This is a genomic window from Pseudomonas sp. SR18 (assembly GCF_023701505.1).
Lineage (GTDB): Bacteria > Pseudomonadota > Gammaproteobacteria > Pseudomonadales > Pseudomonadaceae > Aquipseudomonas > Aquipseudomonas cyclaminis.
On record NZ_JAMQAU010000015.1, the window covers coordinates 1 to 57,671 of the forward strand.

Annotated in this window: 45 protein-coding genes, 1 other RNA gene and 1 pseudogene (1 of these 47 running past the window's edge); 30 read left to right on the plus strand and 17 right to left on the minus strand. The window is 61.0% G+C overall.

All coding sequences use genetic code 11. The features are described from left to right. Positions 1 to 1,008 (minus strand): annotated as a pseudogene (locus tag NDJ82_RS20520) (lipase family protein); the annotation flags it as partial. Positions 1,009 to 1,261: 253 nt separating this feature from the next. Between NDJ82_RS20520 and NDJ82_RS20525 the strand changes: the two are divergent. From NDJ82_RS20525 to NDJ82_RS20550, 6 genes are all read left to right on the plus strand, one after another. Then, positions 1,262 to 2,944, plus strand: a complete 1,683-nt coding sequence (locus NDJ82_RS20525; RefSeq protein WP_250926186.1) for a fatty acid--CoA ligase — start codon at positions 1,262 to 1,264, stop codon at positions 2,942 to 2,944. A 332-nt stretch (positions 2,945 to 3,276) separates the two neighbouring features. After that, entirely contained in the window at positions 3,277 to 5,145 is a 1,869-nt protein-coding gene (locus NDJ82_RS20530; RefSeq protein ID WP_250926187.1) for a DUF1302 domain-containing protein, read from the plus strand. A gap of 30 nt (positions 5,146 to 5,175) precedes the next feature. Next, complete coding sequence (locus tag NDJ82_RS20535; RefSeq protein ID WP_150675047.1) at positions 5,176 to 6,540, plus strand: DUF1329 domain-containing protein; 1,365 nt, start codon at positions 5,176 to 5,178, stop codon at positions 6,538 to 6,540. 242 nt (positions 6,541 to 6,782) lie between these two features. After that, positions 6,783 to 9,512 carry a winged helix-turn-helix domain-containing protein gene (locus NDJ82_RS20540; RefSeq protein WP_250926188.1) on the plus strand — a complete coding sequence of 910 codons (2,730 nt, stop codon included), beginning with the start codon at positions 6,783 to 6,785 and terminating at the stop codon, positions 9,510 to 9,512. 93 nt (positions 9,513 to 9,605) lie between these two features. After that, a complete protein-coding gene (locus NDJ82_RS20545) occupies positions 9,606 to 10,250 on the plus strand; it encodes an MBL fold metallo-hydrolase (protein ID WP_099584906.1) in 645 nt (214 codons plus the stop codon). Positions 10,251 to 10,449: 199 nt separating this feature from the next. Then, the gene (locus NDJ82_RS20550; RefSeq protein ID WP_099584907.1) at positions 10,450 to 11,214 is read left to right on the plus strand and encodes a YiaD family glycine zipper/OmpA-like lipoprotein; all 765 of its coding nucleotides are present in this window, start codon (positions 10,450 to 10,452) and stop codon (positions 11,212 to 11,214) included. Positions 11,215 to 11,280: 66 nt separating this feature from the next. Here NDJ82_RS20550 and NDJ82_RS20555 read toward each other — a convergent pair whose 3' ends face one another. From NDJ82_RS20555 to NDJ82_RS20570, 4 genes are all read right to left on the minus strand, one after another. Further along, positions 11,281 to 11,862, minus strand: a complete 582-nt coding sequence (locus NDJ82_RS20555; RefSeq protein WP_250926189.1) for a BON domain-containing protein — start codon at positions 11,860 to 11,862, stop codon at positions 11,281 to 11,283. After that, on the minus strand, positions 11,859 to 12,452 hold the full coding sequence (locus tag NDJ82_RS20560; RefSeq protein ID WP_007904374.1) for a phosphoheptose isomerase: 594 nt from the start codon (positions 12,450 to 12,452) through the stop codon (positions 11,859 to 11,861). The genes NDJ82_RS20555 and NDJ82_RS20560 overlap by 4 nt, the downstream gene beginning before the upstream one ends. A gap of 92 nt (positions 12,453 to 12,544) precedes the next feature. Next, positions 12,545 to 12,916, minus strand: a complete 372-nt coding sequence (locus tag NDJ82_RS20565) for a YraN family protein (RefSeq protein ID WP_099584908.1) — start codon at positions 12,914 to 12,916, stop codon at positions 12,545 to 12,547. After that, the gene (locus NDJ82_RS20570; RefSeq protein ID WP_112193521.1) at positions 12,916 to 14,727 is read right to left on the minus strand and encodes a penicillin-binding protein activator; all 1,812 of its coding nucleotides are present in this window, start codon (positions 14,725 to 14,727) and stop codon (positions 12,916 to 12,918) included. The genes NDJ82_RS20565 and NDJ82_RS20570 overlap by 1 nt, the downstream gene beginning before the upstream one ends. A gap of 187 nt (positions 14,728 to 14,914) precedes the next feature. On the opposite strand from NDJ82_RS20570, the gene rsmI reads away from it, so the two are divergent. The 18 genes from rsmI (at position 14,915) to lpxC (ending at position 34,432) form a co-directional block, all read left to right on the plus strand. After that, positions 14,915 to 15,820: a 16S rRNA (cytidine(1402)-2'-O)-methyltransferase gene (gene rsmI, locus NDJ82_RS20575; RefSeq protein ID WP_160385005.1), complete on the plus strand. Its 906-nt coding sequence runs from the start codon at positions 14,915 to 14,917 to the stop codon at positions 15,818 to 15,820. A gap of 96 nt (positions 15,821 to 15,916) precedes the next feature. Then, positions 15,917 to 16,270, plus strand: an RNA gene (rnpB, locus tag NDJ82_RS20580) — RNase P RNA component class A. Positions 16,271 to 16,624: 354 nt separating this feature from the next. Further along, a complete protein-coding gene (gene mraZ / locus NDJ82_RS20585; RefSeq protein WP_003171868.1) occupies positions 16,625 to 17,080 on the plus strand; it encodes a division/cell wall cluster transcriptional repressor MraZ in 456 nt (151 codons plus the stop codon). Next, complete coding sequence (rsmH, locus tag NDJ82_RS20590; RefSeq protein WP_026137039.1) at positions 17,077 to 18,024, plus strand: 16S rRNA (cytosine(1402)-N(4))-methyltransferase RsmH; 948 nt, start codon at positions 17,077 to 17,079, stop codon at positions 18,022 to 18,024. Before mraZ ends, rsmH begins: the two co-directional genes overlap by 4 nt. Beyond that, on the plus strand, positions 18,021 to 18,314 hold the full coding sequence (ftsL, locus tag NDJ82_RS20595; RefSeq protein WP_076951227.1) for a cell division protein FtsL: 294 nt from the start codon (positions 18,021 to 18,023) through the stop codon (positions 18,312 to 18,314). Before rsmH ends, ftsL begins: the two co-directional genes overlap by 4 nt. Then, complete coding sequence (locus NDJ82_RS20600) at positions 18,314 to 20,056, plus strand: peptidoglycan D,D-transpeptidase FtsI family protein (protein ID WP_164673122.1); 1,743 nt, start codon at positions 18,314 to 18,316, stop codon at positions 20,054 to 20,056. Before ftsL ends, NDJ82_RS20600 begins: the two co-directional genes overlap by 1 nt. Beyond that, positions 20,056 to 21,519, plus strand: a complete 1,464-nt coding sequence (locus tag NDJ82_RS20605; RefSeq protein WP_099584910.1) for a UDP-N-acetylmuramoyl-L-alanyl-D-glutamate--2,6-diaminopimelate ligase — start codon at positions 20,056 to 20,058, stop codon at positions 21,517 to 21,519. Before NDJ82_RS20600 ends, NDJ82_RS20605 begins: the two co-directional genes overlap by 1 nt. Further along, the gene (locus NDJ82_RS20610; protein WP_250926190.1) at positions 21,512 to 22,882 is read left to right on the plus strand and encodes a UDP-N-acetylmuramoyl-tripeptide--D-alanyl-D-alanine ligase; all 1,371 of its coding nucleotides are present in this window, start codon (positions 21,512 to 21,514) and stop codon (positions 22,880 to 22,882) included. Before NDJ82_RS20605 ends, NDJ82_RS20610 begins: the two co-directional genes overlap by 8 nt. Next, complete coding sequence (mraY, locus tag NDJ82_RS20615; protein WP_078740796.1) at positions 22,882 to 23,964, plus strand: phospho-N-acetylmuramoyl-pentapeptide-transferase; 1,083 nt, start codon at positions 22,882 to 22,884, stop codon at positions 23,962 to 23,964. The genes NDJ82_RS20610 and mraY overlap by 1 nt, the downstream gene beginning before the upstream one ends. Positions 23,965 to 23,970: 6 nt before the next feature. Beyond that, complete coding sequence (murD, locus tag NDJ82_RS20620; RefSeq protein WP_250926191.1) at positions 23,971 to 25,317, plus strand: UDP-N-acetylmuramoyl-L-alanine--D-glutamate ligase; 1,347 nt, start codon at positions 23,971 to 23,973, stop codon at positions 25,315 to 25,317. Next, positions 25,314 to 26,537 carry a putative lipid II flippase FtsW gene (gene ftsW, locus NDJ82_RS20625; protein WP_065924256.1) on the plus strand — a complete coding sequence of 408 codons (1,224 nt, stop codon included), beginning with the start codon at positions 25,314 to 25,316 and terminating at the stop codon, positions 26,535 to 26,537. Before murD ends, ftsW begins: the two co-directional genes overlap by 4 nt. Continuing rightward, positions 26,527 to 27,597, plus strand: a complete 1,071-nt coding sequence (murG, locus tag NDJ82_RS20630) for an undecaprenyldiphospho-muramoylpentapeptide beta-N-acetylglucosaminyltransferase (protein ID WP_112193527.1) — start codon at positions 26,527 to 26,529, stop codon at positions 27,595 to 27,597. The genes ftsW and murG overlap by 11 nt, the downstream gene beginning before the upstream one ends. Beyond that, positions 27,590 to 29,035 carry a UDP-N-acetylmuramate--L-alanine ligase gene (gene murC / locus NDJ82_RS20635; RefSeq protein ID WP_250926192.1) on the plus strand — a complete coding sequence of 482 codons (1,446 nt, stop codon included), beginning with the start codon at positions 27,590 to 27,592 and terminating at the stop codon, positions 29,033 to 29,035. The genes murG and murC overlap by 8 nt, the downstream gene beginning before the upstream one ends. Next, positions 29,032 to 29,985 (plus strand): D-alanine--D-alanine ligase, encoded by a 954-nt coding sequence (locus tag NDJ82_RS20640; RefSeq protein ID WP_250926193.1) that lies wholly within the window; start codon positions 29,032 to 29,034, stop codon positions 29,983 to 29,985. The genes murC and NDJ82_RS20640 overlap by 4 nt, the downstream gene beginning before the upstream one ends. A gap of 4 nt (positions 29,986 to 29,989) precedes the next feature. Next, positions 29,990 to 30,859, plus strand: a complete 870-nt coding sequence (locus tag NDJ82_RS20645) for a cell division protein FtsQ/DivIB (RefSeq protein ID WP_099584916.1) — start codon at positions 29,990 to 29,992, stop codon at positions 30,857 to 30,859. Positions 30,860 to 30,874: 15 nt separating this feature from the next. Beyond that, the gene (gene ftsA / locus NDJ82_RS20650) at positions 30,875 to 32,137 is read left to right on the plus strand and encodes a cell division protein FtsA (protein ID WP_017738691.1); all 1,263 of its coding nucleotides are present in this window, start codon (positions 30,875 to 30,877) and stop codon (positions 32,135 to 32,137) included. Between the two features lie 74 nt (positions 32,138 to 32,211). Next, complete coding sequence (gene ftsZ / locus NDJ82_RS20655; protein WP_099584917.1) at positions 32,212 to 33,408, plus strand: cell division protein FtsZ; 1,197 nt, start codon at positions 32,212 to 32,214, stop codon at positions 33,406 to 33,408. Between the two features lie 112 nt (positions 33,409 to 33,520). Next, the gene (lpxC, locus tag NDJ82_RS20660) at positions 33,521 to 34,432 is read left to right on the plus strand and encodes a UDP-3-O-acyl-N-acetylglucosamine deacetylase (protein WP_003171886.1); all 912 of its coding nucleotides are present in this window, start codon (positions 33,521 to 33,523) and stop codon (positions 34,430 to 34,432) included. 134 nt (positions 34,433 to 34,566) lie between these two features. Here lpxC and NDJ82_RS20665 read toward each other — a convergent pair whose 3' ends face one another. The 6 genes from NDJ82_RS20665 to NDJ82_RS20690 form a co-directional block, all read right to left on the minus strand. Then, complete coding sequence (locus NDJ82_RS20665; RefSeq protein WP_250926194.1) at positions 34,567 to 36,060, minus strand: sensor domain-containing diguanylate cyclase; 1,494 nt, start codon at positions 36,058 to 36,060, stop codon at positions 34,567 to 34,569. Positions 36,061 to 36,146: 86 nt separating this feature from the next. Further along, on the minus strand, positions 36,147 to 37,475 hold the full coding sequence (locus tag NDJ82_RS20670; protein ID WP_250926195.1) for an OprD family porin: 1,329 nt from the start codon (positions 37,473 to 37,475) through the stop codon (positions 36,147 to 36,149). Positions 37,476 to 38,462: 987 nt separating this feature from the next. Further along, a complete protein-coding gene (locus tag NDJ82_RS20675) occupies positions 38,463 to 39,827 on the minus strand; it encodes a heavy metal sensor histidine kinase (protein WP_158877630.1) in 1,365 nt (454 codons plus the stop codon). Continuing rightward, a complete protein-coding gene (locus NDJ82_RS20680) occupies positions 39,817 to 40,494 on the minus strand; it encodes a heavy metal response regulator transcription factor (protein WP_099584921.1) in 678 nt (225 codons plus the stop codon). The genes NDJ82_RS20675 and NDJ82_RS20680 overlap by 11 nt, the downstream gene beginning before the upstream one ends. Positions 40,495 to 40,502: 8 nt before the next feature. Next, on the minus strand, positions 40,503 to 43,598 hold the full coding sequence (locus NDJ82_RS20685; protein WP_158877632.1) for a multidrug efflux RND transporter permease subunit: 3,096 nt from the start codon (positions 43,596 to 43,598) through the stop codon (positions 40,503 to 40,505). Then, positions 43,595 to 44,761, minus strand: a complete 1,167-nt coding sequence (locus tag NDJ82_RS20690; RefSeq protein WP_250926196.1) for an efflux RND transporter periplasmic adaptor subunit — start codon at positions 44,759 to 44,761, stop codon at positions 43,595 to 43,597. Before NDJ82_RS20690 ends, NDJ82_RS20685 begins: the two co-directional genes overlap by 4 nt. Before the next feature lie 214 nt (positions 44,762 to 44,975). Here NDJ82_RS20690 and NDJ82_RS20695 point away from each other — a divergent pair, with 214 nt between their 5' ends. Both NDJ82_RS20695 and NDJ82_RS20700 read left to right on the plus strand, forming a co-directional pair. Beyond that, positions 44,976 to 45,209, plus strand: coding sequence for a hypothetical protein (locus NDJ82_RS20695; RefSeq protein ID WP_099584924.1), 234 nt, complete (start codon positions 44,976 to 44,978; stop codon positions 45,207 to 45,209). A gap of 165 nt (positions 45,210 to 45,374) precedes the next feature. Next, positions 45,375 to 46,157 (plus strand): transporter substrate-binding domain-containing protein, encoded by a 783-nt coding sequence (locus NDJ82_RS20700; RefSeq protein WP_250926197.1) that lies wholly within the window; start codon positions 45,375 to 45,377, stop codon positions 46,155 to 46,157. 13 nt (positions 46,158 to 46,170) lie between these two features. On the opposite strand, the gene NDJ82_RS20705 is transcribed toward NDJ82_RS20700, so the two are convergent. The 6 genes from NDJ82_RS20705 to NDJ82_RS20730 all read right to left on the minus strand — a co-directional run bounded on the left by NDJ82_RS20705 (position 46,171) and on the right by NDJ82_RS20730 (position 52,953). Beyond that, on the minus strand, positions 46,171 to 46,914 hold the full coding sequence (locus NDJ82_RS20705) for a YkgJ family cysteine cluster protein (protein ID WP_250926198.1): 744 nt from the start codon (positions 46,912 to 46,914) through the stop codon (positions 46,171 to 46,173). Between the two features lie 108 nt (positions 46,915 to 47,022). Next, on the minus strand, positions 47,023 to 47,505 hold the full coding sequence (locus tag NDJ82_RS20710; protein ID WP_250926199.1) for a GNAT family N-acetyltransferase: 483 nt from the start codon (positions 47,503 to 47,505) through the stop codon (positions 47,023 to 47,025). Between the two features lie 3 nt (positions 47,506 to 47,508). Continuing rightward, positions 47,509 to 48,411 (minus strand): chemotaxis protein CheV, encoded by a 903-nt coding sequence (locus NDJ82_RS20715; protein WP_099584928.1) that lies wholly within the window; start codon positions 48,409 to 48,411, stop codon positions 47,509 to 47,511. A gap of 182 nt (positions 48,412 to 48,593) precedes the next feature. After that, positions 48,594 to 49,568, minus strand: coding sequence for a 2-hydroxyacid dehydrogenase (locus NDJ82_RS20720; protein WP_112193542.1), 975 nt, complete (start codon positions 49,566 to 49,568; stop codon positions 48,594 to 48,596). A gap of 111 nt (positions 49,569 to 49,679) precedes the next feature. After that, positions 49,680 to 50,648 (minus strand): LysR family transcriptional regulator, encoded by a 969-nt coding sequence (locus tag NDJ82_RS20725; protein ID WP_112193544.1) that lies wholly within the window; start codon positions 50,646 to 50,648, stop codon positions 49,680 to 49,682. Between the two features lie 97 nt (positions 50,649 to 50,745). After that, positions 50,746 to 52,953 (minus strand): hypothetical protein, encoded by a 2,208-nt coding sequence (locus NDJ82_RS20730; protein WP_250926200.1) that lies wholly within the window; start codon positions 52,951 to 52,953, stop codon positions 50,746 to 50,748. A 228-nt stretch (positions 52,954 to 53,181) separates the two neighbouring features. On the opposite strand from NDJ82_RS20730, the gene NDJ82_RS20735 reads away from it, so the two are divergent. The 4 genes in view from NDJ82_RS20735 to NDJ82_RS20750 are tightly spaced (at most 10 nt apart) and all read left to right on the plus strand, a layout consistent with a single transcriptional unit that may run on beyond the window. Beyond that, complete coding sequence (locus NDJ82_RS20735; RefSeq protein WP_250926201.1) at positions 53,182 to 54,693, plus strand: efflux transporter outer membrane subunit; 1,512 nt, start codon at positions 53,182 to 53,184, stop codon at positions 54,691 to 54,693. A 10-nt stretch (positions 54,694 to 54,703) separates the two neighbouring features. Continuing rightward, positions 54,704 to 56,881, plus strand: a complete 2,178-nt coding sequence (locus NDJ82_RS20740) for an FUSC family protein (protein ID WP_191958178.1) — start codon at positions 54,704 to 54,706, stop codon at positions 56,879 to 56,881. Continuing rightward, entirely contained in the window at positions 56,871 to 57,071 is a 201-nt protein-coding gene (locus tag NDJ82_RS20745; RefSeq protein WP_027604741.1) for a DUF1656 domain-containing protein, read from the plus strand. Before NDJ82_RS20740 ends, NDJ82_RS20745 begins: the two co-directional genes overlap by 11 nt. A 10-nt stretch (positions 57,072 to 57,081) precedes the next feature. Then, positions 57,082 to 57,671: the 5' portion of an efflux RND transporter periplasmic adaptor subunit gene (locus tag NDJ82_RS20750; RefSeq protein WP_099584934.1), read on the plus strand. Its footprint extends 271 nt past the window's final position; the window shows 590 of its 861 coding nt (coding positions 1-590); the start codon lies at positions 57,082 to 57,084; its stop codon lies beyond the right edge, outside the window.

Here is a 57,671-nt window from a genome sequence, read left to right on the forward strand (position 1 = left end):
AACCTTGGGCTCGCAAACCGCCGCGACCTCAGATTTCACGGGACGAAAGGTCGCATCGGTAATTAAATCAGCGAGCCCTTCCATCTCAGTGCCGCGCCACGCCACCAAAACCTGGGATGCACTGATAGCGTAAAAGAGCTGGGTATGACCTTCCGGTGGCTTTTCTTTGGCAGTGTCCAACGCCTTGACTGTTGTATAGCGATCACCGAAGGGCACATCTACCACCACACAGGGCCAAACCTGGCCGTTATCCCAGACCCTAGGTGTACGCGACAGATCCAGGCATTGCTGCTCGAAGAACTGATTCACGGAACCCAGTTCGTGCTCATCCCGATTGCTATACGACAAAATACTCATCAAGCCCAAGTTGTAGGCATTGACCAGGCTGTACTCAGGTTGGTGATGCAACAGCAGCGACCAGGCGCGAAAGGGGCAGATTTCCAGCACATGGCGACGATCCAGTTCCGCATCGCTGACGGTGAAGCCGCTGAACTTCCGCTCCGGGAAATGAAACGCCGGTAGCTGAGTCGAATCGTCCAAGGGCGGTTTGATTATTGGTAGTTGGTCACATAGTTGACCGATTCGCAGATAGTGGTAGCGGTACCCCGCATTCAGTGCCTGCGTCTCAATCGGTGAAAAGCCTGAGCGTTGCGGACCATGTATCGGTGTGCGGTCCCCAATATCTGGCCGGGGCGGCTCGGCGCGTTCAGCACGCAAGCGACGGGTTTGCAGTTGGACGGCTAAAGGATCTGCCTCCATCAACAGCGTGATAGGCAGCGGATGCAGGCCCTCGATGCGAATCACCCCCTCAGCATCGGTGCGGCCAACAAACTCCAGCACAAAGCGTTCACGAGTGGCCTCATTCACCGCCCGATAGGGCAAGTTCGCCAGCGGCTCGCCCTGCTCGTCCAGCAACTGGAACTCGATCCAATGCTTTATCTGTTCACCGCCCATAAAATCCTTGTACGGATTGAGGGTGTCCGTGCGGTGCATGGGATCGTTGTACATGGCAGTCCTTAGCAATGGATATGGCGAAAACCCAAAGCGTAAAGAGTTGCTATCGGTGACGAATGTCGGAAGGTTCGCTTTTCAAAGCAGGTGACTTCCTGATCTGAAGATGTGTGGGAAAGGATTGATAATGGCTCAAAGCTAGCATTCCCCGGCCTCTGCAAATCATTCCTTTGGCTGATTTGGCTGAAACATAAGCGCTCTACAGTGCAGATCGTTCACCCAAGACCGTGCAGTCATAAAAGGGATTCGTATGTTGCAGACCCGTGTTATTCCCCCCGCCGAAGGTGCGTACCAATATCCACTGTTGATCAAGCGCCTGCTGATGTCCGGTGCTCGCTACGAAAAGACCCGGGAAATCGTCTATCGCGACAAGCTGCGCTACACCTACCCGACCTTGATCGAACGGGTCGCACGCCTGGCCAATGTGCTGACCGAAGCCGGGGTCAAGGCCGGTGACACCGTGGCAGTGATGGACTGGGACAGCCATCGCTACCTGGAATGCATGTTCGCCATCCCGATGATCGGCGCGGTGATCCACACCATCAACGTGCGCCTGTCGCCGGAGCAAATTCTCTACACCATGAATCACGCCGAAGACCGCTTTGTGCTAGTCAACAGTGAGTTCGTGGGCATGTACCAGGCCATCGCCGGGCAGCTCACTACCGTCGACAAGACCCTGCTGCTCACTGATGGCGAATCAAAGACTGCCGAGCTGCCGAATCTGGTGGGCGAGTACGAAACCCTGCTCGCCGCCGCCAGCCCCAAGTATGACTTCGAGGATTTCGACGAGCATTCCGTCGCGACCACCTTCTACACCACCGGCACCACCGGCAATCCCAAGGGCGTGTACTTCACCCATCGCCAACTGGTACTGCACACCATCGGCGTGGCGACCATCATGGGCAGCATCGACAGCGTGCGCCTGCTGGGCACCAACGACGTGTACATGCCGATCACGCCGATGTTTCACGTGCACGCCTGGGGCCTGCCGTATGTGGCGACCATGCTTGGCCTGAAGCAGGTCTACCCTGGCCGCTACGACCCGGAATACCTGGTGGAGCTGTGGCGCAAGGAAAAGGTCACCTTCTCCCACTGCGTGCCGACCATCCTGCAAATGGTGCTCAACGCCAAGGCCGCCCAAGGCGTGGATTTTGCCGGCTGGAAAATCGTCATCGGCGGCAGCGCGCTCAATCGCTCGCTGTATGAGGCGGCGAAGGCGCGCGGGATTCAACTGACCGCCGCGTACGGAATGTCCGAGACTGGCCCGTTGGTGTCCTGCGCCCATCTCAACGAAGAGCTGCTGGCCGGCAGCGAAGACGAGCGCATCACCTATCGCATCAAAGCCGGCGTGCCCGGACCGTTGGTGGAAGCGGCGATCATGGACACTGAGGGTAACTTCCTGCCGGCCGACGGCGAGTCCCAGGGCGAGTTGGTGTTGCGTGCGCCTTGGCTCAGCGAAGGTTATTTCAACGAGCCGCAGAAGGGCGCCGAGCTGTGGGCTGGCGGCTGGATGCACACCGGCGACGTGGCCACGCTGGATGCATTTGGTGTGATCGATATCCGCGACCGCATCAAGGACGTGATCAAGACCGGCGGCGAGTGGATCTCCTCACTGGCCCTCGAAGACCTGGTCAGCCGTCACCCGGCGGTACGCGAAGTAGCGGTGGTGGGCATCGCCGATCCGCAGTGGGGCGAGCGCCCGTTTGCGCTCTTGGTAGTGCATGATGGCCATATGATAGGGGCCCGCGAGCTCAAGGAACACCTCAAGCCTTTTGTCGAATTGGGCCATTTGAGCAAGTGGGCGATTCCAAGCCAGATCGCCGTTGTTACTGAAATTCCCAAGACCAGTGTCGGCAAACTCGATAAAAAACGTATCCGTATCGACATCATCGAATGGCAGGCCAACAACAGTACCTTCCTGTCCACTCTCTGATGCCCCTCGCCGTGCCCGTTCGGGCACGGCAATGCTCTATCTTGCGCCTCTACTTGTGATTTGCCGATTTTCAGCCATCCTCTCCGCGTCGGCCTTTGCCGACATGGCGAAAGGGCTGTGGCAGACGGGTCGGTGATGCGAATCACACTTTAGAGGGATCAAGCGGTACCCCCCTGCTGGCTATAGTCCTACTCAGAGTTTTTCAAGGATGCGTCGCTTCGGGCCATGGAGGTTCAGTTGCCAGGGCGGCATTGGAATCGTTGTATTCCGGCCGTTACAAGCATCACAAAAGAACTCACTGCCATAACAATAATGCACATGGAGTAGCGTCGATGACCTCAGTAAACCAGTTCTGGCGCCGGGCAAGATTGCCATTGGCCGTCAGCCTCGCCTCTACGCTCGCCGGGCCCGCATTCGGCGTCAGTTTCAATATCGGTGAAATCGAAGGGAGTTTTGACTCGTCTCTTTCCGTGGGTGCGAGCTGGTCGACGGCCAAGCCCAACAGCGATCTGATCGGTGTCAACAACGGTGGCAAGGGCCTGTCCCAGACCTCCGATGACGGTCACTTGAACTTCAAACGTGGCGAAACGTTCTCGAAGATCTTCAAGGGGATTCATGACCTGGAGCTGAAGTACGGCGATACCGGCGTATTTGTGCGTGGCAAGTACTGGTACGACTTCGAACTCAAGGACGAGAGCCGCGAGTTCAAGGACATCAGCGATAACAATCGCAAAGAGGGCGCCAAGTCTTCCGGTGGGCAGATACTCGATGCGTTTATCTACCACAACTATTCCATCGCCGATCAGCCCGGCAACGTGCGGTTCGGTAAGCAGGTAGTGAGCTGGGGTGAAAGTACCTTCATCGGCGGCGGCATCAACTCTATCAACCCGATCGATGTGTCTGCGTTCCGTCGTCCGGGTGCCGAAATCAAGGAAGGCTTGATTCCGGTCAACATGTTCTATGTGTCGCAAACCCTGACCGATAACTTGTCGGCGGAAGCGTTTTATCAGTTGGAATGGGACCAGACCGTCACGGATAACTGCGGGACGTTCTTCTCGCAGCCTGATGTTATTTCCGATGGCTGTAGTAACAATTTGCGAGTGCTGAACAGCCGTCGCTTCCTGCCTGGCGCAGTACTGCCAGGGCTTGCCGCGAACGGCGTCGACGTCAATAACGAGGGCGTATTGGTGCGCCGCGGCCCTGATCGTGATGCGCGCGACAGTGGTCAGTTCGGTGCAGCGTTCCATTACAACTACGAGCCTCTGGATACAGAGTTCGGCGCATACTTCATGAACTACCACAGTCGCGCTCCGATCTTCAGTGCCCAGGGCGCCCCGCAATCGAAATACACCGGCGCAACGCCAGGTCTGCCTGGTCAATTGCGTCCGTTGGTGGTCGCGGGTAACTCCAATTATTTCGTTGAGTACCCTGAGGACATTCGTCTTTATGGTTTGAGCTTCTCCACAACCTTGCCTACGGGAACCGCGTGGAGTGGCGAGTTTAGTTATCGTCCTAACGCCCCCGTTCAACTGAGCACCACCGACATTCTGTTTGCGGGTGTGAAGCCGCTTGGTGGTCCGGTGCTGGGCAATGCATCGTTGCTGAACGGGGCTCCCGGTCAGGACTTGCATGGTTATCGGCGTAAAGAAATCAGCCAGTTCCAAACGACCTTTACCCACTTCTTCGACCAAGTCATGGGCGCCAGCCGCTTGACCCTGGTGGGTGAAGTCGGCGTAACCCATGTGGGCGGACTGGAGAGCAAGTCTGACGTTCGCTACGGTCGAGACCCTGTCTTCGGCCCTGGATCGCTGCCCAACAACGCCTGTGCGAACTTGAACACGTCTACTGCACAAGGTGGGGGGCTGGCCAATGCCAATAGCTTGAACACTAACTGCAACAATGATGGCTTCACCACCGCCACTTCCTGGGGTTATCGCGGTCGGGCCATCTGGGAATACCCGGATGTGTTCGCTGGCGTCAACCTCAAGCCAAACGTGGCCTGGTCCCATGACGTCAAGGGGTACTCCCCGGGTCCTGGCGCCAACTTCGAAGAAGGCCGCAAGGCCGTCAGCCTTGGCCTGGATGCCGAATATCAGAACACCTACACCGCCAGCCTGGCCTACACCAACTTCTTCGGTGGTGATTTCAGCACGGTGAATGACCGCGACTTCGTCGCCCTGAGCTTCGGCGCGAACTTCTAAGCACACTGTATTTTCAGGAAGAACCAGAACATGAAAATAACCAAAAGTCTGTTGCACGTGGGTGTGCTTGGACTGTCGATCCTGGCGAGCAACGTCATGGCGGCAGTGTCGGCGGATGAAGCCGCCAAGCTGGGCACCAGCCTGACCCCGATGGGCGCGGAAATGGCCGGTAATGCGGCCGGCACCATCCCGAAATGGTCGCCGCTGCCGACCAATGCGGGGGCTGTGGATTCTAAAGGTTTCCTGGCCAACCCTTACGCCAGTGAACAACCGCAATTCACCATCACCGCGCAAAACGTCGAGCAGTACAAAGACAAGCTGGCACCGGGGCAGTACGCGATGTTCAAGCGTTACCCGGAAACCTTCAAGATGCCGGTCTACCCGACCCATCGTGGCGCCACCGTGCCGGCGGAGGTGTTCGCCTCCATCAAGAAGAACGCCACCACCACCAACCTGGTGTCCGGCGGCAATGGCCTTGAGAACTTCGAAACGGCCGTGCCGTTCCCGATTCCGAAAACGGGCGTCGAGGTTATCTGGAACCACATCACCCGTTATCGCGGTGGCAGCGTGACTCGCCTGGTAACCCAGGCCACGCCGCAAACCAACGGTTCCTACAGCCTGGTGTACTTCCGCGACCAGTTCGTGTTCCGCGACAAGATGAAGGACTTCGACCCGAAAAACCCAGGCAACGTGCTGTTCTACTTCAAGCAGCAAGTGACCGCGCCAGCACGCCTGGCCGGTGGTGTGCTGCTGGTGCACGAAACCCTGGACCAGGTGAAGGAACCGCGTTCGGCGTGGGTCTACAACGCCGGCCAGCGCCGTGTGCGCCGGGCGCCGCAAGTGTCCTATGACGGGCCGGGTACTGCCGCCGATGGCCTGCGGACTTCCGACAACCTCGACATGTACAACGGTGCGCCGGATCGCTACGACTGGAAACTGGAAGGCAAGAAGGAAATCTACATCGCCTCCAACAGCTACAAGATCGACGATCCGAAGCTCAAGTACGCCGACATCATCAAGGCCGGCCACATCAACCAGGACCTGACACGCTACGAGCTGCGCCGCGTCTGGCACGTGGTCGCCACCTTGAAGGAAGGCCAGCGCCATATCTATGCCAAGCGTGACTTCTTCATCGACGAAGACACCTGGCAAGCTGCGGTGATCGATCACTACGACGGTCGTGGCCAGCTGTGGCGCGTCGCCGAAGCCCATGCCGAGAACTACTACGACAAACAAGTACCGTGGTACGCCCTGGAAACCCTCTACGACCTGCAGTCCGGCCGCTACCTGGCCCTGGGCATGAAGAACGAAGAGAAGCAGGCCTATGACTTCGGCTTCACCGCCACCACCAGCGACTTCACCCCAGCGGCTTTGCGCCAGGACGGTGTTCGCTAAGCTGCAGCTGTAACCCAATGTGGGAGGGGGCTTGCCCCCGATAGCAGTGTGACAGTCAGCCTAGGCATTGACTGACCCACCGCCATCGGGAGCAAGCCCCCTCCCACTTTTTGTTTGTGGCGATATTTTTTGTCGCAGTTCTTTTTCAGGCAAATGTTGCAAAGATCTACAAACCTGCTGCTTTTACCGCTAGTCTGCGGACATCTGCAATGCCGACAACAGCCTTCTACAAGAGCCCGGCGATGACTGATCTGTCCCGAATCCATGGGCCTGCCAGTGTGGTAATCCCGACCCTGGAAGGTCGCTTCTACAGGCCTCCGCTGCCTGACGGCTACGTGCTGCGCCCACGCCTGTGTGAACGGCTGAGCGCCGGCCTCGACGGGCGGTTGCTGTTGGTCAGCGCCCCGGCGGGTTTCGGCAAGAGTTCGTTGGCGGTGGAATTCTGCCAGAGTCTGCCATCCCACTGGCAAAGCCTGTGGCTGGGCCTGAGCCCTCGGGACAACGACCCAGGACGCTTCCTTGAGCGTCTGCTCGAAGGGTTGCAGCAGTACTTCCCCGCACTCGGCGCCCAATCCCTGGGTCTGCTGAAAATGCGCCAGCGTCACCAACCTTTTGCCTTTGAAGAATGGCTGGATGGCTTGCTTGATGAGCTGGCGGTCCATCTGTCCACGCGGGCGCCGTTGCTGCTGGTGCTGGACGACTATCACCTGGCCCAGGGCCCGGTGCTGGACCGCTGTCTGCAATTTTTCCTCAATCATCTGCCTGACGGCCTGGTGGTACTGGTCACCAGTCGCCAGCGCCCGGACTGGCATCTGGCACGCTTGCGCCTATCGCGGCACCTGTTGGAGTTGCACGAGCAAGACCTGCGCCTGACCCATGCCGAATCCCAGGCGCTGTTGGATCGCCACAGCAGTTCCCTGAGCGGTGAGGCCCTCGACAATCTGATCCGTCGCAGCGAAGGCTGGGTGGCGGGACTGCGCTTCTGGCTGCTGGCGGCTTCCGAAGCTGGCAACGAAGGCGCCTTGCCGCAAAACCTGCACGGTGGGGAAGGGCTGATCCGCGACTATTTGCTGGAAGAGGTGATCGACTGCCTGCCGCCCGACGTGCAGGCGTTCCTGTTCGATACGGCCCCCCAGGATCGTTTCTGCAGCGAATTGTGCGACGCCGTGCGCGAAGCCCATGACAGCGCCGAGATCCTGCGTTACCTACAAGCCCACCAGGTTTTCCTGGTGCCCTTGGACGAGCAGGGCCATTGGTACCGCTATCATCATTTATTCTCCGACCTGCTGCGCACCCGCCGTGCGAGCAGCAATGTACTGCCGGCCGCCAGCCTGCACCTGCGCGCTTGCCGCTGGTTCAACGGCCAAGGCTTGATCGACGAGGCGGTAGAGCAGGCGTTACGCGCCGGGCACCTGGACGTTGCGGCCAGCCTGGTGCAGAACCTGTCCGAAGAGCAGCTGCTGGCCGAGCAGAATGTCGGCATGTTGCTGCGTTGGAAAATGGACTTGCCCGACAGTCTGTTGATCAGCACACCGCGTTTGATCGTGCTGTACAGCTGGGCACTGGGATTGGCCTGTCAGTTGGATGCCGCGGAAGAACTGTCCGGCTACCTCAGTCGCTTCCTGCCCGCTCCGTCGGCCACGGCGCAAAAGTCGATGCTGGCCCAGTGGCTGGCGCTGAGCGGGATTATCGCCCGTGGCCGGGGTGACCGTGAGTTGACTGAGCGTTATTGCAGCGAGGCCTTGGAAAGTCTGCCGCAACGGCGTTACGGGCAACGTCTGGTGTGCCTGTCGACGCTGTCCAATCTGGCGATTGCCAATGGTGACTTGTGGCGCGCCCGTGGGCTGAACCGCGAATCACTGGAGTTGGCGCAGCGCGTCGGCAACCCGTTGTTTGAAGCCTTGGCCCATTACGATCGTGCGCGGGTATTGCAAGCACGCGGCGAAATCCTGCGGGCTCTTGATGAAGTACGCCAGGGCCTGCAACGTTTGCATGGGCTGGCGCCGCAGCGGCTTTACGCGGTACGTGCGCGTTTGTCGTTGTACGAAGGTTATCTGCTGTTGGTGCGCAATCAGCCGGAAGCCGGGATCGCCCATCTGCGCGCAGGCCTGGCGGAGGCGCGCGCCTGTCGCGACATCAGCGTCCTGATCGGCCATTGCGTAATCGCCAGCTTCGAAGGGCGGCGCAATGACTTCTCCAAAGCCTTCGCCGAGCTCGCCGAGGCCGAACGCTTGATGCATATCTGGGACGTGCCTCCCATCTACTACCTGGCGATGATCACCCTGATCAAATGCGAGCTGTGGCTGGCCCAGGGCCGCACCGACCTGGCCGACGCCTGGTTGACGCGGCTGGGGCAGACCTACAACGGCGAGCAGGCTGCCGCTGCGCCGGAATTCCACCCGCATTTGCCGCAACATATCGGGCTGCAACAAGCCGCCCTCGATGCCATCCGCCATCAGCCCGAGGCCGCATTGCAACGGCTCGACGCACTGGCGCAACAGGCCCATGACAGTGGGCGCCAGATGATTGCCTTGATGGCGCTTACCCAGCAGGCACAGTTGCTGCTGGACGGCGGTCAGGAAGCCAAGGCGCGGCCGGTATTGGCGCGAGCGCTTGAGGCCGGTGCCGGAGGAGCGTTGCAACCTTTCCAGAGGCTGCTGGAAAACCACCCGGACTGGATGCGCGAGCAACTTGGCAAGGATCCCCAGGGCGTGCTGAATCAGAGCCTTGTGGTGCTGCTGCCCGTCGTTGTGGCGGCTGACGTGTCACCTAACCATGAGGCCCTGAGCGTCCGGGAACTGGCCGTGTTGCAACTCATTGCCCAAGGCTGCTCCAACCAGGAAATCAGCAACCGACTGTTTATCTCACTGCACACCGTCAAGACCCACGCCAGCCACATCAACAGCAAGCTTGGCGTGGAGCGACGCACCCAGGCGGTGGCGCGGGCGCAGGAGCTTAGGTTGATTGGCTAGCGTGTTTACTCGCGCTGGAGCGGCAAGCGCTCCCCTTCTGTTTTAATAGTGCGTTTACTTCAGCGCTATTTGATTTGCACCCGAGGACTGCCCATGGAACCCACAACGCCCGCGCTCATCCGCGAAACCTTCCCCGTCGGGCCCCTGCAATGCAACTGCACCATCATCGGCGATCCCATCACCAAAAAAGCCATCGTGGTCGACCCCGGCGGCAACCATGAGCTGATCCTGGCACGCCTCGACGCGCTGGGCCTCAAGGTTGTGAGCATCATCCACACCCATGCCCACCTCGATCACTTCCTGGCATCCGGCCAGTTGAAAGAGAAAACCGGCGCCACGTTGCACCTGCACAAGGAAGATCAGTTCCTGTGGGACAACCTGGAAATGCAGTGCCAGATGTTTCGCGTGCCCTATACCCCGGTGCCGTCGCCGGACCGGTGGCTGGAAGATGACGAAGAATTGGCCTGCGGCTGCGGCGTAGCCTTGCATACGCCGGGTCACACGCCGGGGTCGATGAGTTTCTGGTTTGCCGATGCCAAGCTGCTGATCGCCGGCGACACGCTTTTCCGGCGTGGCGTGGGGCGCACGGATTTGTGGGGTGGGGACCAGGCCACTATCGTGCGCTCGATCAAACAGCGGCTTTACACGCTGGACGAGGGCGCCACGGTGGTCACCGGTCACGGGCCGGATACGCGCTTGGGCGAGGAGATGCGCGAGAATCCATTTGTGCGGGCTTGAGGGCAATCTGTTGTAGCAAAAACGCAGGTCGCGTTCAGCTGAGATCTGCTACGTTTTCTATAGCGGTAATGTGGCTAACCTTTTGTTACAGCTGCGCGATTGGTCACGGAATTTTTGCCATTTGTCGTGTTCAAAACTCGGCACTGGTCCATTGCCAATGTCCTCTGCACCACAGAATGCAAAAGTAGGAGCTCTCTTCATGTTCACTCCGCGTCGTCTGCTTGTTGTCGCCACCGCCGTAGCCCTGTTATCCGGCTGCGCTTCACCTAATCCTTATGACGGCAGCAGCCAGGGACAGGCGAATAATGAATCCAGCGGTATGAGCAAAACCGCCAAGTACGGCGGCCTTGGTGCTCTGGCCGGTGCATTGGCCGGTGCTGCCATCGACCATAACAACCGTGGCAAGGGCGCACTGATCGGTGCGGTGGTTGCAGGTGCTGGCGCAGCGGGTTACGGCTACTACGCCGACCAACAGGAAAAGAAACTGCGCGAGAGCATGGCCAACACCGGGGTTGAAGTGCAGCGTCAAGGCGATCAGATCAAGCTGATCATGCCGGGCAACATCACCTTTGCCACCAACTCCGACGCGATCTCCAGCAGCTTCTATCAGCCGCTGAACAACCTGGCCAACTCCCTCAAGCAGTTCAACCAGAACACCATCCAGATCGTGGGCTACACCGACAGTACCGGTAGCCGCCAGCTGAACATGGACCTGTCCCAGCGTCGTGCGCAGAGCGTGGCCAACTACCTGACCTCTCAAGGCGTCAACGGTGCCAACCTGAGCGCACGAGGTGCCGGCCCGGATAACCCGATTGCCAGCAATGCCGACGTTAACGGTCGCGCCCAGAACCGTCGCGTAGAGGTCAACCTTGGGCCAATTCCAGGTCAGCAATACGGCGGTCAGCAGCAGGCGCCTCAACAAAACAACCAGTTCCAGGGCAACCCGTACCAGCAGTACCAGTAAACAGCGAAATAAAAAGGGCGCCGTGCAATCAATGCACGGCGCCCTTTTTTGTGCCTGTCGGTTACATCAGTCGATGTATTCGAACACCTTCACGATTTTCTGCACGCCGGATACACCCTGTACCAGGGTGGAGGCTCGGGTGGCTTCTGCCTGTGTCAGCAAGCCCATCAGGTACACGATGCCGTTGTCTGTCACGACCTTGATCCGCGAGCCAGGGATCGCGTTGTCGGTCAGCATCTGTGCCTTGATCTTGGTGGTCAGCAGCGCGTCGTTGCTGATGGCCAGCAGGGTGATAGGGTCCATGACCTGCAATTCGTTGTGGACCTTCTTGACGCGCTGAACCGAGGCGGCTGCTTGTTCTGCTTGAGCCTTGAGATCGGCCCGCGGGGTTTGACCGGCGAGCAGTACGACACCGTTGAAGCTGGTGACGACGATGCGCGACGCACCGTTGCCCAGATCCGTGGCGGCTTTGGCGACGTTGACTTCCACCTTGGTTTCGATCAACGAGTCGTCGATCTTGCTGCCGAAGGTGCGGGTGCCCTTGTCATCCTGAATAGGGGTGTCACGTGTTGCAGTGATCGCCGTGCTGCAGCCGCTGATGCCGAGGCACAGCGTAATGGCCAAGAGGCCGAGGCGGTTAACGGTCATTCTTCACTCCCAAACAGTTGGCTGTCGATCAGATCGCACAGGCAGTGGATCGCCAGCAGGTGGACTTCCTGAATACGTGCGGTGACATTGGCCGGGACGCGAATTTCAACATCTTCGGGCAGCAGCAGCGAGGCCATGCCGCCGCCATCGCGTCCGGTCAATGCTACGACAATCATTTCGCGATCATGTGCGGCCTGGATCGCTTGAATAATATTCGCCGAGTTGCCGCTGGTGGAAATCGCCAGCAGGACATCGCCCGGTTGGCCCAGGGCGCGGATCTGCTTGGAGAAGATTTCGTTGTAGCTGTAGTCGTTAGCAATCGAGGTGATCGTCGACGAATCGGTCGTCAAGGCGATAGCCGGCAGGCTCGGACGCTCACGCTCGAAGCGGTTGAGCAGCTCGGACGAGAAATGCTGGGCATCGCCAGCCGAACCGCCGTTGCCGCACGAAAGCATTTTGCCCTCGTTTAGCAAGGCATTGACCATGACCTGACTGGCTTGCTCGATGTGCGGTGCAAGTACGTCCATCGCCTGTTGCTTGGTGTCGATGCTGGCCTGGAAAAGCTGGCGAATTCGGGATTGCATGTCCATCTGTGTGACCTTAAGTAGCGCGGCTGTTTGGCACAGGAATGTGCAGCCCGCAAAGCAAAGAGCAAAAGTGTGTGGTGAAGATGTCCGGTGAGTCAGCTGTCGAAGGCATCTTTGAGCCAGTTCAGATCAGCCTTGCCAGACGGTGTGCTTTCTATGGCAACCACGTCGAAGCGGCAGGGGGCGTCGGCCCACCGATGCTCTTTCTGCAGGAAAAACTGCGCGGCGAGTATCAGCTTCTGACGCTTGCGCCCGTCGATACTGGCGAGCGCGCCACCCCATTGTGCGTGTTTTCTGTAGCGGACTTCGACGAATACTACTGTATCGCCGTCAAGCATGACCAGATCAAGCTCGCCGCGTTTACACAACCAGTTCTGCGCCAGCAGGCGCAGACCCTGTTGCTGCAAGTGTTGCAGAGCTTGAAGTTCGGCATCCTTGCCGCATTGCGCGCTGGTCCGCTCGGGCATCAGCGCGGTGTGTCCGGCAGGCGTTGGACCTCGCCACCGACGAACTTGGCCCAAGGCATCTGGCGATCGACGCGCTGGTTGGCGCTGATACCCAGGTTGCCCGAAAGACCGTCAACCCGTGTATCCGGCAGCGCCTTGAGCTGGCCCAGGCGTGGTGCGAGGCGGTAGGCGTCGACGCCCATTGCATACAGGCGACCAAGGCTGCCATTGGCTTGCGGCCATTGTGCAGCAACCTGGTTACGCAGCGGATCGGTGGTGTTGAGCAGCCAAGGCGTTTCGCAGAACATCACGTTGGTCATGTCCAGATACTGGTTGCGGTCACCGCTGGCGCTGAACACGTGGGACGTTGCGTAGACCGGCACATCGCCTGCGTACTGGAAGTTCAGGGTCGGCTTGATCTGCTGGGCCAGTTGCGGGGTGACGGCCAGGAAGATGAATTCGATGTCCTGGCGACGCGACGGTTGTGCCGCTACGTCGGTGCCCACGGTACTTTGCAGGCTCTTGGCGCGGCCTTCGCTTTTACGCAGTTGGAACAGATCGGCAATCTGCTGGGCCAGGGCGACCGGCTGGTCGACATACTCGACACCCATAACGGTGCCGCCATTGGCTTCCCAGTCCTGGCGGAACGCCTTGTAGACGCGCTCACCCCATTCGCCACGCGGCACCATCGCGGCTGCGCGATGCAGGCCGTCGGCACGGGCACGGCGCGACACTTCGCGGGCTTCGTCCTCAGCGGCCAGCCCGAACTGGAACAATTGCGCGGGGCCTTGATCGGTTTCGCTGTAGTTCAGCGCCAGGGTGGTGATCGGCAGTTGCGGGCGCGCACTGAGCTGTTTGACCAGCGGCTTCTCCAGTGGGCCGACAACCAATTGCACGCCGGCGGCCTGGGCCTTGGCGTAGAAGTCGTCGATGGAGGTCAGGCGCGAGCTGTCATAGAACTCGATCACCGGCGGCTTCTGGCCGGCTTGTTCAGCCTGGTAGTGAGCCGCCATGAAGCCTTCGCGCAACGCCTTGCCGACGGAGGCCAGCGGGCCTTCTTGTGGCAGCAGCAGGGCGATCTTGTTCAGGGGTTGGCTCGCCAGTTCCTTGAGTTTGGTCAGCGGCGTAGGCAGCTGCACGGCGGCCGGGTGGCCCGGATTCTGCGCACGCCAGGTGTCGATAGCCGCCTGTTGTTGCTCCAGCGTACCGGCGCCCTTGACCGCCTGGGCCAGGGTGATCCAGCCGTCCAGGATCGGGGTGCCGCTGGCTTGCAGCTGTTCGGCCGGCAGTGCGGCAATCAGCGTCCAGATGGCTTCGTGATTACTGTTGGCGGCCTCGCCAGTCAGCAGTGGCGCCATCGCGACCCTCTCGCGGGCAGCGGCGAGGGTCTGGCCATCGGCTTCGTAAGCGCGGGCATGCACGGTACCGGTGCGGATCTGCTGTTCGGTCGGCAGATCCTTCAGGCTTTGCAGGCTTGGGTGGTTCAAGGCCGTCAGCGCGGCTTTGGGCTGGTTGCGCGCCATGGCCAGTTCGGCGGCCAGTGTGCTGGCAAATACTTGTGCGGCTGGCTTGAGGGTATCCAGGGGCACTTGTGCAAGAATCTGCGATGAGCGGCCGGGATTGTTCTGTTTGTAGGCCATGTCTGCCGCACTCAGGCGCAGCAATGCGGCCTTTTCTGGCGTCTTGGCGGTGGTGGCCTGTTCGAGCAATTGCTCGATACTGGCATCCGGGGTCCGTGGAAGTTCGCCAAGGCTGGACGAGGGCGAGCTGGCGCAAGCCGCCAGTAAGGCAGCGAGGCAGAGGGCGGAGAGCAGCCGCAGGCAAGCGATCATGTAAGTGTTCCTGATACCGATCAAATTAGCGTGGAATTGTACCCAAGCACTGGCCCAGGCGCGATGTTACTGGCGTGAAACCGTCGATTTAGGTCGTGCAAATGTTGCTATTGGGCTGCCGTTGGCAATCGGCGGCTGAAAAGGCGTCGGCCGTGATGGCATATTTTCAAGGCGTCTACGCGCTACAATGTGGCTTTTGCCAACCATCGAGGTGTGCGTTTTGACTGCTCCAGGTCCTTTGAATTCCACTGCAGGCTCGCTTTTTGTCGTGGCGACGCCCATTGGCAACCTGGACGACATCAGTGCCCGGGCGCTGAAAGTGTTGCGCGAGGTTAAATTGATCGCGGCGGAAGACACGCGGCACTCCCAACGGTTGATGCAGCATTTTGGTATCAGCACGCCATTAGCCGCGTGCCACGAGCATAACGAACGCGAAGAAGGCAGCCGCTTTATCGTACGCCTGCTGGCCGGTGACGATGTGGCGCTGATCTCCGACGCGGGCACGCCGCTGATTTCCGATCCGGGTTACCACTTGGTTCGCCAGGCGCGGGCCGCTGGTATCAATGTAGTGCCTGTTCCGGGGGCGTGCGCGCTGATTGCTGCATTGTCGGCGGCAGGCCTGCCTTCGGACCGCTTTATCTTCGAGGGTTTCCTGCCGGCCAAGGCGGTGGGGCGGCGTGCGCGTCTTGAGGCGGTAAAGGAAGAGCCACGGACGCTGATCTTCTACGAAGCGCCGCACCGCATCCTTGAATGTCTGCAGGATATGGAATTGGTGTTCGGCGGCGCGCGCCTGGCATTGCTGGCCCGTGAACTGACCAAAACCTTCGAAACCCTCAAGGGGCTGCCGCTGGAGGAACTGCGCGCGTTTGTCGAAGGTGACAGCAATCAGCAGCGCGGCGAGTGTGTGGTGCTGGTGGCGGGCTGGACGGCGCCGGAAGCCGAAGATGCAGTCGGCAGCGAGGCCATGCGTATCCTGGACCTGCTGCTCAAGGAAATGCCCCTCAAGCGTGCCGCAGCCTTGGCGGCGGAAATCACCGGCTTACGCAAGAACGTGTTGTATCAAGTCGCGCTAGATAAACAAAAAGCTGAATAGTTCCGGGGTTATAGCTGTATCTCGTCTGAACGTGATGGCGATGCTGCACTTTTAGTACTTGTCCTGAGGCCGCCGTGCCGTTAACCTGCGCGGCGGAGAGTCGATTGGACAGTCGCTGCCCTCTATGAAAATTAGGGGGGGGAGGAAAGTCCGGGCTCCATAGGGCGAAGTGCCAGGTAATGCCTGGGAGGCGTGAGCCTACGGAAAGTGCCACAGAAAATAACCGCCTAAGCACTTCGGTGCCGGTAAGGGTGAAAAGGTGCGGTAAGAGCGCACCGCACGACTGGCAACAGTTCGTGGCTAGGTAAACCCCACTTGGAGCAAGACCAAATAGGGTCCCAAGGCGTGGCCCGCGCTGGGACCGGGTAGGTTGCTAAAGGTGTCCAGTGATGGCCATCGTAGACGAATGACTGTTCAAGACAGAACCCGGCTTACAGATCGACTCTCCACCTTTTTCCCTCTGCCTGAATCTCAGGCAGAAACTCGGTAGTAGCGCAAGAATCCCTCCCTGCCAAATCATTGGCAGATGCATCTTCGTAATACCAAAAAAATCTTACTCTTAATAAATTACTTTAACTTTAAGTCGTAGCTCTTTGAGCTATTTGATCTTGCTGGGTCAAAAACACCGTCGAACTCTGGTTTCTCCTGCTTTTACGCTCCTAAATCTCCGTTCTGTAAGGCTTTTCCTTGAATCCGCGCCTTGACGGTGTGGTGGGCGCATTCCTATAGTGTGCGCAAGTGGCGGAAAGTGGCACAAAGTGGGTTTTTTGAACGTAAAACGCTAAAATTTGGAGAAACGCATCTGTGTTTCGCGGAGCTAACGCTATCAGTCTCGATGCAAAAGGCCGTCTCGCTATGCCGAGCCGGTATCGTGACGAGCTGATTTCGCGAAGTTCCGGGCAGTTAATCATCACGATCGATGCCGTTGACCCTTGTTTATGCGTTTACCCCCTCGATGAGTGGGAGTTGATCGAAACCAAATTGCGCGCCCTGCCTTCATTGCGTGAAGAAAACCGCCGCCTGCAGCGTTTGCTGATCGGTAATGCCGTCGACCTTGAGCTCGATGGCAGCGGTCGTTTCCTGGTGCCCCCGCGTCTGCGCGAGTACGCCAAGCTGGACAAGCGCGCAATGCTGGTCGGCCAACTGAACAAGTTCCAATTGTGGGACGAAGATGCCTGGGATGCTGTTTCTGCAGCTGACCTGGCTGCTATTCAACAACCGGGCGCTATGCCTGATGAACTGCGTGATTTGATCCTGTGACTATTGATAGCGGCTTTAACCACATCACCGTACTGCTTGACGAAGCCGTTGAGGCTCTCGCCGTACGCGCGGATGGCTGCTATTTGGATGGCACCTTCGGCAGGGGCGGGCACAGTCGGTTGATACTCAGCCAGCTCGGGTCCGACGGTAAGCTCCTCGGGTTCGACAAAGACCCCCAAGCGATTGCCACCGGGCAAGCGCTAGCGGCCGAAGACGGCCGCTTTGTCGTTGTGCAGCGCAGCTTTGCCGAGCTGGGCGCCGAAGTGGCTGAGCGCGGCATGGCGGGCAAGGTGGCCGGGGTTTTGCTCGACCTGGGCGTGTCTTCGCCACAGCTCGACGACCCGGAGCGCGGCTTCAGTTTCATGAACGACGGCCCCCTCGACATGCGCATGGACCCTACCCGTGGCATCAGCGCGGCACAGTTCATCGCCACCGCTCCCCATGAAGAAATCACCCGCGTATTCAAGGAATACGGTGAAGAGCGCTTCGCCGGTCGCATGGCCCGTGCCGTGGTCGAGCGCCGCGAGATCCAGCCGTTCGAGCGCACTGCCGACCTGGCCGAAGTGCTGAAAGTCGCCAACCCTGCCTGGGAAAAGGGCAAGAACCCGGCGACCCGTGCGTTCCAGGGTCTGCGTATTCACGTCAATAACGAATTGGGCGATCTGGAAGCAGGCCTCGAAGCCGCTCTGGACGCGTTGGAAGTCGGCGGTCGCCTGGTGGTGATCAGCTTCCACTCCTTGGAAGACCGCATCGTCAAATTGTTCATGCGTCGCCTGGTCAAGGGTGAGTCCGACAACCTGCCGCGCAACCTGCCGGTGCGTTTCGAGGCCTTTGTGCCGAAAATCAAAATCCATGGCAAAGCGCAGTTCGCTTCCGAAGCGGAACTCAAGGCCAACCCACGCTCCCGTAGCGCCGTCATGCGCGTCGCGGAGAAGCTGCGGTGAGCAAGCTTTTCGCCAAGCCCCTGCCGGGCGGCAGCTTCTTCATGATGCTGCTGTACGTCGGCGTGCTGGTGTCCGCGATTGCGGTGTCCTACAGCGCGCACTACAACCGCCAATTGCTCAATACCCTCTATGGGGAATTGAGCGTGCGCGACAAAGCGCAGGCGGAGTGGGGCCGGTTGATCCTTGAGCAAAGCACCTGGACGGCCCATAGCCGTATCGAAGTGCTGGCGACCGAACAACTGAAAATGCACATCCCGGGCGCGGCCGACGTTCGCATGGTGGCGCCATGATGAAGCTCGAAGGCGCACTCTACCCATGGCGCTTCCGCCTGATGCTCGGCTTGCTGGCATTGATGGTGGGTGCGATTGCCTGGCGCATCATTGACCTGCAGGTGGTCGACCGCGACTTCCTGATCGGCCAGGGCGATGCCCGTAGCCTGCGTCATATCCCGATTCCTGCGCACCGCGGTCTGATCACTGACCGTAACGGCGAGCCTCTGGCCGTCAGTACGCCGGTGACCACCCTGTGGGCCAACGCCAAGGAATTGCAGGTGGCCAAGGACAAGTGGCCACAACTGGCTGCCGCCTTGGGCCAGGACCCAAAGGCCCTGGCTGAGCGTCTTGAAGCCCAGGCCAACAAAGAATTCATCTACCTCGTTCGCGGCCTCACCCCCGAACAAGGCCAGCAAGTGCTCGACCTTAAAGTCCCCGGTGTCTACGGCATCGAGGAGTTCCGTCGTTTCTATCCGGCCGGTGAAACCACTGCCCATATGGTCGGCTTTACCGACATCGATGACCACGGTCGCGAAGGCGTCGAGCTGGCCTACGATGAGTGGCTGGCCGGGGTTCCCGGCAAACGACAAGTCATCAAGGATCGGCGCGGCAGACTGATCAAGGATGTCCAAGTCACCAAAAACGCCAAGGCCGGCAAGCCCTTGGCGTTGTCGATTGACCTGCGTCTGCAATACCTGGCCAACCGCGAGCTGCGTAACGCGATCATCGAGAACGGCGCCAAGGCCGGCAGCCTGGTGATCATGGACGTGAAGACCGGCGAGATCCTGGCCATGGTCAACCAGCCGACCTACAACCCGAACAACCGTCGCAACCTGCAACCGGCGATGATGCGCAACCGCGCCATGATCGACGTGTTCGAGCCGGGTTCGACCATGAAAGCCATCTCCATGAGTGCCGCCCTGGAAACCGGACGCTGGAAGCCCAGCGACAAGGTCGAGGTGTACCCCGGCACGTTGCAGTTGGGCAAATACACCATTCGTGACGTATCGCGCACCGAAGGTCCAGTGCTGGATTTGACAGGCATCCTGATCAACTCCAGTAACGTCGGCATGAGTAAGGTCGCGTTCGATATCGGCGGCGAAACCATCTACCACCTGGCGCAAAAAATCGGCCTGGGCCAACCCACCGGCCTGGACTTCCCTGGTGAGCGCGTCGGCAACCTGCCGAACTACCGCGACTGGAAAAAGGCCGAGACCGCCACGCTTTCCTATGGTTACGGTCTGTCGGTAACCGCTATCCAACTGGCTCACGCCTTCTCCGTACTGGCCAACAATGGCCGCATGGTGCCGCTGAGCCTGATCCACGTTGACGAAGCGCCAAAAGCCACGCAGGTCATCCCGGAAAATGTCGCCAAGACCATGCAAGGCATGCTGCAACAAGTGATCGAAGCGCCACGTGGCGTATTCCGTGCCCAGGTGCCGGCTTATCACGTAGCAGGCAAGTCCGGTACCGCACGTAAGACGTCGGTGGGGACCAAGGGCTATGCCGAAAACTCCTACCGTTCGCTGTTCGCCGGCTTCGGCCCGATGAGCGACCCACGCTACGCGATTGTTGTGGTGATCGACGAGCCGAGCAAAGCCGGTTACTTCGGTGGCCTGGTTTCGGCGCCTGTGTTCAGCAAAGTGATGTCCGGCACCCTGCGCCTGATGAACATCACGCCGGACAACCTGCCGCCGACCCAACAAGCGAACGCCGGACCACCGGCCGCTGCAGTCAAAGCCAATGGAGGGCGCGGCTGATGTCTCTTAGCCTGAACAAGATTTTCGCCCACGCCGGCCGCGATCTGCTGATTCGCGAGTTGACTCTGGACAGCCGTAATGTGCGCGCTGGTGACCTGTTCCTGGCGGTGCCGGGCGGCAAGGTCGATGGCCGTGCGCATATAGCCGACGCCTTGCAGCGCGGTGCAGCCGCCGTGGCTTATGAAGTGGAAGGCGCCACCGTGCTGCCGATCACCGATGTGCCGCTGATCCCGGTCAAAGGTTTGGCCAAGCAATTGTCGGACATCGCCGGGCGCTTCTATGGTGACCCGAGTCGTCACCTCAATCTGGTGGGCGTGACTGGCACCAACGGCAAGACCAGCGTGACCCAGTTGGTTGCCCAGGCGCTTGACCTGCTGGGCCAGCACTGCGGCATCGTGGGCACCTTGGGCACCGGGTTTTATGGCGCGCTGCAAAGCGGCCTGCATACCACGCCGAATCCTATCGCCGTGCAAGCGACCCTGGCCGACCTGAAAAAGGCCGGTGCCAAGGCGGTTGCCATGGAAGTCTCGTCCCACGGCCTCGACCAGGGCCGCGTGACTGCACTGGCGTTTGACGTGGCAGTGATGACCAACCTGTCCCGTGACCATCTGGACTACCACGGCACCATGGAGGCGTACGCGGCCGCCAAGGCCAAGTTGTTCGCCTGGAGTGACTTGAAGTGCCGGGTCGTGAACCTGGACGATGAGTTCGGTCGCCAACTGGCTGCCCAGGACAGCGAATCGCGTTTGATCAGCTACAGCCTGCTGGACGCCAGCGCATACCTGTACTGCCGCGAAGCCCAATTCAATGACGAAGGCGTGCGCGCCACGCTGGTAACGCCCCAGGGCGAACACCACCTGCGCAGCACGTTGCTCGGGCGTTTCAACCTGAGCAACGTCCTCGCCGCCATCGGCGCGTTGCTTGGCCTGGATTACGCCCTGGACGAGATCCTCAAGGTGCTACCGAAGCTGGAAGGTCCGGCCGGTCGCATGCAACGCCTGGGTGGCGGCACGCAGCCGCTGGTGGTGGTTGATTACGCCCATACCCCGGATGCCCTGGAAAAAGTCCTCGAAGCCCTGCGCCCTCACGCCAAAGGCAAGTTGCTGTGCCTGTTCGGTTGCGGCGGTGATCGTGATCGCGGCAAGCGTCCGCTGATGGCCGAGATTGTCGAGCGCTTGGCCGACGGCGTGCTGGTCACTGATGACAACCCGCGCAGCGAAAGCCCGAGCCAGATTTTCGACGATATCCGCGCAGGCTTCAAAGACGTCTCCAAAGCGACGTTCGTTGCTGGTCGCGGTGCGGCCATCGCGCAATTGATCGCCGGCGCCAGCGCTGACGACGTGGTCGTACTGGCCGGCAAAGGTCACGAGGACTACCAGGAAATCAACGGCGAGCGCCATGCCTTCTCCGATCTGGTCGAGGCCGATCATGCCTTGACCGCTTGGGAGGTTGCCCATGCTTAAGGCGATGACATTCGGTGAACTGACCCAGGCCCTGTCGGCCCGCGTGCTGTCGAGCGATTGCCGCTTCGATGGCGTGAGCATCGATAGCCGGGCGATCAAGCCGGGGCAACTGTTCGTCGCCTTGGCCGGCCCACGCTTTGACGGTCACGATTACCTGAACGACGTCGCTGCCAAAGGTGCCGTGGGTGCCTTGGTGCAGCGCGAAGTCGCAGACTCCACCTTGCCGCAACTGCTGGTCGCCGATACCCGGCTGGCCCTTGGCCAATTGGGTGCGCTCAACCGTGCAGCGTTCGATAAGCCTGTCGCCGCCGTCACTGGCTCCAGCGGCAAGACCACGGTCAAGGAACTGCTCGCCGGTGTACTGCGCACACGCGGCCCGGTACTTGCGACCCGTGGCAACCTGAACAATGATTTCGGCGCCCCGCTGACCCTGCTCGAACTGGCCCCGGAACACACGGCGGCGGTGATAGAACTGGGGGCTTCGCGCGTCGGCGAAATCGCCTATACCGTGGCGCTGACCAAGCCCCACGTTGCGATCATCAACAATGCCGGCACCGCCCATGTGGGTGAGTTCGGCGGTCCGGAAAAAATCGTCGAAGCCAAGGGCGAAATCCTTGAAGGCCTCGACGCTTCGGGCACCGCCGTATTGAACCTCGACGACAAGGCTTTCGAGACCTGGCGTGCACGCGCTGCCGGTCGCAAGGTGCTGACGTTTGCCGTATTGAATGCCGCCGCAAACTTCCATGCCTCCAACATCACGGTGGATGCCCGTGGCTGCCCAGCCTTCACCTTGCACACCCCGCAAGGTAACGAGCACGTGCAGTTGAATCTGCTGGGCAACCATAACGTCGCCAACGCCTTGGCCGCCGCCGCTGCCGCCCATGCCCTGGATGTGTCGCTGTTCGGTATCGCCACGGGCCTGGGCGCGGTGCAGCCGGTCAAGGGCCGCACCGTGGCGCAACTTGCCAGCAACGGGATGCGGGTGATTGATGACACTTACAACGCCAACCCGTCCTCCATCAATGCCGCTGTGGATCTGCTCAAAGGCTTTGATGGGCGCAAAGTCCTGGTACTGGGCGATATCGGCGAGTTGGGCGATTGGGCTGAACAAGGCCATCGTGAAGTCGGCGCCTATGCCGCTGGCAAAGTGGACGCGCTCTACGCCGTTGGCACGAACATGGCCCATGCGGTCAACGCTTTCGGCCCCGGTGCGCGGCATTTCGCAACCCAGGCCGAGCTGATCCAGGCCTTGGACGCAGCAGAACAAGACAAACACACAACCATTTTGATCAAGGGATCGCGCAGCGCGGTGATGGAAAACGTCGTCGCGGCCTTGTGCGGTTCAAGTACGGAGAAACATTAATGCTGCTGCTGCTGGCTGAGTATCTGCAACAGTTCCACAAAGGCTTCGCGGTCTTTCAGTACCTGACCCTGCGCGGGATCCTGGGTGTGCTGACCGCGCTGTCTCTGTCGCTGTTTCTGGGACCGTGGATGATCCGCACCCTGCAGAACCTGCAAATTGGTCAATCGGTACGTAATGACGGCCCGCAGTCGCACCTGTCCAAGTCCGGCACCCCGACCATGGGCGGCGCGCTGATCCTGTCGTCGATCGGTATCAGCACCCTGCTCTGGGCAGACCTGCACAACCGTTACGTCTGGACGGTGCTGCTGGTGACTTTGCTGTTCGGCGCCATCGGCTGGGTCGATGACTACCGCAAAGTGATCGAGAAAAACTCCAAAGGGCTGCCGAGCCGCTGGAAGTATTTCTGGCAGTCGGTATTCGGCCTGGGCGCGGCGATCTTCCTGTACACCACCGCACCAAGCGCAGTGGAAACCACCCTGATCATTCCGATGCTCAAGGACGCCAGCATTCCACTGGGCATCGGCTTCGTGGTGCTGACCTACTTCGTGATCGTCGGCTCCAGCAACGCGGTGAACCTGACCGATGGCCTCGACGGCCTGGCGATCATGCCGACGGTGATGGTGGGCGGCGCGCTCGGCATCTTCTGCTACCTGTCGGGTAACGTGAAATTCGCCGAATACCTGCTGATCCCTTATGTACCGGGCGCGGGTGAATTGATTGTGTTCTGCGGCGCCTTGATCGGTGCCGGCCTGGGTTTCCTGTGGTTCAACACCTACCCGGCACAAGTCTTCATGGGCGACGTCGGCGCACTGGCGCTGGGCGCAGCCTTGGGCACCATTGCGGTGATCGTTCGCCAGGAAATCGTGTTGTTCATCATGGGCGGCGTGTTCGTGATGGAAACCCTGTCGGTGGTCATCCAGGTGGCCTCCTTCAAGTTGACCGGGCGCCGGGTGTTTCGCATGGCGCCGATTCACCACCACTTTGAACTCAAGGGCTGGCCGGAGCCACGCGTGATTGTCCGTTTCTGGATCATCACCGTGATTCTGGTACTGGTCGGCCTTGCCACCCTGAAACTGAGGTAGAAACGAGTGTCCCTGATCGCTTCAGACCACTTCCGCATCGTTGTCGGCCTCGGCAAGAGCGGCATGTCCCTGGTTCGCTTCCTGGCGAACCGGGGCACGTCGTTTGCCGTGGCCGATACGCGGGAAAATCCACCGGAGCTGGTCACGCTGCGCCGTGACTACCCGCACGTGGAAGTGCGTTGTGGCGAGCTGGATGTCGAGTTTCTGTGCCGCGCCGATGAGCTCTACGTGAGCCCCGGCCTGGCCCTGGCGACCCCGGCCCTGCAAGCGGCAGCGGCGCGTGGCGTGAAGCTGTCCGGCGATATCGACCTGTTCGCGCGTAACGCGAAGGCGCCGATCGTGGCCATCAGCGGTTCCAACGCGAAGAGCACCGTGACCACCCTGGTCGGCGAGATGGCCATTGCGGCCGGCAAGCGCGTGGCCGTGGGCGGCAACCTCGGCACGCCAGCCCTGGATTTGCTCAGCGACGACGTCGAGCTGTACGTGATGGAGCTGTCGAGCTTCCAGCTGGAAACCACTCACGACCTCGGCGCCGAAGTGGCCACTGTGCTCAACGTCAGCGAAGACCACATGGATCGCTACAGTGGCCTGCCGGCGTACCACTTGGCCAAGCACCGGATCTTCCGCGGCGCCAGGCAATTTGTGGTCAACCGCCAGGATGCCCTGAGCCGTCCGCTGATGGGCGAGGGCATGCCGTGCTGGACCTTCGGCCTGGGCAAACCCGACTTCAAGGCCTTTGGTATTCGCGAAGAGAATGGCGAGAAATACCTGGCCTTCGAATTCCAGAACCTGATGCCGGTGCGCGAGCTGAAAATCCGTGGCGCCCATAACCAATCCAATGCCCTGGCGGCATTGGCCCTCGGCCATGCGGTTGGCCTGCCATTCGACGCCATGCTGTCGAGCCTGCGCACTTTTGGCGGCCTCGAACATCGTTGCCAGTGGGTGCGCGACCTGGACGGCGTCAGTTATTACAACGACTCCAAGGCCACCAACGTGGGTGCCGCATTGGCTGCCATCGAGGGCCTTGGCGCTGATATCGAGGGCAAGCTGGTATTGATCGCCGGTGGGGATGGCAAAGGTGCCGAGTTCAAGGATCTCAAAGCCCCCGTCGCCGCGCATTGCCGTGCCGTGGTGCTGATCGGCCGCGACGCCGACAAAATCGCCGCCGCCCTCGATGACGCCGTCCGGCAAGTGCGCGCCGCTTCCCTGGACGACGCCATTGCCCAGTGCAAAACCCTCGCCCGGGCAGGCGATGCCGTGCTGTTGTCGCCGGCGTGCGCCAGTTTCGACATGTTCAAGAACTACGAAGAGCGCGGCCAGTTGTTCGCCCGCGCCGTGGAGGGCTTGGCATGAGCATTGATTTCAGAAACATCATCAAGCCATACCCGTCGCCGATCATCACCGGGCGCGGCATCGACCTCGATTTTCCGATGCTCGCCGGTTGCCTTGCGCTGCTGGGCCTGGGCCTGGTCATGATCACCTCGGCGTCGTCCGAAGTGGCTGCCGTGCAGTCGGGCAACACCCTGTACATGATGATCCGTCACCTTGTGTACCTGATCATCGGTCTGGGTGCGTGCATCGTGACCATGATGATCCCCATCGCCACCTGGCAACGCCTGGGCTGGTTGATGCTGATCGGCGCATTCGGCTTGCTGATCATGGTGATCCTGCCCGGCATCGGCCGCGAGGTGAACGGCTCGATGCGCTGGATCGGCTTCGGTGCGTTCAACGTGCAGCCGTCGGAAATCGCCAAGGTGTTCGTGGTGATCTACCTCGCCGGTTACCTGGTGCGTCGCCAGAAGGAAGTGCGCGAAAGCTGGATGGGCTTCTTCAAGCCATTCATCGTGCTGCTGCCCATGGCCGGCCTGTTGCTGATGGAGCCCGACTTTGGCGCCACCGTCGTAATGATGGGGGCCGCAGCGGCGATGCTATTCCTCGGTGGCGTGGGCCTGTTCCGCTTCAGTTTGATGGTGGTACTGGCCGTGGCCGCCGTGACCATTCTGGTGCAGGCGCAACCCTACCGTATGGCACGTCTGATCACCTTTACCGACCCGTGGTCCGACCAGTTCGGTTCCGGCTATCAGTTGACCCAGGCGTTGATCGCCTTCGGTCGCGGCGAGTGGCTGGGCGTAGGCCTGGGCAACAGCGTGCAGAAGCAGTTCTACCTGCCGGAAGCCCACACCGACTTCGTGTTCTCGGTACTCGCCGAAGAGCTGGGCGTGGTCGGCTCGCTGTGCACCGTCGCGCTGTTCGTGTTCGTGTGTGTACGCGGCATGTACATCGGCTTGTGGGCCGAGAAGGCCAAACAGTATTTCGCCGCCTATGTGGCGTACGGCTTGTCGTTCCTGTGGATCGGCCAGTTCCTGATCAACATCGGTGTGAATGTTGGCCTGCTGCCGACCAAGGGCCTGACCTTGCCGTTCCTCAGTTACGGCGGCAGTTCCCTGGTGATTTGCTGCGCCTGCCTGGGCTTGTTGCTGCGTATCGAGTGGGAGAGTCGAACCCACCTGGGCAGTGAAGAGATGGAGTTCAGCGAAAGCGACTTCGCCGAGGAGCCGACCCATGGGCGCTAATGTGCTGATCATGGCGGGTGGCACCGGGGGCCATGTGTTCCCGGCCCTGGCCTGTGCGCGTGAATTCCAGAACCGTGGCTACACCGTGCACTGGTTGGGAACGCCCCGTGGCATCGAAAACGAACTGGTACCGGGTGCCGGCTTGCCGTTGCATCTGATCAACGTCACCGGCCTGCGTGGCAAGGGTAAGTTGTCCCTGCTCAAGGCGCCGTTCGTGTTGCTCAAGGCGGTGTGGCAGGCGCGCAAGGTCATTCGTGAATTGCAGCCGGTGTGTGTGCTTGGGTTTGGCGGTTATGTGACGGGCCCTGGCGGCGTCGCGGCCAGGCTCGCCGGCGTGCCGGTGATCGTGCACGAGCAGAACGCCGTCGCCGGTACCGCCAACCGTCTGCTGGTGCCGTTGGCAGCGCGGGTGTGTGAAGCGTTTCCCAACACCTTCAGCGCGTCGGATAAACGCCGTACCACCGGCAACCCGGTGCGTACCGAGCTGTTTATGGATATCGCCCGCAATGCACTGGCAGGGCGCAAGGCGCATCTGCTGATCCTCGGTGGAAGCCTGGGCGCGGAGCCGTTGAACAAATTGCTGCCGGAAGCGGTGGCGCAACTCCCTGTGGAATTGCGCCCGGAGATCTTCCATCAGGCCGGCAAGAATCACGATGAAGTCACCGCCACACGTTATCGCGAGGCCGGTGTCGAGGCGAATGTACAGCCCTTCATCAAAGACATGGCCCAAGCCTATGGCTGGGCCGACCTGGTGGTCTGCCGCGCTGGTGCGCTGACCGTCAGTGAACTGGCCGCCGCCGGTCTGCCGTCCTTGCTGGTGCCTTTGCCCCATGCCATCGACGATCACCAGACCCGCAACGCCGAATATTTGGCCGGGGAGGGCGCTGCCTTCCTGCTGCCGCAAAGAACGACTGGCGCCGCCGATTTGGCCGCACGCCTGACCGAGGTTTTGATGCAACCGGAACGACTCAACAACATGGCGAGCACCGCAAGCCGCCTGGCCAAACCTGACGCAACCCGCACCGTGGTCGATATCTGCCTGGAGGTGGCCCATGGTTGAGAATCAGAAAGCCATGCCGCAACCCGAGATGCGCCGCATCCGTCGTATCCACTTCGTCGGCATCGGTGGCGTGGGCATGTGCGGCATTGCCGAAGTGCTGCTGAACCTGGGCTACCACGTGTCCGGTTCAGACTTGAAAGAGTCGCCGGTCACCGACCGCCTGAAGTCGTTTGGCGCACAGATTTTCATCGGCCACCGCGCCGAGAACGCCGCCGAGGCCGACGTGCTCGTCGTATCCAGCGCTGTGAACACTTCCAACCCGGAAGTAGCCACCGCCCTGGAGCGCCGTATTCCTGTGGTGCCACGCGCCGAGATGCTCGCTGAGCTGATGCGCTATCGCCACGGCATTGCCGTCGCCGGGACCCATGGCAAAACCACCACCACCAGCCTGATCGCCTCGGTGTTCGCCGCCGGTGGCCTGGACCCGACGTTCGTCATCGGTGGCCGCCTGAATGCAGCCGGCACCAATGCCCAGCTCGGCACCAGCCGCTACCTGATCGCCGAAGCCGATGAAAGCGACGCGAGCTTCCTGCACCTACAACCGCTGGTGGCCGTCGTGACCAACATCGACGAAGACCACATGGCGACCTACGACGGCGACTTCAACAAGTTGAAGAAAACCTTCGTCGAGTTCCTGCACAACCTGCCGTTCTATGGGCTGGCCGTGGTGTGCCTGGACGATCCGGTCGTGCGCGAAATCCTGCCGCTGGTCAAGCGTCCGACCGTGACCTACGGCTTCAGCGAAGACGCCGACGTGCGCGCAATCAATGTGCGCCAGGAAGGCATGCAAACCTTCTTCACCGTGCTGCGTCCCGAGCGTGAGCCGCTGGATGTGTCGGTGAACATGCCGGGCAACCACAACGTCTTGAACTCCCTGGCGACCATCTGCATCGCCTCCGATGAAGGTGTCAGCGATGAAGCCATCGTCGAAGGCCTGTCGCGCTTTGCCGGTGTGGGCCGTCGTTTCCAGGTCTACGGCCAGTTGCCGGTAGAAGGTGGCGACGTGATGCTGGTAGACGACTACGGTCACCACCCGACCGAAGTGGCGGCGGTGATCAAGGCCGTCCGCGGTGGCTGGCCGGAGCGCCGTCTGGTGATGGTCTACCAGCCGCACCGCTACAGCCGCACCCGCGACCTGTACGACGACTTCGTCAATGTATTGGCCGATGCCAACGTGCTGCTGCTGATGGAGGTGTACCCGGCCGGTGAAGAGCCGATTCCGGGCGCCGACAGCCGCAAGCTGTGCAACAGCATTCGTCAGCGTGGCCAGTTGGACCCGATCTACATCGAACGTGGTGTGGACCTGGCACCGATCGTCAAGCCGCTGCTGCGGGCCGGTGACATTTTGCTGTGCCAGGGTGCCGGTGACATTGGTGGCCTTGCCCCTAAATTGCTGGCGAGCCCGCTGTTCGCTGCTGCCAAGGGGAAGTCGAAATGATCACGAGAGACTCCCTATTCTCCACTATCGCGCCTGCCGATTTCGGCCGCGTGGCCGTGTTGTTCGGCGGCAAGAGCGCCGAGCGCGAAGTGTCGCTCAAGTCCGGCAATGCCGTGCTTGAAGCGCTGCAAAGCGCCGGCGTAAACGCCTTCGGTATCGACGTGGGCGATGACTTCCTCGCCCGCTTGCAGGCCGAGAAGATCGACCGTGCCTTCATCATCCTGCACGGCCGTGGTGGTGAAGACGGCAGCATGCAAGGCTTGTTGGAGTGCGCTGGCATCCCTTACACCGGCAGCGGCATTCTCGCGTCGGCGCTGGCGATGGACAAGTTGCGCACCAAGCAGGTGTGGCACAGCCTGGGCATTCCAACCCCGCGTCACAGTGTTCTGTGCAGCGAAGACGATTGTATTTCGGCAGCCAAGGAACTGGGCCTGCCTTTGATCGTCAAACCTGCCCATGAAGGCTCCAGTATCGGCATGGCTAAAGTGAACTCGGCCGCCGAATTGATCGACGCATGGAAAGCGGCAAGTACCTACGATTCGCAAGTGTTGGTGGAACAGTGGGTCCAGGGTCCCGAGTACACCATCGCCACCCTGCGTGGCCAGGTATTGCCGCCTATCGCATTGGGCACGCCCCACACCTTTTACGACTACGACGCCAAGTACCTGGCTTCCGATACCCAGTACCGGATCCCATGTGGCCTTGACGCAAGCAAAGAACAGGAATTGATGGACCTCACGGCGAAAGCCTGTGAGGCGCTGGGTATCGCCGGTTGGGCGCGGGCAGACGTGATGCAGGATGACCAGGGGAATTTCTGGTTCCTGGAAGTCAACACCGCACCGGGCATGACCGACCACAGCCTGGTACCTATGGCAGCCCGTGCGGCCGGTTTGGACTTCCAGCAGTTGGTGCTGGCGATCCTGGCCGACAGCATTGAGCCAAGAGGCTAAGGACATGAAAGGCGCATCGCTTCGTCATCAGCCCCCACAAGCACCGAGCCGCAAGCCGGTGCCACGGGGTGCCAGCCGAATGGTGGCTAAAGAGCCGATGTCGGCGCGCCTGCCGAAAGCCAACTTTGGTTTCCTCAAGGCGTTGTTCTGGCCGGTGTTGCTGGTGGTGTTGGGCTTCGGCACGTATGAGGGCGCGCAGCGGCTGTTGCCGTATGCCGACCGGCCGATCACCAAGATCAGCGTGCAGGGCGATTTGAGCTACATCAGCCAGCAAGCGGTGCAGCAGCGCATCGGCCCGTACCTGGCCGCGAGCTTCTTCACCATCGACCTGGCCGGTATGCGCGCAGAGCTGGAACAGATGCCGTGGATCGCCCACGCCGAAGTCCGCCGTGTCTGGCCGGACCAGGTGACGATCCGCCTGGAAGAACAACTGCCCGTGGCCCGCTGGGGTGAAGAGGCGCTGTTGAACAACCAGGGGCAGGCGTTCACCCCGCGTGAGTTGGCCAACTACGAGCACCTGCCGCAGTTGTTCGGGCCGCAGCGGGCGCAGCAGCAAGTCATGCAGCAGTACCAGGCCTTGAGCCAGATGCTGCGGCCGATGGGCTTCTCCATTGCACGCCTGGAACTGCGTGAACGGGGTAGCTGGTTTTTGACGACCGGGGCAGGCAGTTCCGGCCCGGGCATCCAGTTGTTGCTGGGACGCGACCGCTTGGTGGAGAAGATGCGCCGCTTCATTGCCATCTACGACAAGACCTTGAAAGAACAGATTACGAACATTGCGAGCGTCGACCTGCGTTACGCCAACGGCCTTGCCGTCGGCTGGCGTGAACCGGCTGCGCCCACGGCAGCGCAACCCGCTGTCGCGAAGAATTAAGAAGAGGCAGGACCCATGGCAAACGTGCAAAGCGGCAAAATGATCGTCGGTCTCGATATCGGCACCTCCAAGGTGGTGGCGCTGGTGGGCGAGGTCGGGGAAGACGGCGTGATCGAGATCGTCGGTATTGGCACGCATCCGTCCCGGGGCCTGAAGAAGGGCGTGGTGGTGAACATCGAGTCCACCGTGCAGTCGATCCAGCGTGCTATCGAAGAAGCGCAGCTGATGGCCGGTTGCCGGATTCACTCGGCGTTCGTCGGCGTGGCCGGCAACCATATCCGCAGCCTGAACTCCCACGGCATCGTGGCGATCCGCGACCGCGAAGTCAGCGCCGCCGACCTTGAGCGCGTCCTTGACGCCGCCCAAGCCGTGGCGATCCCGGCTGACCAGCGCGTGCTGCACACCTTGCCGCAGGATTACGTGATCGATAACCAGGAAGGCGTTCGCGAGCCCCTGGGCATGTCGGGCGTGCGTCTGGAGGCCAAGGTCCACGTGGTGACCTGCGCCGTAAACGCTGCACAGAACATTGAAAAATGCGTGCGCCGCTGCGGTCTGGAAATCGACGACATTATTCTGGAGCAGCTTGCTTCCGCGTATTCGGTACTGACCGACGACGAAAAGGAACTGGGCGTGTGCCTGGTGGACATCGGCGGCGGCACCACTGACATCGCGATCTTCACCGAGGGTGCAATCCGTCACACCGCCGTGATCCCGATTGCGGGCGACCAGGTCACCAACGACATCGCCATGGCGTTGCGTACACCGACCCAGTACGCCGAAGAAATCAAGATCCGCTACGCCTGCGCCCTGGCCAAGCTGGCCGGTGCCGGCGAGACCATCAAGGTGCCGAGCGTGGGCGACCGTCCACCGCGCGAACTGTCGCGCCAGGCCTTGGCCGAAGTGGTCGAGCCGCGCTACGACGAGCTGTTCACCCTGATCCAGGCTGAACTGCGCCGCAGTGGCTACGAAGATTTGATCCCGGCCGGCATCGTGCTGACCGGTGGCACCTCGAAGATGGAAGGCGCGGTCGAACTGGCCGAGGAAATCTTCCACATGCCGGTTCGCCTGGGCGTGCCCCATGGCGTCAAAGGCCTGGGCGACGTCGTGCGCAACCCGATTTATTCCACCGGTGTGGGCTTGCTGTTGTACGGACTGCAAAAGCAGACCGACGGCATTTCCCTGTCGGGCCCGAGCATCCGTGACAGCTATCGCAGTGACGACGAGGCCAAGGCGCCGTTGTTCGAGCGGTTGCAGGCTTGGGTAAAAGGCAATTTCTAAAGATTTACCGCTACACCGCAACACAGAAAGAAGCAGTAGGCGAAAAAACTAGAGATAACGAAAGGAGAGGGAACATGTTCGAACTCGTAGACAACATCCCCGCCAGCCCGGTCATCAAAGTGATCGGTGTCGGCGGTGGCGGCGGCAACGCTGTCAACCATATGGTCAAGAGCAACATTGAAGGCGTTGAATTCATCTGCGCCAACACTGATGCCCAGGCGCTGAAAAGCATCGGCGCGCGGACCATCCTGCAATTGGGCACAGCCGTGACCAAAGGCCTCGGCGCTGGTGCCAACCCGGAAGTCGGCCGTCAAGCCGCCCTGGAAGACCGCGAGCGTATTGCCGAAGTGCTGCAAGGCACCAACATGGTGTTCATCACCACCGGCATGGGCGGCGGTACCGGTACCGGTGCAGCGCCGATCATTGCCGAAGTGGCCAAGGAAATGGGCATTCTGACGGTCGCAGTCGTGACCCGTCCGTTCCCGTTCGAAGGTCGCAAGCGTATGCAGATCGCCGACGAAGGCATCCGTCTGCTGTCTGAAAGCGTCGACTCGTTGATCACCATTCCCAACGAGAAGCTGCTGACCATCCTGGGCAAGGACGCAAGCCTGCTGTCCGCGTTCGCCAAGGCTGACGATGTGCTGGCCGGTGCCGTTCGCGGTATCTCCGACATCATCAAGCGCCCAGGCATGATCAACGTCGACTTTGCCGACGTACGTACTGTCATGAGCGAAATGGGCATGGCGATGATGGGCACTGGCTGCGCCAGCGGTCCGAACCGTGCGCGCGAAGCCACTGAAGCGGCCATCCGCAACCCGCTGCTGGAAGACGTGAACCTGCAAGGTGCACGCGGCATCCTGGTGAACATCACCGCCGGTCCTGACCTGTCTCTGGGTGAGTACTCCGACGTGGGTAGCATCATCGAAGCCTTCGCTTCCGAGCACGCGATGGTCAAAGTCGGTACCGTTATCGATCCAGACATGCGCGACGAACTGCACGTGACTGTGGTTGCTACCGGCCTGGGCGCGAAGATCGAGAAACCTGTCAAGGTCATCGACAACACCGTCCATACCAGCCACGCCAGCCAATCGGCTGCAGCTCCAGCGCCTGTGCGCCCGGAAATGCCGTCGGTGAACTACCGTGACCTGGACCGTCCGACCGTGATGCGCAACCAGGCTCAGGCCGGTGCTGCGGCGTCCCGTAGCCCGAATCCGCAAGATGACCTGGACTACCTGGACATCCCGGCATTCCTGCGTCGTCAGGCCGATTGATGGAATGTATCAGGGCTATGAAGGTGATTGGTGTTCAGCAAAGGTCTGGTCTGCTATTATCGCCAGCCTTTGTTGATACCAGTTCGCAATTTGCGCTCAAGCGGTCCAAGCCATGATTAAACAACGCACCCTGAAGAATATTATCCGTGCCACAGGTGTAGGTCTGCACTCCGGGGAGAAGGTATACCTGACCCTCAAACCTGCACCTGTCGACACCGGCATCGTGTTTGTTCGTGCCGACCTGGACCCTGTGGTGCAGATTCCTGCTCGCGCGGAAAACGTTGGCGAAACCACGATGTCGACCACACTGGTCAACGGTGACGTCAAAGTGGACACGGTGGAGCACTTGCTCTCGGCCATGGCTGGCCTGGGCATCGATAACGCCTACGTCGAGCTCTCCGCGTCCGAAGTCCCTATCATGGATGGCAGCGCTGGACCCTTCGTATTCCTGATTCAATCTGCCGGCCTGGAAGAACAGGACGCAGCCAAGAAGTTCATACGCATTCTGCGGGAAGTGACAGTAGAAGACGGCGACAAGCGCGCCACCTTCGTCCCGTTCGAAGGCTTTAAAGTGAGCTTTGAGATCGATTTCGATCACCCGGTATTCCGTGACCGCACCCAAAGTGCAAGCGTGGATTTTTCCAGCACTTCGTTCGTAAAAGAAGTCAGCCGCGCCCGGACCTTTGGTTTCATGAGTGACATCGAGTACCTGCGCAAGCACAACCTCGCACTCGGCGGCAGCGTTGAAAACGCCATTGTGGTCGACGCGGATGGTGTACTGAACGAAGACGGCCTTCGCTACGAAGACGAATTCGTGAAGCACAAGATCCTCGATGCAATCGGTGACCTCTACCTGCTGGGCAATAGCCTGATAGGCGAGTTCAAAGGCTTCAAGTCGGGCCACGCCCTTAACAACCAGCTGCTGCGCAAGTTGATTGAGCAGACAGACGCTTGGGAAGTCGTGACCTTCGAAGATGCCAGCACCGCACCGATCTCTTACATGCGTCCCGTTGCGGCGGTGTAAGTAACAACTCTCTTTCTTTAGTTTTTAAAGGCTGCCTTCGGGTGGCCTTTTTTTATGTGAAAAACCTTCAGAACACTGGAAATCCAAATGTGGGAGTGGACTTGCCCCCCTCCCACATTGGATTTGATTAACAATTAGAAGGTGGTGGCATCCACAATCCGGTTACGCCCACTGTGCTTGGCCTCATACAGCGCCTGGTCCGCACTCAGCAGTAACGCCTCCAGGGACATGCGGCTGCGTTTATCCCAAGTGCTCATGCCGATGCTCACGGTAATCGGCCGCTCGCTCCCCGCCACCCGTGGCAAATGCTCGACACTGCTGCGGATGTGCTCGGCGATCACCCAGGCACCTTTGGCATCGGTATGCGGCAGCACCACCGCAAACTCCTCGCCGCCATATCGCGCCGCCAGGTCGGCAGGGCGACGGATGTTGTTGCCGATCACTTGGGCCACCGTGCGCAGCGCCTCATCACCGCCCTGATGGCCATGGCGATCGTTGAACGCCTTGAAGTGGTCTACGTCGATCATCAGCAGCGTCAGCGACTCTGTTGAACGTTGGGCGCGGTCCCACTCCAGGCGCAGGCGCTCATCGAGGATGCGGCGGTTGGGCAGCCCGGTGAGGGCGTCAGTGGCTGCCAGTTCTGACAGCACCCGCTCTGCGCGGTAGCGGCGCCGCAGTTCATGACGCAGCATCCAGGCCAGCCACAACAGGCCTATACACAGGATGCCGGTGGCGCCGCTGGTCAGTAGCGCCGCGCGTTTCCAAGGGGCGAACACGTCTTGGCTGGACAGGGCCACCACCACGATCAATGGCAGCTCTCCGACGTTGGTAAAGGTGTACAGGCGCTCCTTGCCGCTGATGGCGGAGATCGCCTGGAAGCTGCCACTGCCTTCGAGCAGCATGCGTTTGAAATTCGGCCGCTCGCTCAGGTCCTTATCGATCATGTCGCGTTCGAGCAGCGGCTGCTGGGCCAGCAGAATGCCTTTTTTGTTGATCAGGTTGACGCTGCTGCCGTTGCCGATGGTCAGGGTGCTGAACAACTGGTCGAAATACGCCAGGCGCATGGTCGCCACCGCAACGCCGGCGAACTCTCCGTTGGGCCCTGACACGCGCCGACTGAATGCCATGCGCCAGACCTGGTCGCAATCGCAATGGATCTTGAACGGTCGACTGATGAACAAGCCGGCCTGGGCGTCCTGTGCATGTACCTGGAAATAGTCGCGGTTGGCAAAGTTACGCGGGCTGGGGTGCAAGGTTGAGGAGTCTGCAGTGACTGCGCCCTCCGCGTCCAACAACAGGACCTCGCCCTTGAAAGGCGCCGCCGTGGCTAGGTCAAACTGCACCAGGTGCTGGATATTCACATCCACCAGCGTCAGGTCTTCGCGTTGCTTGGCTGCGATCAAGCCTTTGAGCGCCAGGTCGTACAACTCGACGTTGCGCAGCACATCGGCATTGATCAGTTGGGCAATGTTGGTGGTCGAGCGCTTGGCCGCCTGCAGGGTGCTGGCGTGTTCACGGATCAGCAACGCCGCGACGATAATTACAATCAGGGCGACGGTGAGGCCGCTGCCCAGAATTAAAAACAACTCCGGATGTGCAGGCGAGGTACGAGCAGGACGTTGACTCATCGGGCAGACTTCAGCGGTGCGAATGCTGGCAGTTTAGTTCTACCCGATGAAAAATAAATGCTGAATTGGAAAGAAAGATCAGCAGGTCAGAAGACGTTGATGGGGTAGTCGACAATCACCCGGTACTCATCCACATCCCGGTCCACCGCCGAGTAGCCGTTACTGCCGCGGTTGGTCGCCCATTGAAAGCGCATTGCGAGGTCCTTGGCCTTGCCGCCCTGCACCACGTATTTCACGTCGATGTCCCGCTCCCAATGCTTGGCGTCTTTGCCATCGGCGCTGTACCAGGCGCTGTAGCCACGGCTTTGCGGGTCGACCTGGGTCAAGTCGGTCTTGCCGCTGATGTAGGACACGGCCGAGGTCAGGCCGGGCAGGCCCCAGCCTGCGAAGTCATAGGCGTACTTGAGCTTCCACGAGCGCTCGTTGGGGCCGTTGAAGTCCGAGTATTGCTGGGAGTTGTCCAGGTACACGCTGTCACCCTGGGCGATGTAGTCGAATGGTGTGTTGCCGTTTACACGCTGGTAGGCGGCGGTGACGCTGTGGTTCCCCACGCCCACGGTGAAATGCAGGCTGTAGGTGTTGTTGTCGATATCTCCCAGCAACGACTGGCCGGTGTCCTGGGTGTGGTAGTAGTGCAGGCCCGGGTTGAGGCTGACCAGGTCATTGAGTGCGTAGGTGTAGTCCAGGTCGTAGTAGTACTGGTGCCACACGTCCTTGAGTTCGGAGGCGTACAGGTTGCTGGTCAGGCCGGGAATACCGCTGAACGACACACCGGCCCAGTTCATATGCTGGCTGTCGGTGTTACTCGGCAAAGCGCCGTAGCTGGTGCCGATGCGACGGTGACCGCTCTGGTTGTAGAGCTTGGTGAAACTGGCCTGGCCGCCTTCGAACATCCAGCCGTCGAAGCTGTGGTTGTTCAGGCTCACGCCTCGGAACGTCTGCGGCAGCATGCGGGTCTGACCGCCCGCGATGACCGGGTTGTTGAGGAACAGGTCACCGGCTTTCAGCTCGGTATCAAAGGCGCGCACCTTCAAGGTGCCACCGGCCGTGGAGAACGATCCGGGCGCTTTGCCGCTGCCGTCAGTGCTGCCGTAGGGAAGAATGCTGGAACCGTCAGTGCCGCCACCGCCGTCGAGCTTGAGGCCGAGCATGGCGTGGGCATCCAGGCCGAAGCCGACGGTGCCTTGGGTGTAGCCGGATTCGAACGTACCGAGGAAGCCCTGGCCCCACTCCTTGCTGTCATCGGTATGAGTGTCGCGCCGGTCGCGGTTCATGTAGTAGTTGCGGGTGTTGATATTGAGGTGCGAGCCCTCGATGAAACCTTCAGTGGGGGGAGTGTCTGCCGCGTGGGCAAGGGGGACGATAGTTGCTGCAATCGCGAGGAATAACGGGGTCAGCGTCAGCGAGTTCTTCACCGGTAAAGCTCCTTTGTTCAATCGAAAACGGCCAATGTCGTGGGGGTGTGCCTGGCCTTTTTTACGGCAAAAAAAAGCCGCTGATATCAGCGGCTTTAAGACAGATTCCCAGTGTAGAGCCCTGGAAATAAGTCGAGGGAAATTCGGGTAAGCGGGTAGGTGTCTTTGCCGTAGCGCTCGTCGATGCGTCAAATTAACGCAGGCGGGCGGTGTGATACAGAGTGTAACAAGAGAATGACTGTTGCCCAAATCGCAACAGTTTGATGGTGGTGTACATATCCGTTGCTGCGGTAACGGCGGCTTAGGGTTCCGCTCTTACAGCGGGTCACTTTTGGAGGGACCCAAAAGTAACCAAAAGGTCCTCGCCCCACCACTCGGTGCCTCGCCTAGGCTCGGCATGCCCGTAATCCGACATTGATTTGGGGGGCCGCCGCCACGCGCCATCCATGGCGCAGGGCGGCTAAACCGGCATCCCTGCCGGTTTACCCCCCAAATCAATATCGGATTCCGGCCATCGTGGTTGACGGGGCGATCTCAGATCAAAATCAAAATCAAAATCAAAAGCAGAGCACGGCGGCCTGATAGCCGACCTGAGTGGTTAGATCAAGAGCGAAACTGCTCTGCTTTTGATTTGGCCCTTACATCCTTTTCGCTGACGAAGTCAGCGGTCTTTTGATCTGCGCTTTTGATCTTGATATTGATCTTGATTTTGATCTTAGGCGCCCCGTTAAACACGCTGGCCGAACGCAGGCTTGAATCCGTGGGTAACCCGGCAGGACGCCGGGTTAGCCGCGCTGGGCCAAGGATGGCCCATCGCGGCGGCCCACGGATTCAAGCCGGAGTGAGGGCACACCGAGCCTAGGCGAGGTGCCGAGTGTTGGGGCAAGAGCCCTTTGGTTACTTTGGGGCTTTTCCAAAGTGACCCGCCGTAAGGGCGGAACCAATACCCGCCGTTACCCAAACAACGGATATGTACACAACCTCAGCCTAAACGGGCAGCGTAATCCCAAACGTATTCCCACCCCCCTCACTACGCACAAACACATCCCCCCCGTGCATCAGCGCAATCGCCTTGACAATCGCCAATCCCAACCCATGATTCGCCCCGCTGTTACTGCGCGACGCGTCCACCCGATAAAACCGCTCAAACAACCGCGGCAGATGCTCACTGGCGATCTCATCACCCGGGTTGGTCACCCCAATCGCCACAAACTGCTCCTGCACGCCGATATTCACCTCAATGACCCGCCCCGGCGCCGTGTGCTGCACCGCGTTGCTCAACAGGTTGATCAGCGCCCGGCGCAGGTGGGCTTTTTCGATCTGTACCTGCGCGTCACCATGCACCTGAACCCGCACCTGGGCGTCTTCGAGAATGAAATCCAGATAGTCGAGGGTGGTGGCCACTTCATCGGCCAGGGAGCTTTCGATCAGCTTGGTAGCCTTGCTGCCCTGGTCGGCGCTGGCGAGGAAGAGCATGTCGTTGATGATCGAACGCAAGCGTTCCAGCTCCTCCAGGTTCGACTCCAGCACTTCCAGATAATGCTCGGCCGAGCGCCCTCGGGTCAGCGCCACTTGGGTCTGCCCAATCAGGTTGGTCAGCGGCGAGCGCAGTTCATGGGCCACGTCGGCATTGAAGGACTCCAGGCGCGAGTAGGCCTGCTCAACCCGGTCGAGGGTGGAGTTGAAGGAATTGACGAATTGCTTGAGTTCCGGCGGCAATGGCGCCAGTTGCAGCCGTCCGGAGAGTTTGGGCGGCGCAAGTTTGCGCGCTTCATCCGAGAGTTTGCCCAGGGGCTTGAGACCAATGCGCGACACCCAGAACCCCAGCAGCGCAGCCAGCACCACGCCCACCAGCGCCAGGCTGATCAGTGCCACCAGCAAGTGATGCTGGGTGGCGCGGAAGTTCTCGGTGTCGATGGCAATCATGAAGCGCAACGGCGGGCGTTGGTCCTTGGCGGGAAACTGGCTCACCAGCACTTTGAACGGATGAGAATGGCCAGGCAGGTGTAAATCGCGCTTGCCGCTGGGGCCCTCGGCGAAGGCGCGGATCTGCGCATCCGGCTCACCGTATTCGTAGCTCGGATCACTGCTGACCACCCAGAAGCGGATGCGCTTGTCTTCCTCACTCAAGAGTTTGAGTTTGGCCCTGATCTTCAGCCAATGGTCCGGCGTCCCGAAGCGGTTGATCGAAGACTCCAGCACGCTGTAGCGCGCATCCAGCTCTGCGCCCGGCAATAAACCGAGACTGCGGTCGACCTGCTGGTACAGCGCTCCGCCGATCAACACAAAGATCAGCAGCGCCACCAGGGTGAACATGCCGCTCAGGCGCAGGGCGATGGAATTAGACGACACTGCGGTTCTCCAGCACGTAACCCATGCCGCGAATGGTGTGCAGCAGTTTGTGGTCGAACGGCCCATCCAGCTTGGCGCGCAGGCGCTTGATCGCGACCTCGACCACGTTGGCGTCGCTGTCAAAATTGATGTCCCAGACCATCTCCGCAATCGCCGTCTTGGACAGGATTTCACCCTGGCGCCGCGCCAGCACGCTGAGCAGCGAGAACTCCTTGGCGGTCAGATCCAGACGCACGCCATTGCGGCTGGCCTTGCGGCTGATCAGGTCGATCCACAGGTCGGCGACGGTGACCTGCACCGGCTCATGGCCGCCGCTACGCCGGGTCAGGGCTTGCAGGCGCGCCACCAGTTCGAGGAATGAAAACGGCTTGCCCAGGTAATCATCGGCGCCTTCGCGCAGCCCGCGAATGCGGTCTTCCACGCGCTCGCGGGCGGTGAGCATGATCACCGGCGTCTGCTTGCGTGCACGCAAGGCGCGCAGCACACCAAAGCCGTCGAGACCGGGCAGCATCACGTCGAGCACGATCACTGCGTAATCGTTCTCCAGCGCCAGGTGCAGTCCCTCGACACCTTCGCGGGCCACGTCGACGGTGTAGCCCTGTTCCGTCAGGCCGCGGTGCAGGTAGTCGGCGGTTTTTTCTTCATCTTCAACAATCAGTACGCGCATGACCCGCCTCAATATGTGGTCGCCAGCTCGGCAGCTGGTTTGGGCCGGTGGAAAAATCGCTCAAGGTACAAGTATATGACCGGCGTGGTGAACAGCGTCAGCGCCTGGCTCACCAGCAGGCCGCCGACCACGGCGATCCCCAGCGGCTGGCGCATTTCTGCGCCGGGGCCGCTGCCGAGCATCAGCGGCACTGCGCCGAGCAGGGCGGCGAGGGTGGTCATGATGATCGGGCGGAACCGCGTCACGCAGGCTTCGTAGATTGCTTCTTGCGGCGGCAAGCCACGCACGCGCTGGGCTTCCAGGGCGAAGTCGATCATCAGGATGCCGTTTTTCTTCACAATGCCGATCAGCAGCACCAGGCCGATCAGGGCCATGATCGAAAAGTCCTGGCCCATCAACCACAGCATGATCAACGCGCCCAAACCGGCCGAAGGCAAGGTGGAAATAATCGTCAGCGGGTGCACGAAGCTCTCATACAGCACCCCCAGAATGATGTAGACCGCCACCAGCGCCGCAAGGATCAGCCAAGGCTGGCTGGCCAGCGAGCTCTGGAACGCCTGGGCCGCGCCCTGGAAATTGCCGATGAGGGTCGCCGGCATGCCGATTTCATTCTTGGCCTGGTTGAGCATGATCACCGCATCACCCAAAGCCACGCCGGGCGCCAGGTTGAACGACAGGTTGGCGGCCGGGAACATGCCGTCATGGCTGATGGACAACGGCCCCACGGTGGGTGGGTCAACCTTGGCCAGCGCCGACAGCGGCACCATCTCGTTGGTCAGCGGTGAGCGCAGGTAGAAGTAGTTCAGGCTCTCGGCCTTGCCCCGTTGTTGGCTGTCCAGCTCCAGTACCACCTGGTACTGGTTGATCTCGGTCTGGAACTCGTTGATCTGGCGCTGGCCGAAGGCGTCATACAGCGCCTGGTCGACATCGGTGGCGGTCAGGCCAAAGCGCGCGGCGGCCTGACGGTCGATGCTGATGTGGGTAATGCTGCCGCCCAGTTGCAGGTCGTTGGACAGGTCGCGGAACGCCGGGTTGGCGCGCAGTTTTTCGGTGAGGCGCTGGGTCCAGGTGTTGAGCGTCGGGCCGTCGTTGCTCTTGAGCACGTACTGGTACTGGGCGCGGCTGGGGCCGGAGCTGAGGTTGATGTCCTGGCCGGCGCGCAGGTACAGCACGATGCCCGGCACTTTGGCCAGTTTCGGGCGGATGCGGTCGATGAACTGGCTGGCGGAGACATCACGATCACCCCGATCCTTCAGTGCAATCCAGAAGCGGCCGTTGGCGATGGTCTGGTTGCTGCCCGTCACGCCCACCGAATGGGAAAACGCCAGTACCGCCGGGTCATCCTTGACGATCTCGGCCAGGGCCTTGTGCTTGGCGACCATGTCCGGGTACGACACATCGGCTGCGGCTTCGCTGGTGCCGAGCACAAAGCCGGTGTCCTGCACCGGAAAGAATCCCTTGGGAATAAACACGTAACCGACAACCGCCAGGGCCAGGGTCACCACGAAAATTGCCGCCATGGTGCGTTGATGGGCCAGTGCGCGGCGCAGGTTGCGCGCGTAGCCGGCGAGCAGGCGTTCGCTGAAACCGGGTTTGCCGTGGGCAGGGTGGGTCGGGGCGCGCATGAACAGCGCGGCCAGGGTTGGCGCGAGGGTCAAGGACACCACCACTGAAATCAGGATGGTCGAGGTCGCCGTCAGGGCGAACTCCTTGAACAGCCGCCCGACTACGCCGCCCATGAACAGCAGCGGAATAAACGCCGCCACCAGCGAGAAGCTGATGGACACCACCGTAAAGCCAATCTCGCCCGCGCCCTTGATCGCCGCTGCGCGTTTGTCGAGGCCTGCTTCCAGATGGCGGTGGATGTTCTCCACCACCACGATGGCGTCGTCCACCACAAAGCCCACGCTGATCACAATCGCCACCAGGGTCAGGTTGTTCAGGCTGAACCCCATCAGGTACATCAGCGCAAAACTGGCGACCAGCGACACACCCAGCACGCTGGACACGATCAGCGTCGCCGACAGTTGGCGCAGGAACAGCGCCATCACCGCTACCACCAGCAGGATCGCGATCAGCAGCGTCACTTCCACTTCATGCAGCGAGGCACGGATGGTCTTGGTGCGGTCGGTCAGCACACTGACCTGCACCGACGCCGGCAGCATGCCTTGCAGGCGCGGCAGTTCGGCCTGGATGCGGTCCACGGTCTCGACGATGTTCGCGCCGGGCTGGCGCGAGATCACCAGGTTCACGCCGGGCGTATCCCCGGACCACGCTTGCACGTAGGCGTTTTCCGAACCGTTGATGACTTTGGCGATATCGCGCAGTTGAACCGGTGCACCGTCCTTGTAGGACACGATCAGTTGGGCGTAATCCTCCGGGTGGAACAACTGGTCGTTGGTCGACAGAGTCGACACGCTGTTCTCCCCGTAGATCGCGCCCTTGGCCAGGTTGAGGCTCGATTGCTGGATCGCCAGGCGCACATCGGCCAAGGTCAGGCCGATGGCGGCGAGTTTGTCGGGCGAGGCCTGCACGCGGATCGCCGGGCGTTGCTGGCCGGTGATGTTGATCTGGCCGACGCCGTCGATCTGGCTGATCTGCCGCGCCAGCAGGGTTTCCACGTAGTCGCTCAGCTCGGTACTGGGCATGCTGGCGGAGCTGACACTGAGGATCAGCACCGGGCTGTCCGCCGGGTTGACCTTCTTCCAGGTCGGCAGGCTCGGCATATCGCTGGGCAGCTTGCCCGACGCCGTGTTGATCGCCGCCTGCACTTCCTGGGCGGCAGTGTCGATGCTCTTGTCGAGGGTGAATTGCAGGGTCAGCAGGCTTGAGCCCAAGGCACTGCTGGAGGTCATCTGGGTCATGCCGGGGATGGCGCTGAATTGCACTTCCAGCGGCGTGGCCACCGATGAGGCCATGGTGTCCGGGCTGGCGCCGGGCAATTGCGCGGTGACCTGGATCGTCGGAAATTCCGCCTCCGGCAGTGGGGCGATGGCCAGGCGCGGGAAGGCAATCATCCCGAGCAGCACCAGGGCGAAGGTCAGCAGCAGCGTGGCGACCGGGTGGTCGACGCACCAGGCTGACGGCGAACGGCTACCGGTCATGGCTGCACCTTGGCATCGACGGTCTGGATCACCTGCGGCGGCTCCTTGAGCACGTCTACCTGGACACCGGCCTTGAGCCGCGACTGGCCATCGCTGACCAGCACATCACCGGCCTGCACACCCTTGATGATGTTCACATCGCTGTTTTGGTAGGTGACTTGCACCGGCACCACCTCAACCTTGTCGCCATTGAGCCGGTACACGAAGTGCGAGTCCAGGCCGCGTTGCACTACGGTCGGCGGCACCACCAGCGCGTTTTTGTCGAGGGCGACCTGGATCTTGATGGTCACTAATTGCCCCGGCCACAGGCGCTGGGAGGCGTTGTTGAACTCGGCCTTGGCGCGCAGGGTGCCGGTGGTGGAGCTGATCTGGTTGTCGATCAGGCTCAAATGGCCTTCACCGAGCAAGTCACCGGTCTGGCCGTCGGTGTCGGCGCCCAGGTAGGCGTCGACGCTGGCCGGGGTGGTTGCAGCGATCAAGCCTTGCAGGGTCGGCAGCATCTGTTGCGGCAGCGAGAATTCAACGGCAATCGGGTCGATCTGGGTCACGGAGAACAAGCCCTGCGTATCGCTGGTGCGCAGGAAATTACCTGCGTCCACATTACGAATACCCACGCGGCCACTGACGGGAGAGCGGATCTGGGTGTAGGAAAGCTGTACCTGGGCCGAATCGATGGCGGCCTGGTTGCCTTGGACGGTGGCTTTGAGTTGGTTGACCAAGGCTTGTTGCTGGTCATAGGTCTGCTTGGACACGCCGTCGTCGACGCTCAATTCCTTGTAGCGCTTGAGGTTGACCAAGGCCACCTGCAATTGCGCCTGGCTCTCGCCCAGTTGCGCCTTGGCCTGGTCGAGGCTGGCGCGGATCGAGCGGTCATCGATGGTCGCCAGCAGGTCGCCGGCCTTGACCCGTTGGCCTTCCTTGACCAGCAATTGGGTGAGAATGCCGTCGACTTGCGGGCGAATCACCACGCTGTGCAGCGATAACACCGTGCCAATGCCGCTGACAAATCGCGGGATATCCTGTTGCGCCACGCTCACCACCCGTACCGGGATTGCGCTCGGTACTGCCAGCTTGGCCTTGGCCGGCCGGGTCAGCGCCCAGGCTGCAATCGCCGCGACCACGAGGACACCCACAATCAGGGCGGTTTTTCGTTGAATCTGCATGGGTGAGGCGCCGGGGGCAAAGGATGGGGAGAGTGAGCGGTCTTTATAGCCCTTCAACCCGGTCAGCACGGTGACTGCTAACTGACAGCGCTGTCAGCAAACTCCGACCATTCGTACAGGCGGTGGTTAAAGATCTGAGGCGCGCAGGTATACTGCGCGCCACTGTGGCCCGCAAGCCGGCCCCGCATCATTTTTTGCACGCTCCGGAGCTTCCATGACTTCCCCGACACAACCCTCTGTTGAAGCGACCGACATCGTCGATCCGGCCAGCGCCGAAAGCGTTGAAAAAGCCGAGATCCCGGCGTTCAAGTTTCCGTTCAAGCCGGGTGAGCTGGCCGGGGCCAAGAATGCCGCCCAGCCTTGGTACAAAAACGGCGCCAAGAATGGCCACACCAAGTCACCGGGCATGGCACCACCGGGCACTCGTCGTTCGATGGGTAAACGCTGAGATTAACCCGTTGCACGTCGTGTCGACTGTTGCCTACAGCCTCCGCTGATATTTCTGATTGCAGGTCTACGGCCCTTTCTTGAAAGCTTGCACCGCCTTTGCTCTGTCCCCGTGATTCAAGGGGGAACAGGGCGGCGCTGGTCTTTCCGGAAAAGGACGTTTCCCGTGGCCCTGATACACATCTGTGTCATGTTTGCCCTGTTGCTTTCGGCTGATGCGCTCGCGGCCGCTGATCAACCGCGTCGCGAAATTCGTTTTGGGGTTGCTGCGCAATTCCCACCCTTCCAGAGCCGTAACCCGCAAGGGCAGTTGGTGGGCTTGAACATCGAGCTGGGCAATGCCCTGTGCGTGCAGTTGAATGCACGTTGCGTCTGGGTCGATCAGGTGCTTGTCGAAGACTTTCCCGCCCTCGAAGCCAGAAAATTCGACGCAATCATGGGGATGGCACCTACGCTGGAGCGGCGGCGTTCGGTCAGCTTCACCGATCACCTCTACCCCTTTACCACACGCCTGGTGGGCCGCAGCACATCCGGCCTGCTGCCCCAAGTAAGGTCGCTCAAGGGCAAGCGGATCGGCGTATTGCTGGGGAGCAACCGTGAAGCCTTTGCCCGGACGAAGTGGGCGCGCCGGGGCGTCATCATCAAGAGCTTCTGGCTCAATGACGATCTGGTGCGCAGTCTGGTGGCCGGCGAAATCGAGGCAACCTTGCAAGGCACCGTAGAAATCCGTGAAGCCTTGCTCGACACCGACGAAGGCCGGGATTTTGACTTCCTCGGCCCACCCATTTCGGCGCCGCTGCTCGGCGATGGTGTAGCGATTGCGGTGCGTAAGCCCGACACCGCATTGCGCCAGGAGCTTAACTGCGCCCTCGAACAGTTGAAGCAGAGTGGTGAGTACCAGCGGATCATTCAATCCTACCGACTGGACGCTGCTCCCGCTGCGTCATGATGGCCAATAAGGCCTACGCAGCCCGCAACGAGATAAACGCATAATTGGCCGGCACCTGCGTGGCAATCTGCGCCCCTGCATCGAGTATCTGCTCGGCGATGTCCAGCCCGGACACATGAAACACCCACTCATTGGCCACGGGCGGCTGCTCAACCGCCAACTCGATCGCCTGGGCAAATGCGCCCATGTCCGGCAAGTACGCGGTAAACCCATCACCCTTGAGCGCCGTGGTGCGAATGCCCAGCAAGGCGCACACCGCTTCCTTGGTCTGCACATCGTCGCGGTCGGCCTGGCGCGAACGCTGGATCAGTATCGCGAGTTCCGGGTCCGCCAGTTCGCCGCCGACGATCAGCGCGGGGCCCTGCTCCCATGATTCCGGCGGGCAATCCTTGGCGGCAGGGTTGAGCGGGATATGCGGGTTGATCTCCATCGGGTAGATGCGGCACACCAATGGGCGACGCTCATAGATGCGGCACAGGTTGTCTTCGTCAAGATTCCGGCAGCGCCCGGCGTTATAGGCGGCAAAGGTAATGGCCACAAACGCTTCGGTGCTGCCGCTGGGCACCACCACCGAACGGCGCTCGGCATGCTCGCGTTGCAGTGGGGGCAGGCCCAGTCCGTTACCGAGGAATCCCTCTACCAGAACAATGACGTTACCGCCGTCCGCCGCCCACATACGGGCTTCGGCAAGGGTCAGGGGGACGTGATGGTCGCTGCAGCATTTACCGCAACCAACGCAGGAAAAATGAGTGTTCATGGCGGATCTTTTACCAGGCTAGGTCGGAGGGCACGCAATCACGGTGACGGGTTTTTACCTCTTTGCACCGGTATGGCAGTCTGGAAGCAAGTTATGCGCCAGCGCCTGTCAGTCCTCTGCGACGACATCCCGCAGTACAAACACCATGCCTGCGCTTTCATACAGATGCCGGGCGCGCAGGTTGCTCTCCAGCACCTTGAGGTCCACATAGGGTTCGCCGCGTTGCTTGAACACCTGGAAAGTGTGCAGCAACAACGCGCGGCCCAGCCCCTGGCCTTGGGCGCACGGATGTATGGAGACGTTCTTGATAAAGGCGCTGGTCCAGCACTGGGCCACGCCGAGAATACCGTCGGCGTTGCTGGCGACCAGGCACAGCGAGGGGTCGAATTCGGCATCAGTGACGAACTGTTGTCGCCATTCATCCAGGCTGGCGACACGGCCGCCGCCCTGCTCCTGGGTCATGCTCAGTACGGCGTGAATCGCCGGCGCCAGATCGGCACGGTAGTGGTCCAGCACGGTCCCGGCCGGCCATTGTGGCGCGGGCAGGCCGGCGGTGAGGTCGCGGCGCAGCAGTTGGTAATACGCCGCCATCGATTACAGGCCCTGTTGCGCCACGGTTTGCGCGGCCACCACCAGGCATTTGGTCAGCTCAGGGGAGGAGAACTTGGTCAGTACCGCATTGGCACCGGCCAGGCGCGCCTTTTCGCTGTTCATCGCGCTGTCCAGGGACGTGTGCAGCAATATGTACAGGTGCTGGAAGTCCGGCGTTTCACGCAGCGTGCGGGTGAGGGCGTAACCGTCCATTTCGGACATCTCGATATCCGAAACCACCACATTGATCTGCGCGGCAGTGCCTTGCAGCTCCAGCAGTACATCGATGGCTTCCTTGGCACTGCGCGCCGTGTGGCAGGTCAGGCCGAGGTTGCGCAGGGTATGCACGGACTGCTGCAGGGCGACCTGGCTGTCATCCACCACCAGGATTCGCGCATTGCCGAGCACTTCGGCTTCTTCCATGGTCAGGTCGGTCGGCGCAGCTTCAATCGGTGCCGGCGCGATGCCGTGGATGACTTTTTCGATATCCAGCACCTGCACCAGGCCGCCTTCCACCTGAGTCACCCCAGTGATGAATGCACGGTTGCCGCCGGAGCCGTAGGGCGGTGGGCGGATGTCAGTCGTCAGGCAGTGCACGATCTTGCTCACGGCCTGCACATGCAGGCCCTGTTTGGAGCGGCTCACGTCGGTGACGATCAGGCAGCCGCCGTCTGGATCTTCCAGAGGGCGTTCACCCAAGGCGCGGCTGAGGTCGATCACCGACAGCGAGGCACCGCGCAGGGTGGCGATGCCTTTGACGTTAGGGTGCGACTCCGGCAGCTTGGTCAGCGGCGGGCAAGGAATGATTTCGCTGACTTTCAGCAGGTTGATGGCCATCAGCTTGCCGCTGCGCAACGTAAAGAGCAGAAGCGAGAGGGAGTCTGCGCGGGCTTTGGTGGTGGACATAAAAACCTTCTGTGGATCAGGGATGACGATCTTCTATGGAAGGTTATCGACGTGAACACAGAAAACTGTAGGCGCCTTGCTTGTTGTTGCTCGCGCTGGAGTGCGCAGCGCTCCCAGGCTTTTGGGGCCGCTTCGCCGCCGAGCGGGAGCAAGCTCCCTCGCCACCGTTCGTGCCTGCTGTCTTAGCCCTTCCACACCTGTGGGTTCACCAGATCCTGTGGGCGCTGGCCCAGCAGCGCGCTGCGCAGGTTGTCCAGGGCGCGGTTGGCCATGGCTTCGCGGGTCTCGTGGGTCGCCGAGCCGATGTGCGGCAGGGTCACCGCATTGCTCAGCTGGAACAACGGGGATTGCGCCAGTGGCTCTTGCTCGTACACATCCAGCCCGGCGCCCCGAATGGTCTGGTTCTGCAAGGCCTGGATCAGCGCCGGCTCGTCCACCACCGGGCCACGGGAGATGTTGATCAGGATCGCGCTGGATTTCATCAGCCCCAGCTCGCGGGTGCTGATCAGGTGACGGGTCTTGTCGCTGAGCGGCACCACCAGGCAGACGAAATCCGCCTCGGCCAGCAACTGGTCCAGGCTGCGCCACTGTGCGCCCAGCGCTTGTTCAAGTTCAAGCTTGCGGCTGTTGCCGCTATACAGGATCGGCATGTTGAAGCCCAGGCGCCCGCGACGAGCCACGGCCGCGCCGATATTGCCCATGCCGACGATGCCCAGGGTCTTGCCGTGCACATCGCAGCCAAACAAGGGGGCGCCAACGCTGGCTTTCCACTGGCCGGCCTTGGTCCAGGCGTCCAGTTCGGCTACCCGGCGTGCGCTGCTCATCAGCAGGGCGAAGGCCAGGTCGGCAGTACTTTCGGTGAGCACGTCGGGGGTGTTGGTCAGCATGATCCCGCGCTCGTTGAAGTACGGCACGTCGTAGTTGTCGTAGCCCACCGACACGCTGGACACCACCTCCAGCTTGCTCGCGCCTTCGAGCTGCGCACGGCCCAGCTTGCGACCCACGCCAATCAGGCCGTGGGCGTGGGGCAGGGCTTCGTTGAATTGCGCATTGATGTCACCCAGCTTGGGGTTGGGCGCGATCACCTCGAAATCCTGTTGCAGGCGTTCGATCATTGGCGGGGTGACGCGGCTGAAGGCGAGGACAGTCTTTTTCATGGCAGGCGGGCTCATCGACTACGGAAGAATGCCAAGCAAGCTAACATTCTTGCCCGCAATTGTCAGGACACCGCAGATCTAAAGCGGGCAGTGATATTCGCCTCGTTGAAATCAGTTCGCCAACCGCGCGCCGCTGAGGCTGCCACTCAACTCATACGCCACCAACTCCGCCTGATGCGCCGCCAGAATCTCCGGCAACGAGCCACGCAGGTATTCCACCCAGGTCTTGATCTTCGCATCCAGGTACTGGCGCGATGGGTAGATGGCGTACAGGTTCAATTCCTGGGAGCGGTAGTTGGGCATCACCCGCACCAGCGTGCCATTGCGCAAGCCTTCGATGGCCGCATACACCGGCAACAGGCCGATGCCCATGCCGCTGGTGATCGCGGTTTTCATCGCGTCGGCCGAGTTGACCAGGAATGGCGAGGTGTTGATCGCCACGCTTTCCTGGCCTTCCGGGCCGTTGAAGGTCCATTTGTCCAACTGAATCACCGGGCTGACCAGGCGCAGGCAGGCGTGGTTTAGCAGATCATGGGGGCGGTGGGCACAGCCCTTGGCCTTGACGTAATCCGGCGAGGCGCAGGCGATGCTGTAGGTGATGCCCAGGCGTTGGGACACAAACCCCGAGTCCGGCAGCTCGCTGGCCAGTACGATGGACACGTCGTAGCCTTCGTCGAGCAGGTCCGGCACGCGGTTGGCCAGGGTCAGGTCGAAGGTTACGTCCGGGTGGGTGCGGCGGTAGCGGGCGATCGCGTCGATGACGAAATGCTGGCCAATCCCGGTCATGGTGTGCACTTTCAATTGCCCGGCGGGGCGTGCGTGGGCGTCGCTGGCTTCGGCCTCGGCTTCTTCGACATAGGCCAGGATCTGCTCGCAGCGTAGCAGGTAGCGTTTGCCGGCTTCGGTGAGGGCAATGCGCCGGGTGGTGCGGTTGAGCAGGCGGGTTTGCAGATGGGCCTCCAGATTGGAGACCGCGCGCGAGACGTTGGCCGTGGTGGTGTCCAGTTGCGCTGCGGCGGCGGTGAAGCTACCCGCTTCGGCCACACAACTGAAGGCGCGCATGTTTTGCAAGGTGTCCATGGAGTGTTCTCAGGGGAGATGTCAAATTGTGACATGAAGTTGCGCGCAGGTGTGTATCCGCTGGCCACTGCTCTTCCTGGGCATAAGCCTCCATGGCTCAAGACAAGGTCCAGGCCTTACAGACGTTCGCCTCATAGTGCGGCAGGTATTCCACCACCAGATGATTGAATGCCTCCCGCGCCTGGCTGCGGTTTTCAGCGGTAGGTGCTTGCAAGGCGGTCTGTGCATGTTGCGTCAGGGTTTCGACCGCCTGGGTCAGTGCCGGGCTGACGCGCTTGAGCGCATCCAGTTCTGCGCTCAACACCGTACCGTGTGCCTGTCGGGCGATGGTGTCGAGTAACCCATGCAGGTCATTGGCATGCCGCTGTACGTAATCATCCCAACCCGATCGTTGCCCAGGGGCGCCCAGGTAGCGGCGGGCGATTGGCAGCAGGTGATCCAGCGACTCGCTGCCCAATTGTTCCCGGACTAGGGTCTGGCGTGTGCGCAGGGACTGCGCTTCAACACCGCTTAAGTGCTCAAGCCTCTCTGGAAGCGCCAAGTCGCGGGATTTGTTCACCGTGTAGCGGGTGAGCAGCACCACCGGCTCTCCATGTTTGATCTTGACCAATATATGGGTGGACGGCGACTTATTGGGCATGAGCAGTGATTCGGTGATCGAGCGGATAAGGTTTTCCCAATCGAACGCCTGGTTTCCCAGGGCCGCCAAGACGTTTCGCAGGACTCCTTTCACAACGTTCATGGACTTGAGCGCAGCGATATCGATCTCCAGGTAATCGCCACTCAGGTGGGGGTCGTCCAGCTTTCGATGACTGTATGCGATCGTCACCCCTTTGCCGCCCTCGGCCTGCGACGAGGCCGTGGCAGATACGTAGCCACTGAGTATCTGGGCCTGGGTTGTCAGCTTGTACACTTTCAACGCCTCGGGCCGAAGCAGCGCCCGGTTCTGATGTATGACTTCGCGTAGGTGCTTATCCACATCGGGATCGATGCGCGAGTGTGTCTGAAGCAGCACATAGCGCTCCATCAAGGCTCGCGCTTGTCTGTTGCTCGCATGCAGGCTGGCATTCAGCTCGGATGCCAGCGCGCAGGTGCTGGCGTGTTGGGTGAATTGGTAGCTGTTGGACGTAACGTGGTTTTTCATGTCGTCCAGCAGCCTTGCCGGGGTATCGCCGTGGTGCGTCAGCGCCGCCAGTTGTTGCAAGGCCATTGCCGGCGCTGTTTCGTGCAGGCCGAGAATGTCCAAGGTTTTGTGTTGGTGGGTGCGGTGTAATGTCAGCGACAGGCCGCTGTTCAGCTTCAGGAAGCTGAAAAAATCAGCCGCCACTTTACTGCGAGCACTGAATGCGATGCCTGTTTCGGTCATGACCGGTGCAGGTGTGTTCTGCAGGCAGGGCAGTTCAACGTCTGGCAGGCCGGCACTGGCCAGCGCTTGCCTGAGATACGGTTGGCTCAGGGCAGAGTAAGCCCTGTCCCTTGGCAGATTGTAATGGTCACTCACGATGCTGCTCAGGTGCCGGGCCGTTTGACCGATGCTTTCGCTCAAGGAGGTACGGACAGAATGGCTGCGGGCGTCGGCGTAGTGCTCCAGGTTCGCGTACGTGCGGGACGAAACATGCCCAAGGGCGATTTGCTGGTGGGTCTGAGCTTTAGTCATGGTAGCCAGCGTTGATTTGAACGTGCCCTGCAGGGCAATCACCCGCGTGCTCTTGAGGTGCTGATCGTCAGTGATTTGCAGGCGGGAGTCAGCTGCCAGTTGCGGTCCGGCCTGGAGTTGTCGCGCCGGATCCAGCGCCACGTTGTAGCCAATATGACGGTGGTTGATGCGTTCGCCCCCGGCGCGAATGTAGGCAAGAGAAGGCAGCAACCGCTGGGTCAGGCGCTGGTGTCGCTCCTCACCGGCCGCCGCACGGAATTGCCATTTAAGGGCGCGACACAGGGTATGGTCTGCCTCGATCTGCGGATTTTCATGGCTGCGATGCCGGTCAAGCAGGCGCTCGGCTTTTTTGAAAAACGCGTAGAAACCTGCAAGCTCCTGCGTCGACACCTCTAACCTCGGCGCGCTGTGGGTCAGCGTGTAATGCAGCGCTTCTATTGCTGATTGATCGCGATGATAGCCCGCAAGCAGTACGAGCTTCTCCAGCACCGTGTCGGCGATCCAGCGTACATCCCGTTGCAGAGGCAGCATGTCGGGGCGCAGAGGTTTGGGCGCTATGTGCAACTGCCTGCGCAACGCGTCGACAGTTTCTTGCGCTGGCGTGTGTACCCGACCGTGCGGGTTCAATATGCCGGGGACCGTCAGCATCGTGTGCTCCAGAGGCGGTGATGCTCCCTAGTGTGATACCCCTCGGTGCCGCGTGATGTAGGGCGAGTGCTGAGGCCATCGCTTAAATATCCGAACAGTGTGCGCAGCCGCGTGGATTATCGCCCGAACGGTAACAAAGATTCACAGGAATGCCCGCTTATCGCGATTCCTCCCGCCGCCTAGAATTGCGCCACCTTCGCGCTTTACCACCTCAGGAATTCGCTTGCCGTGCCGCGTCGCATCAGCAGAGAGCTTAAGACTCTCAGTGTTTGGGCCTTATCGTTAGCAATCAGCGGCTGCATCGGAACCGGAGGAATCGCTCCCCAAGGCCACGCCTTGAGCGCCAATGCCCTGGCCACCGATGAAGCGATCCAGAGCGCCGCCCAGGACGCCCACTGGCCCACCGCACAATGGTGGCAAGCCTACGGCGACCCGCAGCTCAATCACTGGGTCGAACTCGCCACGCAAAGCAGCCCGAGCATGGCCATGGCCGCCGCGCGGGTGCGTGAAGCGCGGGCCATGGCCGGGGTTGCCGAGTCGGCTGAGTCGTTGCAGATCAACAGCGACACTAGCCTCAAGCGTCACAACTGGCCCAAGGATCAGTTCTACGGCCCTGGCGAATTGAGCGGTGCCAACACCTGGGACAACAATGCGTCCTTGGGCCTGAGCTACGCCCTCGACCTGTGGGGCCGCGATAGCAATGCCACCGAGCGCGCCGTCGACCTGGCCCACATGAGCGCCGCCGAAGCACGCCAGGCCCAACTTGAACTGCAGAACAACGTGGTGCGCGCCTATATCCAGCTGTCGTTGCATTACGCCAACCGCGATATCGCCGCCGCCACGTTGGCCCAGCAAGAGCAGATTCTTGACCTGGCCAACAAACGCTTGAACGCCGGTATCGGCACGCATTTCGATGTGAGCCAGGCCGAAACCCCGCTGCCTGAAACCCATCGTCAACTGGACGCCCTCGACGAGGAAATCGCTCTGAGCCGTAACCAGTTGGCGGCGTTGGCGGGCAAAGGCCCGGGGGAGGGTGCGCAGTTGCAACGCCCAAGCCTGTCCCTCGCCGCGCCGCTTAAACTGCCATCCGCGTTGCCCGCGCAATTGCTCGGCCAGCGCCCGGATGTGGTTGCCAGCCGCTGGCAAGTGGCGGCCCAGGCGCGGGGCATCGACGTGGCGCACGCCGGCTTCTACCCCAACGTCGATCTGGTCGGCAGCCTCGGCTACATGGCCACCGGCGGCGGCATGCTGGCGTTTCTGGCGGGCAAGAAATTCAATTACAGCGTCGGCCCGGCGATCACCTTGCCGATCTTCGACGGCGGCCGCTTGCGTGCCGAGCTGGGCGAGGCCAGCGCTGGTTACGACATCGCCGTGGCGCGCTACAACCAGACGCTGGTCACTGCGCTCAAGGGCATCAGCGACCAGTTGATCCGCCGCGAATCCCTGGACAAGCAACAAGGCTTCGCCGCGCAATCGGTGGCCTCGGCGCAGAAAACCTATGACATCGCGATGATCGCCTACCAGCGCGGCCTTACCGATTACCTCACTGTGCTCAACGCCCAGACGTTGCTGTTGCGCCAGCAACAGATCGAGCAGCAAGTCCAGGCGGCGCGCCTGAGCGCCCATGCCGAACTGGTGACCGCCTTGGGCGGCGGCCTTGAAGCAGGCCAGGACGCACCGCAAAACGCCAAGACCCTCCCGAGCAAAACCCCGGCGGCCCTTGCCGTATTCGATCACTGAGTAGGTTGTGATGACTCCCTTGCCTGCACCGCTGCGCTGGCTGCATTCCCTTGAGTGGCGCCGTGGCTTTTTCGACTGGGCACGCAGCGACGGCGTGACCTGGGTGTATATCTTCAAGGTGTTGATTGCGGCGTTTCTCACTCTGTGGCTGGCCATGCGCCTGGAACTGCCGCAACCGCGTACCGCCATGATCACAGTGTTTATCGTGATGCAGCCGCAGAGCGGCCAGGTGTTCGCCAAGAGCTTTTACCGCTTCCTCGGCACCCTGACGGGCTCGGCGGTCATGGTGTTGCTGATCGCCTTGTTTGCGCAAAACACCGAACTGTTTCTCGGCGCCCTGGCGATCTGGGTCGGCATCTGCACGGCCGGGGCGACGCGCAACCGTAACTTTCGTGCCTATGGTTTTGTGCTGGCCGGCTACACGGCGGCGATGGTCGGCTTGCCGGCGCTGGCCCATCCGGACGGCGCTTTTATGGCGGCGGTATGGCGGGTGCTGGAAATTTCCTTGGGGATTATCTGTTCCACCCTGGTCAGCGCCGCGATTTTGCCGCAGACCGCTAGCGCTGCCATGCGTAATGCGTTGTATCAGCGCTTTGGCGTGTTCGCGCTGTTCGTCACCGATGGCCTGCGCGGGCGCAGCCAGCGTGACGGCTTCGAGGCGAGTAACGTGCGCTTCATCGCCGAAGCCGTTGGCCTGGAAGGGCTGCGCAGCGTCACCGTGTTCGAAGACCCGCATATGCGCCGACGCAACGGTCGGCTCAGTCGCCTCAACAGCGAATTCATGAGCATCACCACGCGCTTCAACGCCTTGCACCAGTTGCTGGAACGGCTGCGCACGGATGCTGCGGATCATGTGGCGGCGGCGATCAAGCCCGGCCTGCAAGACCTTGCCGAAGTACTCGACGGGTTCTCCGGCCGCGCCCTCACCAGCCCCGACGCTGCACGGCTGGTCAACCAACTGAGCATTTATAAAGACAGCCTGCCGGCCAAGGTGCGCAGCCTGCGCACGGCCTTTCAGGAAGGCGACCCGACTGAAGCCGAACAACTGGATTTCCACACCGCCTACGAGCTGCTTTACCGCTTCGTCGACGACTTGCACAACTATGCGCAAACCCACGCCTCCCTCGCCGATCACAGCCACGCACGGGAAGACTGGGACGAAGCCTATACGCCGAAGACCAACTGGCTGGCCTGCGCCGCTTCGGGGATTCGCGCGTCATTCATCCTGATTGTGCTGGGCAGTTATTGGGTGGCAACCGCCTGGCCCAGCGGCGCCACCATGACCCTGATCGCGGCCGCCACCGTCGGCTTGTCCGCCGCCACGCCCAACCCGAAACGCATGGCGTTCCAGATGGCCTGCGGCACGTTGATCGGGGCGTTGGTGGGGTTTGTCGAAATGTTCTTCGTGTTCCCCTGGATCGACGGCTTCCCGCTGCTGTGCGTGATGCTCGCGCCGGTGATCATCTTCGGTGCTTTCCTGGCGTCACGCCCGCAGTACGCAGGTGTTGGTGTGGGCCTGTTGATCTTCTTCAGCACCGGCTCGGTGCCGGACAACCTCACGGTCTACAACCCGTACACCTTTATCAACGACTACATCGCCATGATCCTCGGCATGCTGGTGTGCGCCGCCGCCGGTGCGATCATCCTGCCGCCCAACAGCCGCTGGCTGTGGCGGCGCCTGGAGCAGGACCTGCGCGAACAAGTGGTGTACGCCATCAGCGGCAAACTCAAGGGCTTGGCGTCGAGTTTTGAAAGCCGCACCCGTGACCTGTTGCACCAGGCCTACGGCCTCGCCGTCGGACAGCCGCAGGTGCAGCGTGATCTGCTGCGCTGGATGTTCGTGGTGCTGGAAGTCGGCCACGCGATCATTGAGTTGCGCAAGGAACAGGCGATCCTGCCGGTACACCCGGCGTATGCCGAATCCCAGCCATGGCGCCAGGCGATCCGCGTGATGGGGCGCTCGCTGGTACGGCTGTTCCTGCAGCCCAGCGCGAGCAACCTGGAGCGCGGCCTCATTGCCGTCGACCATGCGATCAGCCGCGTACAGGCCACCGACGAGCCCTTCGCCCCGCACTTCGACACTTCGGCCCTGCGCCGGGTGAAAAGCTACCTGCACTTTATCCGCACCTCGTTGCTCGACCCGCAGTCACCGCTGGCGGCTTTCAAAGGAACCCCGAATGCCCCGTGAAATCGCATTCCACGGCATCTATATGCCGACCATGACCCTGATGTTCCTGATCGCAGCGGCGCTTGCCTGGGCGCTGGACCGCTTTCTGGCCGGCTTCGACCTGTACCGCTTTTTCTGGCACCCGGCGTTGCTGCGCCTGAGCCTGTTCGTTTGCCTGTTCGGCGCCCTGGCGCTGACCGTCTACCGTTGAGAATGCCCCGATGAAAAAGTTTTTCAGCCTGCTCGCCACCTTGCTGGTACTGGCCTTGGCGATCTGGATAGGCCGCACACTGTGGGTGCACTACATGCAAACCCCATGGACCCGCGATGGCCGTGTTCGCGCCGACATCATCAACGTAGCCGCCGACGTGACCGGCGAAGTGGTCGACGTGCCGGTGCGCGACAACCAGTTGGTGAAAAAGGGCGACCTGCTGATGCAGATCGACCCCGAGCACTACCGCATCGCGGTCAAGCAGGCGCAGTCGCTGGTGGCTTCGCGCAAAGCCACCTGGGAAATGCGCAAGGTCAACGCCCATCGCCGTGCCGACCTCGACGCCCTGGTGATCTCCAGGGAAAACCGCGACGACGCGAGCAACATCGCCGACTCGGCCCTGGCCGACTACCAACACGCGCTGGCACAGCTGGAAGCCGCCGAACTCAACCTGAAACGCACCCAGGTCGTGGCGGCCGTGGATGGCTACGTCACCAACCTCAACGTGCATCGCGGCGACTACGCGCGCATCGGCGAAGCCAAGATGGCCGTGGTCGATATGAACTCGTTCTGGGTGTACGGTTTCTTTGAAGAAACCAA

Coding starts and splice junctions, on each gene's coding strand:
- NDJ82_RS20525 (WP_250926186.1), top strand. CDS start 1,262: ATGTTGCAGACCCGTGTTATTCCCCCCGCCGAAGGTGCGTACCAATAT.
- NDJ82_RS20530 (WP_250926187.1), top strand. CDS start 3,277: ATGACCTCAGTAAACCAGTTCTGGCGCCGGGCAAGATTGCCATTGGCC.
- NDJ82_RS20535 (WP_150675047.1), top strand. CDS start 5,176: ATGAAAATAACCAAAAGTCTGTTGCACGTGGGTGTGCTTGGACTGTCG.
- NDJ82_RS20540 (WP_250926188.1), top strand. CDS start 6,783: ATGACTGATCTGTCCCGAATCCATGGGCCTGCCAGTGTGGTAATCCCG.
- NDJ82_RS20545 (WP_099584906.1), top strand. CDS start 9,606: ATGGAACCCACAACGCCCGCGCTCATCCGCGAAACCTTCCCCGTCGGG.
- NDJ82_RS20550 (WP_099584907.1), top strand. CDS start 10,450: ATGTTCACTCCGCGTCGTCTGCTTGTTGTCGCCACCGCCGTAGCCCTG.
- NDJ82_RS20555 (WP_250926189.1), bottom strand. CDS start 11,862: ATGACCGTTAACCGCCTCGGCCTCTTGGCCATTACGCTGTGCCTCGGC.
- NDJ82_RS20560 (WP_007904374.1), bottom strand. CDS start 12,452: ATGGACATGCAATCCCGAATTCGCCAGCTTTTCCAGGCCAGCATCGAC.
- NDJ82_RS20565 (WP_099584908.1), bottom strand. CDS start 12,916: ATGCCCGAGCGGACCAGCGCGCAATGCGGCAAGGATGCCGAACTTCAA.
- NDJ82_RS20570 (WP_112193521.1), bottom strand. CDS start 14,727: ATGATCGCTTGCCTGCGGCTGCTCTCCGCCCTCTGCCTCGCTGCCTTA.
- rsmI (WP_160385005.1), top strand. CDS start 14,915: ATGTGGCTTTTGCCAACCATCGAGGTGTGCGTTTTGACTGCTCCAGGT.
- NDJ82_RS20600 (WP_164673122.1), top strand. CDS start 18,314: ATGAAGCTCGAAGGCGCACTCTACCCATGGCGCTTCCGCCTGATGCTC.
- NDJ82_RS20605 (WP_099584910.1), top strand. CDS start 20,056: ATGTCTCTTAGCCTGAACAAGATTTTCGCCCACGCCGGCCGCGATCTG.
- NDJ82_RS20610 (WP_250926190.1), top strand. CDS start 21,512: ATGCTTAAGGCGATGACATTCGGTGAACTGACCCAGGCCCTGTCGGCC.
- mraY (WP_078740796.1), top strand. CDS start 22,882: ATGCTGCTGCTGCTGGCTGAGTATCTGCAACAGTTCCACAAAGGCTTC.
- ftsW (WP_065924256.1), top strand. CDS start 25,314: ATGAGCATTGATTTCAGAAACATCATCAAGCCATACCCGTCGCCGATC.
- murG (WP_112193527.1), top strand. CDS start 26,527: ATGGGCGCTAATGTGCTGATCATGGCGGGTGGCACCGGGGGCCATGTG.
- murC (WP_250926192.1), top strand. CDS start 27,590: ATGGTTGAGAATCAGAAAGCCATGCCGCAACCCGAGATGCGCCGCATC.
- NDJ82_RS20640 (WP_250926193.1), top strand. CDS start 29,032: ATGATCACGAGAGACTCCCTATTCTCCACTATCGCGCCTGCCGATTTC.
- NDJ82_RS20645 (WP_099584916.1), top strand. CDS start 29,990: ATGAAAGGCGCATCGCTTCGTCATCAGCCCCCACAAGCACCGAGCCGC.
- ftsA (WP_017738691.1), top strand. CDS start 30,875: ATGGCAAACGTGCAAAGCGGCAAAATGATCGTCGGTCTCGATATCGGC.
- ftsZ (WP_099584917.1), top strand. CDS start 32,212: ATGTTCGAACTCGTAGACAACATCCCCGCCAGCCCGGTCATCAAAGTG.
- lpxC (WP_003171886.1), top strand. CDS start 33,521: ATGATTAAACAACGCACCCTGAAGAATATTATCCGTGCCACAGGTGTA.
- NDJ82_RS20665 (WP_250926194.1), bottom strand. CDS start 36,060: ATGAGTCAACGTCCTGCTCGTACCTCGCCTGCACATCCGGAGTTGTTT.
- NDJ82_RS20680 (WP_099584921.1), bottom strand. CDS start 40,494: ATGCGCGTACTGATTGTTGAAGATGAAGAAAAAACCGCCGACTACCTG.
- NDJ82_RS20685 (WP_158877632.1), bottom strand. CDS start 43,598: ATGACCGGTAGCCGTTCGCCGTCAGCCTGGTGCGTCGACCACCCGGTC.
- NDJ82_RS20690 (WP_250926196.1), bottom strand. CDS start 44,761: ATGCAGATTCAACGAAAAACCGCCCTGATTGTGGGTGTCCTCGTGGTC.
- NDJ82_RS20695 (WP_099584924.1), top strand. CDS start 44,976: ATGACTTCCCCGACACAACCCTCTGTTGAAGCGACCGACATCGTCGAT.
- NDJ82_RS20705 (WP_250926198.1), bottom strand. CDS start 46,914: ATGAACACTCATTTTTCCTGCGTTGGTTGCGGTAAATGCTGCAGCGAC.
- NDJ82_RS20710 (WP_250926199.1), bottom strand. CDS start 47,505: ATGGCGGCGTATTACCAACTGCTGCGCCGCGACCTCACCGCCGGCCTG.
- NDJ82_RS20715 (WP_099584928.1), bottom strand. CDS start 48,411: ATGTCCACCACCAAAGCCCGCGCAGACTCCCTCTCGCTTCTGCTCTTT.
- NDJ82_RS20720 (WP_112193542.1), bottom strand. CDS start 49,568: ATGAAAAAGACTGTCCTCGCCTTCAGCCGCGTCACCCCGCCAATGATC.
- NDJ82_RS20725 (WP_112193544.1), bottom strand. CDS start 50,648: ATGGACACCTTGCAAAACATGCGCGCCTTCAGTTGTGTGGCCGAAGCG.
- NDJ82_RS20730 (WP_250926200.1), bottom strand. CDS start 52,953: ATGCTGACGGTCCCCGGCATATTGAACCCGCACGGTCGGGTACACACG.
- NDJ82_RS20740 (WP_191958178.1), top strand. CDS start 54,704: ATGACTCCCTTGCCTGCACCGCTGCGCTGGCTGCATTCCCTTGAGTGG.
- NDJ82_RS20745 (WP_027604741.1), top strand. CDS start 56,871: ATGCCCCGTGAAATCGCATTCCACGGCATCTATATGCCGACCATGACC.